General features: G+C 68.9%; 36 protein-coding genes and 2 pseudogenes (2 of these 38 cut by a window edge). 15 read left to right on the forward strand and 23 right to left on the reverse strand.

Features of this window, described 5'->3' with window-relative positions:
* Nucleotides 1-5,752 carry the 5' portion of a glycoside hydrolase family 94 protein gene (locus ISN38_RS05430; RefSeq protein WP_241753989.1) on the reverse strand. 2,945 nt of this gene lie to the left of the window's left edge, so the window shows 5,752 of its 8,697 coding nt (coding positions 1-5,752); the start codon lies at nucleotides 5,750-5,752; its stop codon lies off the left edge, out of view.
* Nucleotides 5,753-6,258: 506 nt separating this feature from the next.
* Between ISN38_RS05430 and ISN38_RS05435 the strand changes: the two genes are divergently transcribed.
* Nucleotides 6,259-6,609: a nucleotide pyrophosphohydrolase gene (locus ISN38_RS05435; RefSeq protein ID WP_003465565.1), complete on the forward strand. Its 351-nt coding sequence runs from the start codon at nucleotides 6,259-6,261 to the stop codon at nucleotides 6,607-6,609.
* A gap of 294 nt (nucleotides 6,610-6,903) precedes the next feature.
* Here the strand turns inward: ISN38_RS05435 and ISN38_RS05440 are convergent, their stop codons facing one another.
* The gene (locus ISN38_RS05440; RefSeq protein ID WP_058358474.1) at nucleotides 6,904-9,420 is read right to left on the reverse strand and encodes an excinuclease ABC subunit UvrA; all 2,517 of its coding nucleotides are present in this window, start codon (nucleotides 9,418-9,420) and stop codon (nucleotides 6,904-6,906) included.
* A 548-nt stretch (nucleotides 9,421-9,968) separates the two neighbouring features.
* Between ISN38_RS05440 and ISN38_RS05445 the strand changes: the two genes are divergently transcribed.
* Complete coding sequence (locus ISN38_RS05445; RefSeq protein ID WP_038236442.1) at nucleotides 9,969-10,499, forward strand: DUF1993 domain-containing protein; 531 nt, start codon at nucleotides 9,969-9,971, stop codon at nucleotides 10,497-10,499.
* A gap of 121 nt (nucleotides 10,500-10,620) precedes the next feature.
* Here the strand turns inward: ISN38_RS05445 and ISN38_RS05450 are convergent, their stop codons facing one another.
* Both ISN38_RS05450 and ISN38_RS05455 read right to left on the reverse strand, forming a co-directional pair.
* Nucleotides 10,621-11,271, reverse strand: coding sequence for an HD domain-containing protein (locus ISN38_RS05450; RefSeq protein ID WP_003465557.1), 651 nt, complete (start codon nucleotides 11,269-11,271; stop codon nucleotides 10,621-10,623).
* A gap of 66 nt (nucleotides 11,272-11,337) precedes the next feature.
* On the reverse strand, nucleotides 11,338-11,922 hold the full coding sequence (locus ISN38_RS05455) for an alpha-ketoglutarate-dependent dioxygenase AlkB (RefSeq protein WP_003465554.1): 585 nt from the start codon (nucleotides 11,920-11,922) through the stop codon (nucleotides 11,338-11,340).
* 183 nt (nucleotides 11,923-12,105) lie between these two features.
* Here ISN38_RS05455 and ISN38_RS05460 point away from each other — a divergent pair, with 183 nt between their 5' ends.
* The 3 genes from ISN38_RS05460 (at nucleotide 12,106) to ISN38_RS05470 (ending at nucleotide 14,308) form a co-directional block, all read left to right on the forward strand.
* Nucleotides 12,106-12,417, forward strand: a complete 312-nt coding sequence (locus ISN38_RS05460; RefSeq protein ID WP_230839078.1) for a hypothetical protein — start codon at nucleotides 12,106-12,108, stop codon at nucleotides 12,415-12,417.
* Nucleotides 12,418-12,543: 126 nt separating this feature from the next.
* Nucleotides 12,544-13,116, forward strand: coding sequence for a hypothetical protein (locus ISN38_RS05465; RefSeq protein ID WP_003465550.1), 573 nt, complete (start codon nucleotides 12,544-12,546; stop codon nucleotides 13,114-13,116).
* A gap of 41 nt (nucleotides 13,117-13,157) precedes the next feature.
* A protein-coding gene (locus tag ISN38_RS05470) for an IS3 family transposase (RefSeq protein WP_206712200.1) occupies nucleotides 13,158-14,308 on the forward strand; the annotation gives its coding sequence in 2 pieces (ribosomal slippage) (nucleotides 13,158-13,413 and nucleotides 13,413-14,308; 1,152 coding nt in all).
* A gap of 324 nt (nucleotides 14,309-14,632) precedes the next feature.
* Here the strand turns inward: ISN38_RS05470 and ISN38_RS05475 are convergent.
* From ISN38_RS05475 to hflK, 6 genes and pseudogenes are all read right to left on the reverse strand, one after another.
* Nucleotides 14,633-17,290 carry a M1 family metallopeptidase gene (locus tag ISN38_RS05475; RefSeq protein WP_058362404.1) on the reverse strand — a complete coding sequence of 886 codons (2,658 nt, stop codon included), beginning with the start codon at nucleotides 17,288-17,290 and terminating at the stop codon, nucleotides 14,633-14,635.
* Nucleotides 17,291-17,425: 135 nt separating this feature from the next.
* Nucleotides 17,426-18,647, reverse strand: a pseudogene (locus tag ISN38_RS05480) (DUF1444 domain-containing protein).
* Between the two features lie 420 nt (nucleotides 18,648-19,067).
* A complete protein-coding gene (locus ISN38_RS05485) occupies nucleotides 19,068-20,360 on the reverse strand; it encodes an adenylosuccinate synthase (protein WP_003467534.1) in 1,293 nt (430 codons plus the stop codon).
* Nucleotides 20,361-20,629: 269 nt separating this feature from the next.
* Nucleotides 20,630-20,815 carry a DUF2065 domain-containing protein gene (locus tag ISN38_RS05490; protein WP_003467537.1) on the reverse strand — a complete coding sequence of 62 codons (186 nt, stop codon included), beginning with the start codon at nucleotides 20,813-20,815 and terminating at the stop codon, nucleotides 20,630-20,632.
* A 176-nt stretch (nucleotides 20,816-20,991) separates the two neighbouring features.
* Nucleotides 20,992-21,852, reverse strand: a complete 861-nt coding sequence (gene hflC, locus ISN38_RS05495; protein WP_003467539.1) for a protease modulator HflC — start codon at nucleotides 21,850-21,852, stop codon at nucleotides 20,992-20,994.
* Nucleotides 21,849-22,994 (reverse strand): FtsH protease activity modulator HflK, encoded by a 1,146-nt coding sequence (gene hflK, locus ISN38_RS05500; RefSeq protein ID WP_003467541.1) that lies wholly within the window; start codon nucleotides 22,992-22,994, stop codon nucleotides 21,849-21,851. Before hflK ends, hflC begins: the two co-directional genes overlap by 4 nt.
* Before the next feature lie 142 nt (nucleotides 22,995-23,136).
* On the opposite strand from hflK, the gene ISN38_RS05505 reads away from it, so the two are divergent.
* The gene (locus tag ISN38_RS05505) at nucleotides 23,137-24,141 is read left to right on the forward strand and encodes an acrylyl-CoA reductase family protein (protein WP_206712201.1); all 1,005 of its coding nucleotides are present in this window, start codon (nucleotides 23,137-23,139) and stop codon (nucleotides 24,139-24,141) included.
* Between the two features lie 82 nt (nucleotides 24,142-24,223).
* Nucleotides 24,224-24,607: a twitching motility response regulator PilH gene (gene pilH / locus ISN38_RS05510; RefSeq protein ID WP_003467543.1), complete on the forward strand. Its 384-nt coding sequence runs from the start codon at nucleotides 24,224-24,226 to the stop codon at nucleotides 24,605-24,607.
* 323 nt (nucleotides 24,608-24,930) lie between these two features.
* Here the strand turns inward: pilH and ISN38_RS05515 are convergent, their stop codons facing one another.
* Both ISN38_RS05515 and ISN38_RS05520 read right to left on the reverse strand, forming a co-directional pair.
* Nucleotides 24,931-25,827: a DnaJ C-terminal domain-containing protein gene (locus tag ISN38_RS05515; RefSeq protein WP_003468863.1), complete on the reverse strand. Its 897-nt coding sequence runs from the start codon at nucleotides 25,825-25,827 to the stop codon at nucleotides 24,931-24,933.
* 136 nt (nucleotides 25,828-25,963) lie between these two features.
* On the reverse strand, nucleotides 25,964-26,431 hold the full coding sequence (locus ISN38_RS05520; protein ID WP_003468862.1) for an Hsp20/alpha crystallin family protein: 468 nt from the start codon (nucleotides 26,429-26,431) through the stop codon (nucleotides 25,964-25,966).
* 169 nt (nucleotides 26,432-26,600) lie between these two features.
* On the opposite strand from ISN38_RS05520, the gene ISN38_RS05525 reads away from it, so the two are divergent.
* Both ISN38_RS05525 and ISN38_RS05530 read left to right on the forward strand, forming a co-directional pair.
* The gene (locus tag ISN38_RS05525; protein WP_003468860.1) at nucleotides 26,601-27,083 is read left to right on the forward strand and encodes a peroxiredoxin; all 483 of its coding nucleotides are present in this window, start codon (nucleotides 26,601-26,603) and stop codon (nucleotides 27,081-27,083) included.
* 35 nt (nucleotides 27,084-27,118) lie between these two features.
* The gene (locus tag ISN38_RS05530; RefSeq protein WP_058361639.1) at nucleotides 27,119-27,694 is read left to right on the forward strand and encodes a ferritin-like domain-containing protein; all 576 of its coding nucleotides are present in this window, start codon (nucleotides 27,119-27,121) and stop codon (nucleotides 27,692-27,694) included.
* A gap of 217 nt (nucleotides 27,695-27,911) precedes the next feature.
* Here ISN38_RS05530 and pbpC read toward each other — a convergent pair.
* Nucleotides 27,912-30,333: pseudogene (pbpC, locus tag ISN38_RS05535) on the reverse strand (penicillin-binding protein 1C).
* A 608-nt stretch (nucleotides 30,334-30,941) separates the two neighbouring features.
* Here pbpC and xopAF point away from each other — a divergent pair.
* Nucleotides 30,942-31,607 (forward strand): XopAF/AvrXv3 family type III secretion system effector, encoded by a 666-nt coding sequence (gene xopAF, locus ISN38_RS05540; protein ID WP_038237762.1) that lies wholly within the window; start codon nucleotides 30,942-30,944, stop codon nucleotides 31,605-31,607.
* A 300-nt stretch (nucleotides 31,608-31,907) separates the two neighbouring features.
* On the opposite strand, the gene ISN38_RS05545 is transcribed toward xopAF, so the two are convergent.
* The 10 genes from ISN38_RS05545 to prpB form a co-directional block, all read right to left on the reverse strand.
* The gene (locus ISN38_RS05545; protein WP_003468853.1) at nucleotides 31,908-32,852 is read right to left on the reverse strand and encodes a glycerophosphodiester phosphodiesterase family protein; all 945 of its coding nucleotides are present in this window, start codon (nucleotides 32,850-32,852) and stop codon (nucleotides 31,908-31,910) included.
* A gap of 29 nt (nucleotides 32,853-32,881) precedes the next feature.
* Entirely contained in the window at nucleotides 32,882-35,782 is a 2,901-nt protein-coding gene (locus tag ISN38_RS05550) for a TonB-dependent receptor (protein WP_058361638.1), read from the reverse strand.
* Between the two features lie 394 nt (nucleotides 35,783-36,176).
* On the reverse strand, nucleotides 36,177-41,138 hold the full coding sequence (locus ISN38_RS05555) for an alpha-2-macroglobulin family protein (RefSeq protein WP_206712202.1): 4,962 nt from the start codon (nucleotides 41,136-41,138) through the stop codon (nucleotides 36,177-36,179).
* 957 nt (nucleotides 41,139-42,095) lie between these two features.
* Nucleotides 42,096-43,145 (reverse strand): nucleoside hydrolase, encoded by a 1,050-nt coding sequence (locus ISN38_RS05560; RefSeq protein WP_206712099.1) that lies wholly within the window; start codon nucleotides 43,143-43,145, stop codon nucleotides 42,096-42,098.
* A 74-nt stretch (nucleotides 43,146-43,219) separates the two neighbouring features.
* Nucleotides 43,220-45,439, reverse strand: coding sequence for a TonB-dependent receptor (locus ISN38_RS05565; protein WP_206712100.1), 2,220 nt, complete (start codon nucleotides 45,437-45,439; stop codon nucleotides 43,220-43,222).
* A 339-nt stretch (nucleotides 45,440-45,778) separates the two neighbouring features.
* On the reverse strand, nucleotides 45,779-46,969 hold the full coding sequence (prpF, locus tag ISN38_RS05570; protein ID WP_003468841.1) for a 2-methylaconitate cis-trans isomerase PrpF: 1,191 nt from the start codon (nucleotides 46,967-46,969) through the stop codon (nucleotides 45,779-45,781).
* Between the two features lie 35 nt (nucleotides 46,970-47,004).
* The gene (locus ISN38_RS05575) at nucleotides 47,005-47,466 is read right to left on the reverse strand and encodes an SRPBCC family protein (RefSeq protein ID WP_003479807.1); all 462 of its coding nucleotides are present in this window, start codon (nucleotides 47,464-47,466) and stop codon (nucleotides 47,005-47,007) included.
* Between the two features lie 65 nt (nucleotides 47,467-47,531).
* A complete protein-coding gene (acnD, locus tag ISN38_RS05580; protein ID WP_003468839.1) occupies nucleotides 47,532-50,147 on the reverse strand; it encodes a Fe/S-dependent 2-methylisocitrate dehydratase AcnD in 2,616 nt (871 codons plus the stop codon).
* Nucleotides 50,148-50,315: 168 nt separating this feature from the next.
* Complete coding sequence (prpC, locus tag ISN38_RS05585; RefSeq protein WP_003468838.1) at nucleotides 50,316-51,482, reverse strand: bifunctional 2-methylcitrate synthase/citrate synthase; 1,167 nt, start codon at nucleotides 51,480-51,482, stop codon at nucleotides 50,316-50,318.
* Between the two features lie 161 nt (nucleotides 51,483-51,643).
* The gene (gene prpB, locus ISN38_RS05590) at nucleotides 51,644-52,531 is read right to left on the reverse strand and encodes a methylisocitrate lyase (protein WP_003479805.1); all 888 of its coding nucleotides are present in this window, start codon (nucleotides 52,529-52,531) and stop codon (nucleotides 51,644-51,646) included.
* A 120-nt stretch (nucleotides 52,532-52,651) separates the two neighbouring features.
* Here prpB and ISN38_RS05595 point away from each other — a divergent pair, with 120 nt between their 5' ends.
* The 5 genes from ISN38_RS05595 to ISN38_RS05615 all read left to right on the forward strand — a co-directional run.
* On the forward strand, nucleotides 52,652-53,887 hold the full coding sequence (locus ISN38_RS05595) for a citrate synthase family protein (RefSeq protein ID WP_003468835.1): 1,236 nt from the start codon (nucleotides 52,652-52,654) through the stop codon (nucleotides 53,885-53,887).
* Between the two features lie 162 nt (nucleotides 53,888-54,049).
* Nucleotides 54,050-54,658 (forward strand): transcriptional repressor LexA, encoded by a 609-nt coding sequence (gene lexA / locus ISN38_RS05600; protein ID WP_003468833.1) that lies wholly within the window; start codon nucleotides 54,050-54,052, stop codon nucleotides 54,656-54,658.
* The gene (imuA, locus tag ISN38_RS05605) at nucleotides 54,658-55,302 is read left to right on the forward strand and encodes a translesion DNA synthesis-associated protein ImuA (protein WP_058362808.1); all 645 of its coding nucleotides are present in this window, start codon (nucleotides 54,658-54,660) and stop codon (nucleotides 55,300-55,302) included. Before lexA ends, imuA begins: the two co-directional genes overlap by 1 nt.
* 10 nt (nucleotides 55,303-55,312) lie before the next feature.
* Entirely contained in the window at nucleotides 55,313-56,755 is a 1,443-nt protein-coding gene (locus ISN38_RS05610; RefSeq protein WP_003468830.1) for a Y-family DNA polymerase, read from the forward strand.
* Nucleotides 56,752-57,671: the start of an error-prone DNA polymerase gene (locus ISN38_RS05615; RefSeq protein ID WP_058362493.1), read on the forward strand. 2,281 nt of this gene lie beyond the right edge of the window; 920 of the gene's 3,201 nt are visible here — the first part of the coding sequence; it begins with the start codon at nucleotides 56,752-56,754; the stop codon falls past the right edge of the window. Before ISN38_RS05610 ends, ISN38_RS05615 begins: the two co-directional genes overlap by 4 nt.

Raw genomic sequence — 57,671 nt, forward strand, 5'->3', positions numbered from 1 at the left:
GGCCGCGCCGGTTCTGCAGCAGCAGTTCGCTGTCGGCGCGCAACGCCGGATGCACGTACACCATCAGCCCGGCCAGGCGCTCGTACAGCTGCGCATCGGCCTGCGAGGCGTTGATCTGGCGGCGCACCACCTGGCTGTGGGTCCAGGCCAGGTCGAACACGCGGTCGGCCAGGCGCCGGTCGCGGTACTTTTCGATCAGCGCCATGCACGCGGCGCGGTCGCCGCCGACGCCGTAGACCATGTCGATCATCGCGGTCTGCTCCGGCGCCAGCACGATCCGGCAGCGGATCGCGACCACCGGGTCGAGCACCGAACCGGCGGTATCGGACAGCACCGCATCGTGGCTCAGCGCGCGCGGGGTGCGCGCGGTATTGCCGCGGCCGAGGAAGCGCGCGCGGTCGGTTTCGTAGGAAATCGCGCCGATGTGTGCATCGTGCACCGCCACCAGATGGAACATCCACGGCGCTACCTCGCCGTGCGCGCGGGTGCGCCGCGTACACAGCAGCGCCTGGGTGTCGCGGGCGATCTCGGTCTGCACGAACAGGTTGCTGAAGGCCGGATGCAGTTCGTCGGCGATGGCCGGCGCCAGCACCACTTCGGCATAGGTGGTGATCTCGATGGTGCGCGGCTGCCGCGAACGGTTGCTGACCCGCAGGCGGCGCAGCTCGATGTCGTCCTCGGCGGAGATCGCCACTTCCAGGTGCGTGTCGAAGCCGCGCTTGCGGCCGCGGAACTCGGCCTTGGCATCGGAGAAGATCGCTTCGTAATGGTCCACTTTCACCGCGGTGGGCTGGTAGGCGGCCGACCAGTAGTCGCCGCTGTCCACGTCGCGCAGGTAGCAGAAACTGCCCCAGTGGTCGCGGGTGCCGTCCTCGCGCCAGCGGGTGATGGCCATGTCGCGCATGCGGCTGTAGCCGCCGCCGGCACTGGTCAGCAGGCCGTGGTAGCGGCCGTTGGAGAGCAGTTGCACCGCCGGCCGCGGCGCGCCCGGATCGCGGAACACGCGCAGCTGGGTCTCGTCCTCGCGCGCATCCTGGGGCCTGCGTACGGTGCCGTCCGCCTCCTGCGGATGGAACACGCCCACCCGCGGAATCCGTTCCTGCAGTAACAGCAGGGTGGCCTGGAATTCGGCATCGGCGGCGAAGCGCTTCTGCATCGGCTGCTCGCGCAGCAGATGGTCCAGCGCCAGCAGGCCCATGCCCTGGTGATGCGCCATGTACGAGCGGATCAGCGCGTGCTCCTGGCCGGGCGGCACCCGGCTGGGGCTGTAGTCGATCGCCTCATGCAGGCCGAAGCGGCCGCCGAAGCCTGCCTCGGTCAGCCGCTGCAGATTGGCGCAGGCCGCTTCCGGGGCCACCATCAGCGCCATCATGCTGGCGTACGGCGCGATCACCAGATCGTCGCCGAGGCCGCGCTTGAGTCCCAGCCCGGGCACGCCGAACGCGCGGTACTGGTAGTTCATCCGCGCATCGACCGCGTTGTAGCCGGACTCGGACACGCCCCACGGCACCGCGTGCCGCGCGCCGTGCGCGATCTGCGCATTGACCGCATGCACCGCGGTCTGGTCAAGCAAGCTGTCGGCATAGCTGGGCATCACCAGCTGCGGCATCAGGTATTCGAACATCGACCCGCTCCACGACAGCAGCGTCGCTTCGCCATCGACCTCGGTGAGCTGGCGGCCGAGCGCGAACCAGCTTTCCTGCGGCAGCTGGCCCTGGGCGATGGCGACGAAGCTGCACAGCCGCGCCTCCGATGCCAGCAGGTCGTAATAGCCCTGATCCAGGCGCCGCTCGTCGACGTTGTAGCCGATCGCCAGCAGCCGCCGCGCCGGGTCGTAGAGGAAGCCGTATTCCATCAGCGACAGCTGCCCGGCGATATGCGCCAGGCGTTCGAGCTGATGGATGCGCGCGCGGGCGCGCTCGGCGGCCGCAGCGTCGCAGGTCTGCGCGGCCAGCGCGCGCAGCGTCGGCAGCGGCGCGTCGGTCACCGGCAGGCAGGCGTCGTCGCGATCCGGCGCCGTCGCCCATGGCGCGAACTGGCGCAGTTCCTGCTGCGCGGCATTGCACGCGTCCAGCAGGACCTGCGGCCAGTGCGGCGCCAAGGCGTCGGCGGACTGCTCCGCGCCCACGGCCGGCGGCGGCCAGCGCTCGGCGATCGAGGCCGCCGGCAGGGCCAGCGCAGCCAGTGCGTGCCAGGTCTGCGGCAGCGTGGCCGGCGGGGCTGCGCGCAGTGCCTGCAGGCGCTGATCAAAGTCGTGCAGCGCCGCCTGCGGCAGCGCCGCTGCGGCTGGATTGTCGTGTGCGGCCTCGCGCAGCACGCCGAACGTGTCGGCCAGCCCGTCGAAGCTGGCCGCGGCCAGCAACGGCGCATCGCACAGCGCCAGCAGGCCCTGGCGCAGGGTCAGCAGATGCCCGGCCAGATTGCCGCTGTCCACCGTCGACAGGTAGGCCGGCGGCAACGGCAGCAGGGTCTCTGTGTCGTACCAGTTGTAGAAATGGCCGCGGTGGCGCGGCAGCGTCTCCATCGTCGCCAAGGTCAGCCGGGTGCGCTCGATCACCCCGCCCGGCTGCAGGTAGCCCAGGTCGTAGGCGGCCAGGTTGCCGAGCAGGGCCAGGCCGATGTTGGTCGGCGAGGTGCGCCGCGCCACCACCAGTTGCGGATGTTCCTGCACGTTGTCCGGCGGCAGCCAATGGTCCTGCGCGCGCATGTGCACTTCGAAGAACGCCCAGGTCCGCCGCGACAGCCGGCCGAGGAAGGCGCGTTGCGGCGGCGCCAGCTGCGCGCGGCGCGGCGCGGCGGCATGCCCCATCCACGCCATCAGCGCCGGGGCGAGGATCCACAGCGCCAGGATCGGCGCGGCGACCCACAGCGCATGCGGCTGCCGCCAGGCCAGCACGGCCAGCAGCGCCAACGCGCACAGCGCCGCCGGTGCCATCCCGCCCAGCTCGGCCGCATTGCCGCGGCCGAGGCTGCGCGCCACGTCGCTGGACGCATGCCATTGCAGCAGGTGGCGCCGGCTGACCAGCATGCGCCACAGCGTGCGCACGATCGCCAGCGCGGCGTAACCGGCCTCGTACGGCAGGCAGGCCAGCGCCACCAGCGCGCGCTGCAGTTGCGCGGTCACCGCCTTGGTCAGCGTGCCCAGGTGCATGCGCCAGGCCATGTCCGGCGGTTTGGCGACCAGGTCGTGCAGCGCCGGCACCACGATTGGCAGCACGAACAGGCCCAGCAGCCAGGCGGTCCACGCCGCCGGCCGCGGCAGCCATAGCCAACCGAGCACCAGCAACGCGGTGGCGGCGATCGGCACCAGGCTGCGGCGCAGGTTGTCCAGTAATTTGCCGCGCGACAGCCGCGACAGCGGCGTGCGCCGGTAGCGACCGGTGGCGTCCGGCACCCACGGCAGCAGCCAGGGCAGCAACTGCCAGTCGCCACGGATCCAGCGCGCGCGGCGCTTCACGTCGGCCGCATAGCGCGACGGATAGTCCTCGAACAACCGCACGTCGCTGACCAGGCCGGCGCGCGCGTAGCAGCCTTCCAGCAGGTCGTGGCTGAGGATGCGATTGTCGGGCAGGCGGCCGTCGAGCGCCTGCTCGAACGCATCCACGTCGTAGATGCCCTTGCCGACGAACGAGCCTTCGCCGAACAGGTCCTGGTACACGTCCGATACGGTGCGCGTATACGGGTCGATGCCCGGCTCGCTGCCGAACAGGCGCGCGTAGCGGGTGATGCGATGGCCGCTCATGCTGCTGCCCACGCTCGGCTGCAGGATGCCGTAGCCGCGGGTCACCCGGCCCAGCGCCGGATCGATGCGCGCGCGGTTCAGCGGATGCGCCAGGGTCGCGACGAACTCGCGCGCCGCATCGCGCGGCAGCCGCGTATCCGCGTCCAGGGTGATCACGTAGCGCACCTGCGCCAGCAGCGTGGTGGTGCCGATCAGCGCACTGAAATCGGCATCGGCCGCGCCGCCGCGCAACAGCCGGTTCAGCGCCGCCAGCTTGCCGCGCTTGCGCTCGTGGCCGATCCAGACGCGCTCGCCGGCGCTCCACAGGCGCGGGCGGTGCAGCAGGAAGAAGCGGTCGCCGCTTTCCGGCGCGTAGCGCTGGTTGAGCCGCACGATGTGCTGCACGGCGTGGTCGAGCAGCGCCGCATCGCCGGGCAGCGTCGCCTGCGCGGCGTCCAGGAAATCGGTGAGCAGCGCGAAATGCAGCTGCGTATCGCGGTTGGCCAGGAACCGCACTTCCAGCGCCTCGGCCAGTTCGTCGATCGTGGCCGTGTCGCTGAGCATGCTCGGCACCACCACCAGGGTCCGCGCGCCGGCCGGAATGCCCTTGGAAAAGTCCATCCGCGGCAGCGTGCGCGGCGCCACCAGCAGCGTCGCCGCCCAATTGACCAGGGCCACGCCCAGTTCGCTGAACACCAGCACGCCCAGCAGCGCGGCCGTCGCCCACAGCCAGGCCGGCACCGCGGTCAGCGCATGCAACTGCTCAAGCAAGGTCCAGGCGCCGAATGCGGCGATCGCCGCGATCGGCAGCAGGTACGCCGGCAATGGCAGCGTGCGCCGCGCCACGTGGGGCCGACGCCGCGCGCGCGGCAACGCGGCGATCGCCGCCGGCAGATCGCGCTGGCCGTCGTCGACCAGGTAGTAGCCGACGTGACGCTGGTCGTCCAACGATGCCGCCTGCGCCAGCTGCAGCACGCACGCGGCCACCGCGTCTTCGCTGGCGCCGCTGCGCCGCGCCAGCAGCTCGACGCTGTGCCGGTAGCTGTCGCGGGTCTGGAAATCCATCTGCGCGTAGGTGCCATGCGGATCGCGGCGCAGATGCGCCTCGACCACGCTCAACTCTTCGACGAAATCGCGCCAGTCCATCGTCGCCAGCAAACGCAGGCTTGCGATGCTGTTGCTGATCGAGACCTGATCGGCGGCCTGCTGCTGGCTTTCCGCATGCACCATCTCGTCGATGCGCTGGCCGCCGTCGGCCAGCCACTGCTCGACCCAGGTCACCGGCATCGCCAGCACCCCGCCGCGCCCGTGCAGCGCGCGCACCAGTTCGGCCACGAACGCGCCGGACAGCGGCGGCTGCGAGCGCGCCATGTCCGCGACCACCAGCACCACGCTCTTGGGATCCTGCACGGCGGTGGTATTGAGCCGGTCGGCCCAGTCGCTGGCCAGGCGATGGTCGATACCGTCGCGCATCACCCGCGCCGCGACCCGGCGCAGGTTTTCCAGCAGGCCCAGGCGCAGCATGATCGGAATCGCCCACAGCTCGCCCAGCTTCAGCGGCGTCACCGTCTGGTAGGCGGCGATGAAGCGGCTGGCCATGTCGGCATCGATACGGCCGTCGCCGTGTGCGATCGCGTCCATCGACAACGCATAGACGCGCGGCAACCCGGCCGACGCGCCCTGCGCCAGCGCCGGCAGCTGGCGGCTGTAGCCGGCAGGCAGATGGCGCCGCGCGATCAGGATCTGTTCTTCGACCAGGTAGAAGTTGTCCAGCAGCCACTCGCCGGCGGGGGTGACGCGGATGTCGTCGCGGACCATCGCCGAGAGCATCGCCAAGGCGTCGCGCAGCACGTCCTCGTTCTGTTTCAGCCGCGCCAGCAACACCTCGGGGCTGCGCCCGCCGCGCACCCGGTGGCTGCGCGCCAGGGCTTCGCCGTGCGCGGCCATCTGCTCGGCGCTGAGCAGCTGTGCGCGCAACGGCTCTTCGGCCAGCGGCTGCCCGCGACCATGCTGCAGGAACAGCGCACGCATGCCGGAGAGCCCGCGCCGATAAGGAAGCAGCCGTCTACGCAACGCACGCCAGGGGGACGCCATGATGATCCAGAGGGGCCAGAGAGCCCGCTTGGCTTCATGCTTAACAGGCGCCGGCAGCGCCAGGCGTGAATGCGGGCAGCGCGCTGCGCGTCGTTGCCGATCGTGCCGGCGGCGCGGCGCGAGACACAGCCGCGCTGCGGTTGACGCTGCGGCCGGCGCACGGCGCGCCGATGGCGTTCAGGTGGCGATGCGCGCGTCGGTGCCGGTTGGCGCAATCGCCGGTCATTGCGCCACGATTGCGCAGCATGCGGGCACTGCGAAGCGCAGACGAGCGCGCCCCGACGGATGTATGGGCATCCCGCGAGCACGGCGCAGCGGTTTCGCTTTGCATCGCCCGCTGGCGCGCGGGAAACGGCGACTGAGGCCGCGCCGGCGCCGCCTGCCGCCGCGAGCGGTTCCGGCGCTGCATTACCATGCTGCTTCCCGCCCCGCGAACTTATCCCGTGCCCGACAGCCTCCACGACCTGCAAGCCGCCCAGCGCGCGTTCGCCGACGCACGCGAGTGGGGCCAGTTCCACACCCCACGCAACCTGGCCGCGGCGCTGTCGGTCGAGGCGTCGGAACTGCTCGAGCATTTCCAATGGCTCACCGACGAGCAGAGCCGGCAACTGTCGGACGACAAGAAGGCCCAGGTCGGCAGCGAGGTGGCCGACGTGCTGCTATACCTGCTGCAGCTGTGCGACAAGCTGGGCATCGACCCGATCGAGGCGGCGCGGCAGAAGATGCAGGTCAACGCCGCCAAATACCCGGTGGACCGCGCCAAGGGCCGCATCACCAAATACACCGAGTTGTAGCGACGGCACTGCCTCGCGCCCGCCCTTGCACCTTGTAGGAGCGGCTTCAGCCGCGACAGGCACCATCAGTAAAGCCCGTCGCGGCTGAAGCCGCTCCTACAGGGGACAACGCGCTATCACTGCAGCGCCTGCGCCAAGAACGGCGCAGTGCGACTTCCTCCGCATGCCGCCCGAACAGCACCGCTTGTGCATGTCGGCGGAAGCTGCGTTGGCGATGCGATGCACTTGCGCGCGCCATCCGCAGCAGACACACCACAAGGTTCACTGCCTGCAACAGATGAGAGCGAAGGCGCGCTAGCCTCGCATCGCCTCAGCGAGAAATGGCGCAGTCCGGCTACCCGCATGCCGGGCCACCGCCTGCGCCAGGCCGGCGACGACGACCTTGCCGCCTTCGTCGCCGGCGCCTGGCCCCATGTCGATGATCCAGTCGCTGGCCGCGGCTACGCGCATGTCGTGCTCGACCGCCACCACGGTATTGCCCGCCTCCACCAGCCCGTGCAACTGGCGCAGCAGCGTGTCCACGTCGGCCGGATGCAGGCCGGTGGTCGGTTCGTCGAGCACGTAGACGGTGTCGCGGCGCTGCGCGCGTTGCAGTTCGGTGGCCAGCTTGATGCGCTGCGCCTCGCCGCCGGACAGTTCGGTGGCCGGCTGGCCCAGCCTCAGATAGCCCAAGCCCACCTCGGCCAGTACCTGCAACGGCCGTGCGATCGCCGCATCGTCGGCGAAGAAGTCCGCCGCCTGCGCCACGGTCATGCGCAACACCTGCGCGATGGTGTACCCGCGCAGTTCGATCTCCAGCGTCTTGGCGTTGTAGCGCGCGCCATGGCAGCTGGGGCATGGCGCGTACACGCTGGGCATGAACAACAATTCCACGAACACCGCGCCCTCGCCTTCGCAGGTGGCGCAACGGCCCTTGGCGACGTTGAACGAGAAACGGCCGGCGTCGTACTTGCGCTTGCGCGCCGCGGGCGTGGCCGCGAAGCGCTTGCGCACGTGGTCGAACAGCCCGGTATAGGTTGCCAGGTTCGAGCGCGGCGTGCGGCCGATCGGCTTCTGGTCCACCTGCACCAGGCGCCGCACATGCTGCAGGCCATCGGCGATGCGTCCATCTGTCGCCGCTTGCGTGCTGCGTTCCAGCGGATCCACGCCTTCTTCCGGATCGGCATGCTCCTGACCAAGATGCGCGCCAAGCAACTCCACCAATGCCTGGCTGACCAGCGACGATTTCCCGGAACCGGACACGCCGGTGACCGTGGTGAACACGCCCAGCGGGATGTCCACGTCCAGCGCAGCGACGTTGTTGCGGGTGATGCCGCGCAGCTGCAGCCACGCGCCCGGCGCGCGCGGCGCATGCGCGATCGGCGCCTGCTCGGCGAACAGATAGCGGCGCGTGGACGAGGCCGCAACCTGCGCCAGCCCCGCCGGCGGTCCGCTGTACAGCACCTGCCCGCCCTGCTCGCCTGCGCCGGGACCGACATCGACGATCCAGTCGGCATGGCGGATCACGTCGATCTCGTGCTCGACCACGAACAGCGAATTGCCCGCGGCCTTGAGCTGATCCAGCGCGGCCAGCAGCGCCTGCGCGTCGGCAGGATGCAGGCCGGCGGACGGCTCGTCCATCACGTAAACCACGCCGAACAGCTGCGAGCGGATCTGCGTAGCCAGGCGCAGCCGCTGCAACTCACCGGGCGACAGCGTGGGCGTGCTGCGTTCCAGGGTGAGATAGCCCAGGCCCAGCTCCTGCAGCATCTGGATCCGCGCCAGCAGATCCTGCGCGAGGCGCTGCGCGGCGATGGCCTGCTCGGGATGACGCTTGGCGTCGCGGGTGCGGCCAGCCGCGGCCGGGCGCAGCAGCTCGGCCACTTGCGTGAGCGGACGCTGCGACAACGCGCCGATGTCCAGCCCGGCGAAGGTCACCGACAGCGCCTCGCGACGCAGGCGCTTGCCGTCGCAGGTCGGACATGGCGTGCTCAGCAGATACTGCGCCACGCGCTTCTTGATCAGCGCGCTTTGCGTGCTGGCGAAGGTGTGCAACACGTAACGGCGCGCGCTGCTGAAGGTGCCCATGTAGGCCGGTTCCTGCTTGCGCCGCAGCGCGCGCTGCGTCTCGGCGAGGCTGAAACCCGGATACACCGGCACCGTCGGCTGCTCGTCGGTGTACAGGATCCAGTCGCGGGTCTTCTTCGGCAGCTTGGCCCACGGCACATCGACGTCGTGACCGAGCGTGGTGAGGATGTCGCGCAGGTTCTGCCCGTGCCAGGCCGGCGGCCATGCGGCCACGGCGCGCTCGCGGATGCTCAGCGTGCGATCCGGCACCATCGACGCCTCGGTGGCGTCGTAGATGCGGCCCAGGCCGTGGCAGGTCGGGCAGGCGCCGGCCGGTGTGTTCGGCGAGAAGCCGTCGGCATAGATGATGGCCTGCCCCGGCGGATAGTCGCCGGCACGCGAATACAGCATGCGCAGCGAATTGGAGATGGTGGTGACGCTGCCCACCGACGAACGCGTGCTCGGCGCACCGCGATGCTGCTGCAGCGCCACCGCCGGCGGCAGGCCTTCGATGGAATCCACGTCCGGCACCCCGGCCTGGTCGATCAGGCGCCGCGCGTAGGGCGAGATCGAATCCAGATAGCGGCGCTGCGCCTCGGCGAACAGCGTGCCGAACGCCAGCGACGATTTGCCGGAACCGGACACCCCGGTGAACACCACCAGCGCATCGCGCGGCAGTTCCACGTCCACGTCCTTGAGATTGTGTTCGCGGGCGCCACGGACGCGGACGAAACCGGAGGCGGGGGAAACGGACGGCTTGGGCATTGGCTGGAAAATGGGCAAGAGCTTGCGCAAGCTTAGCGGGTCGGGCGGATGCGGCTGTGTATGCGCTGGCGCGATGGGCGCGGCGTCGCCTTCGCGACCACGCACACCTGTCACTGGACATGCACTCTTGCAGGAGGAACTTCAGTTTCGGCACTGTTCGAAGCTATCAGGCCCACCGCTTCGCCGGTCGCGGCTGAAGCCGCTCCTACAAGAGCCGACAGGCCCCAACCAAGGCGCCCTGTAGGAGCGGCTTCAGCCGCGACAGACAGCTTGGAAATCGATACATCACGGTCGAGGCGGAAGCCTCTCTTACAAGAAAATTGCGGCGAGCCGGCTGGGCACGCTGCAGGAGGGACTTCAGTCCCGACGCTGTCACCCGCCGCTAAACGTAGCGCGGAATCGGCCCCCAACTACACGCAGATATGGCGCGCGCCACGCGCCGCGACCATCGCAGCGCTCTTGTGTTCGCACCCGCAACGCCCCATCCAGTTGTTGCCGCACCGATGCCGATGCCTAACCCTGCCCCCTTCTTTCTCAAGGAACCGCTCATGTCCGTCTCAATGTACCGCCTTAGCGTCCCGGTATTGCTGCGTGGCCTGGGCGTGCTGCAACGTTACGTCGACCTGGCCGAGCGCCATGCGCAGGACAAGGGCCTGGATCCGCAGACGCTGGTCGACGCGCGCCTGGCACCGGACATGTTCGGCTTCGCCGCGCAGATCCAGCGCGCCTCGGACACCGCCAAGAACACCATCGGCCGCCTCAGCGACATCGTGCCGCCGAAGATGGCGGACGACGAAACCACCCTGGCGCAGCTGCGCGAGCGCATCGCCGCCACCCAGCGCTTCCTGCACAGCGTGGATGCGTCCGCCCTGGACGGTGCACAGGACCGCGCGGTGTCGCTGAGCGCCGGCAAATTGAAGGCCGACTTCAACGGCAGCGACTACCTGCTGACCTTCGCCCTGCCCAACTTCTTCTTCCATGTCGCCACCGCGCACGCGATCCTGCGCCAGCAAGGCGTGGCGGTGGGCAAACTCGACTACCTGGGGCCGTTCGACACGAAAGAAACGGCAGCCGCCTGAAGCCCCTCTCCCCTCGGAAGAGGGGTTGGGGTGAGGGTCCGGCGCGAAAGCGACTCGCTGATGTAAGCGCACGAAGCTGCGCCTGTCAGCGTCGGAGACCGCGCCTGCCGGCGCCAGGCGACTACGCCAACGAAGGCGCCACAAGCGCGCCGGCATCGTCCGCAGCAAACACCCCTCCCGCCAACGCATGCATCCGCGCCACCGCCGCCGCGAACGGCCGCAGCACCGCCACGCCGCGCTCGGCGAACACCGCATGCAGCGCGCCGTAGTACCACAAAGTCCCCTCGCGGCCGGCAGTGAAACGCTCGAACACCTGCATACCCACCGCGGGATCTTCCAGATCCGCAACGATACTGCGCGCGTTGTAAAGCTTGTCGCAGGCCGACACCAACAGCACTACATCCGGCGCCTGGCGCAGATGCGCCAGATACGCCTGCTTGCGGATGCGCCAGGCACGGCGCCTGGCCGGCACGTCCTCCTGCGCCGCCTTGCGCTCGGCGCTGGCGTCGGTACAGCCCATCACGATCGCCGCCACCGCATCGCCGAACTGTGCGCGGATCACCGCCTCGTGGCCGGCGCCGCAGTCCTCGACCACGTCGTGCAGCAACGCCGCGATCGCCTGGTCTTCATTGCCGCCGGCTTCCAGCACCAGCGTCGAGACCCCCAGCACATGGCTGACATACGGCACCGTGCCGCCCTTGCGGAACTGGCCGGCGTGGGCGATACGCGCGTAATCCACGGCACGCGCATAGCGTTCGGTGAGAGCGGTCATGCGGTCTTCCTGACGGAGCAGACCCGCATTATTGCGGAATCCGCACGCCATCGCGGCGCAAACGGTTCAGACCGGCGGCGGCCGCACCCGGAACACCACGCTCATCCGCGGCGTCACCGGCCTGGCGGTCTTGGGGATGCCGTGTTCGTGGCTGAGCTGCGAGGCGTGGCGCATCGCCAGCAGGCTGCCCGGCGCCAGTTCCACGCCGATGCTCCTGCGCGCGCCGGCCTTGGCGCGCAGGTTCATGCGCCGCGGCGCGCCCAGCGACACCAGCGCGATGGGGTGCGGCGCCAGCAGCGTATGCAGCGTGTCGTGGTGCATCGCCACGCTGTCGCGGCCGTCGCGGTACAGATTCAGGCCCACATCGGTGTACGGCGCCGGCACCCGCGCCTGCACCGCGGCATGCAGCCCGCGCAACGGCAGCGCCTCGGACAGCGCGTGCAGGCCGTACGCCGCCACCAGCCGCGGCACGTCCACCACCCGGTCGTACATCGGCCGGCGCAGCTGCTGCCACTGCGCGCCATCGCGCAAGGCGGCGAACCGGGCCTGCGCCGGCTCCGGATCGAGCAACTGCGGCCAATAGCGGATACCGCCCTCGGCATCGGCCACCAGGCAATGCGGCGCGTCGTCGGGCTGGGCGAACAGGTCCATGGGCACAAGATGGGGGAGCGGCAAAGAAGACGCCATCCCGGCATCTGAACGGATCAGCGGCTGCGACGCGGCGCAATGTCGCCGCACGCGATGGGAATTCTTACTTTTCGCCCGCGCTGCGTTAACGTTGCGCTTGGGAGCATTCAAAATGTACCTACATCACAGCACAGGCGAGACGCACGCATGACCGCAGCGCGCAGGACAACGAAAAGCATGACCACAGCAGCCGCCACGCCCCTCCACAGCGCCAATGGCGCCCACGCAGACGCCCCAGGCCGCGGCGCCAAGGCGCCAGCCAAAGCGCTCCGCGCACGCGGCGCACCGGGCACCCGCAGCGAGGTGTTCCAGTCGCCCCTGTCTGCAGGCGGCACCGACAGCGACCTGCGCCGACGCGCGCAGCGCACGCGCTTGGCGACCAGGGTGGCCGCCGTCGGCACGATTGCCGCCGTGGCGGCGGTCGCCGCGCTGATCGCCTGGCGGCGCGCGCGGCGCTAACACCCCACGCAATCGCGCGCCGCTGCAGCCGTCATGGCGCAGGCGATGCAGGACCTCAAGGCGGCGCTCGGCAGTTGCATCGCCACCCCACCGCGCTAGTCTCGAGCAGACGGAAAGAAGAGCCACATGCGCGACCATTCGATCGAAGCACGCTTGCTCTGCATTGCCGGCATCGCCGGCCACGCCTACTGGGTGCTGCGTGACGAGCGCGGCAGCATCCTGGCCGAACTGCACGGCCTGGCCACCGACCGGCACACCGGCACGCCGATCCCGATCGGCACCGACGCACGCAGGCACGCGCTGCGCGTCTGGCACTACCCGCACGACGCCGATTACGCACAGGCCATCGGCGCCCAGCCCGACCGCACCAGCTACCTGCGCGACGGCCAGCCAGCGCGTACCGCCGCCAGCGGCGACAAGCACGATATCCTGGCGCGCTGGCACGCGGCGTTATGCGCCATGCCCGAACTCAACGCCCAGGACCTGGACTACCCCAACTACGGCTTCAAGCTGCTCGGCGCCACCATCAACAGCAACTCCGCCTTCCGCACCTTCGGCGAATTGATGGGCGTGCCGGTGCCAAGTTTCCCTCATAGGCTACAACCGGGCAGCGGCAACTGCATGCTGCCGCGTGAGCGTATCGCGGCGCTGTGTTATCGCGAGTGGGCGGTGCAATATGGACTGGCCAGCCTTTCGTAGACATCCAGTTGCCATAATTGATGGCAATGACCGAGGTGTTTATGGGCAACAGCAAGCAGTACACGGATGAGTTCCGTGCCGAGGCGGAGAGGCAGGTGATCGAGCGTGGCTTCACGGTGGTTGACGTCGCCTCCCGCATAGGGGTTCCCAAGCACACGTTGTATGGCTGGGTGCAGGCGGCCAAGAAGACGGTACCGGCCCCTGGAGCCCCGGCCGCGCCGAGCGACTCGGCCGAGATCCGCCGGCTCAAGGCTGAGCTGCGGCGGGTAACCGAGGAGCGCGACATCCTAAAAAAAGCCGCCGCGTACTTTGCCAAGGGGTAAGGGCGAAGTACGCGTTCATGCGCGCGCACGTCCGGGAGTTCCGTCTGGTGGCGATGTGCCGGGTGCTGGACGTGCAACGCAGTGGCTACTACGCCTGGCTGCGCCATGGCGCCAGTGCTCGCGAGCGCGAAGATCAGCGTCTGCTGGGGCTGATCAAGCACCACTGGCTGGCCAGCGGCACGGTGTATGGCTATCGCAAGATCACCCTGGACCTGCGCGAGGCCGGCGAGCGCTGCAGCCGGCACCGCGTCCTGCGGTTGATGAAAGCAGAAGGCCTGCGTGCCCAAGTCGGTTACGGCCGCAAGCCACGTCATCACGGTGGTCCCGTGGGCGTGGTGACCAATGTGCTCAACCGGGAATTCGCGCCACAGGCGCCGAACAAGGTCTGGGTCACGGATATCACCTACATCAGGACCTACGAGGGCTGGCTGTTCCTGGCGACGGTGATGGATCTGTACTCGCGGCAGATCGTCGGCTGGGCGACGGCGTCGACGATGACCAGCGATCTGGTACTGCAGGCGCTGGTGGCGGCAGCTTGGCGGCGCAAGCCGGGCCCAGGTGTGCTGGTGCATTCGGATCAGGGCTGTCAGTTCACCAGCAGCGACTGGCAGTCGTTCCTGAAAGCGCACCGGATGGTGCCGAGCATGAGCCGACGCGGGAACTGCCACGACAACGCCGTGGCCGAGAGCTTCTTCAGCGTCTTGAAGAAGGAGCGGATCAAGCGGCGGATCTACCCGACACGCGCCGTGGCAGCATCGGACGTGTTCGACTACATCGAGATGTTCTACAACCCGATCCGCCGGAATGGTTCCGCTGCCGGGCTGTCACCTGTAGAGTTTGAAAGGCGCTACGCGCAGAGCCGCAACTGAGTGTCTACGGAACTCTGGCCAGTCCACTTCGCGCAGCGCAGGATCGACCCGGAGCGAAGGAAGGGATGCTGATTTCATGCGACACCTCATGCGTTGCAATTGCAACGCATGATGGCAGGTGGGCGCTGTGACTTCAACTTTGCCGCTGCCCTCGGCAAGCGACGCGGGCCTTCCAACCCGCGCGCACCAACCGCCCGCCCTCGTACCCAAATTGGGTAGGTTTCTACCCAATTTGGGTATTTGCACACCCTATCGCCGTCGCCTCCTGCGGCGAAACACGCTTATCACCAAAGCCAGCTGCACTCGACCAACCGCCACTCACCCTCACCCCTTCCGCCCCGCCAACCACGCCTTGATCTGCGGCACCCGCTGCGCACGCAGCTTCGCGCTGGTCCGGATAGCGGCGATGGCGACGTCGGCATCGCGGCGCGAGGTCGGAGCAAGGTAGCGATCGGCATACGCCTGGATCTTGTCGACCATCTTCAGGTCGTCCGAATGCATGCCCAGGTAAGGGTAGTAGCGGGCGCGCGAGCCAGTGCTCACCAGGGTATCCACGCGTTCGCGATGGGCCACGGCGAAATCGAAGGCCAGGTCCGGGTGATCATATGACGCCAACGAGATCATGGTGGCGCTGTTGGTCGCCCCGGGTTCGTCGGTCAGCGCCATGTCCAGGGCGCGCTGCGCGAGCGTGGCGTCCTTGGCGATGGCCAGCAGCTGGAAGTCCTGATCGCGGATCATCGAGGAGGTTTCCTTCTGTGCCATCCGGTGCAAGGTGTCCCACGTGGCGGCGTCGGCACTGTACGCGACGATGTTGAGCACGGTGTTGCGCAGTTCCGGCGACAGCGTCTTGGAATCGGCCTGGAAGGCGGCGAAGCGGCGTCGCGCTTCGGCGATCACCTCGGCATCTCCCAGGGTGCCGAGCGTGCCGATCAGGCGCGCGCGTAGTTGCTTGACCTGGGCCGAGTCGCCATCGCGCTCGTCCCAGCCCAGCGTGGCCAATTCCGGCGCCAGCCGCGACACCGCGTAGCGGCGCCAGGCGGCCTGGCCCTTCGGGTCGGCCTTAAACAGGGCGTCGATGCCGAAGTAGACGCCGGACACCGTGGTCCACAGGTCGGACGCTGCGCCCACCGGCACCTTGCCTGCCAGGTCGAGCAGATCCGCCTGCGGTTGCAGGCCCACGTCTGCCAGCGCGCCGGTGTCCAGCATCACGCCAAGCTGGTCCACCATCGGCAGCGTGGCGAAACCGGCGGCCAGCGCCTTGAATTGCGCGGGTGCGTAGAGCGTGCGGTAGTAGCCCTTCTGCCCGGCGTTGACCAGCACGGGTGCGGCGCAGCCGGGCAGCCGCAACTGCGCGCTGCCGTCCACCAGCACGCGCTCCTCGCGCTCGCCGCTGCGCACCGCCACCGGCACGTGCCAGCGCAACGGTTGCTTGTCGGGGCGGTCGAGCGTGTATTCGCCCTGCTCCAGGCGCACGACGGTGGTGCCAGCGTTGCAACTGGAGTCGACCTTGATCAGCGGCACGCCAGGCTGCAGGGTGAAGTCGTGCGCCACCTGCTGGAAGTGCTTGCCCGGTGCGGCGGCGTCGATTTCCCGCCACAGGTCGCCGGTGACCGCGTTGCCGTAGGCGCGCTTCTTGATGTAGCGGCGCACGCCGTCGCGCCATGCGTCGGCGCCGACGTAGTCCTCGAGCATGCCGATCACCGCCGAGCCCTTCTGGTAGGTGATGCCGTCGAAGGCCTGGCTGGCCTGTTCGACGGTGTCCACCTTCTGCACCACCGGGTGGGTGGTGGCGTAGGCGTCTCCGCCCATGGCGGCGCGGCTGACGTGGGCCGGGCCGGTCTTGTCGATATCCCATTCCGGGTGCAGCTTGGCGGTGGTGCGACCTTCCAGCCAGGTGGCGAAGCCTTCGTTGAGCCACAGGTCGTCCCACCAGGCCATGGTCACCAGGTCGCCGAACCATTGGTGCGCGATCTCGTGCGCGGCCGTGGTGAACACGCGCTGCCGATCGGTCACGTCCGACACGGCCGGGTCCAGCAGCAACGAATGTTCGAAGGTGAAGATGGCGCCCCAGTTCTCCATGGCGCTGAAGAACTGGCTGCCGCCCGGCGCGGCGATGTTGTCCAGCTTTGGCAGCGGATAGCGCACGCCGAAGTAGTCGTTGTATTCGCGCAGCACGTCGCGGCCGGACTCCAGCGCGAAGTGCGCCTGGTCGGCCTTGCCCTGCGGGGCGATCACGCCGATCTCGGTGCCGTTGTCGCCCTTGAGCGCGGTGCGCTGGAAATCGCCCACGCCCAGGAACAGCAGGTAGGTGGACATCTTCGGCGTGGTCTGGAACGCGACGCGCTTGAGGCCATGGCCGAGGTCGGTGGTGGCGGCCACGGGCATGTTGCCGACCACCATCTGCGCGGCCGGTGCATTCACCGTCAGGTCGAAGGTGGCCTTGAAGTCGGGTTCGTCCCAGGACGGCAGGAAGCGGCGCGCGTCGGAGTTCTCGAACTGCGTGTACAGCGCGCGTTGCTGGCCGTGCGCGGTGGCGTAGTCCAGCGCGAACAGGCCGTTGGCCTGGGTGTTGATGACGCCGCTGTAGTCGATGGACAGCACGTAGCTGCCCGGCGCCAGCGGCTGGGCGAACACGAAGCTGGCGGTCTGCGCGTCGGCGTCGCTGGCGACCTTGGCCACCAGCGCCGCCTTGGACTTGCCGCCGGTCACGGTGCTACGGCCGAAGCGCAGGGCGGCCGCCTGCAGCACGATGCGGTCGGTGGCCTGCAGCACGTCGAGCTCGATGCGGACCTTGCCGTCGAACGTCATCTTGTCGGCGTGCGGGGTGATCTCCAGCGCGTAATGGCGCGGCCTTGCGGTGCGCGGCAGTTGCGTGGTGACCACGGCGGCGACGCCGGGTGCAGGACTGTCCGGCTGAGCGAACGTGCACGGCGAGACGCTGGCTAAGGCCAGGGCGATAGCGGTCGTCAGGATCTGGCGCATGAGGGCTTTTCGAAGGGGACGGCGCAGGATACAGACGGCGTGGCGCATTCGGCGCGGCCGCCTGGAATGCGGACAGCGGACGATCAGGTCGGGCCGACAGGCCCCCGCCTTGCCGAGCCGATGGCAGCGGCCAGGTCATGCCAGTTGCCGGAGTTGCGCCTCGCTGGGAAAGTCGCGCGCGCGAAAGCGCGGCGGATAGAAGTCGGGTTCCTGCTCCATCAAATCGGCAACAACGGCCACGGCCGTGTCCCACTGGACGAACACCACGTCCGCATCGCCGTCCTGCTTTGGCGTGACGAAGGCGATGCGCTCGACCCTGGGCAGCGAGGTGTCCATGCCGCGGGTCCAGGTGACCACCGAAAACTGCCGACCACTGCCGTCGTTTTCCTCGAACACGTGGTAGGAGGCGACGAAAATGTCGTCCTGGTTCGCGGCGTGGATCTTTTCCAGGAATTCCTTTTGCACGGAATAGGTGGAGGCCTCCATCACCCGCCGCAGATCGGCCTGCCGGCGCCGGTGTTCCGGCTGCGGCAGCGCGAACGGGACGATCCGGCGCGCGTCGTAGGCGAACACCAGCGAGGAGATGCAGCGGCCGTGCGCGGCCGCTTCCAGGCTCAGTTCCAGCATACCGGCCATCGCGGTTTCGTCGCGGTCGCCCACCACCAGCAGGCAATCGCGCGTGGGCAGCTTGAACACCGGCCGCCCTTTCACCGGGACGCGCTGCAGCACGTCGGGCAGCAGCACGCGGCTGGTGTCGTAGGCATCCTGCCATGCGCCCTTGAAGATACCTGCGGCAACCTCGACGAAGCGCTCCGGCGTGGCGTCGCGCAGGTTGTCGTGGGCGATGGCCAGGGCTTGCTCGAAGGTGATGCCCCACGCTTCTTTCGGCCCCTGGGTCAGGGTCGAGGTCGAATCGGGGCGGTCGATCGCCAGCAACTCGACGCAGTCCTCGGCAATCTCGCGCCAGACGACCGCGAAGGGCGCATCCCAGCCATGCTCGCGCACGTGCTCCAGGCGCATTTCCTCGAGCATGCCGCGATGGCGAATCACCGGCATCGGCGTCGGCCGTACCTGCTCGAATGTTCGGGTCTCGTGGTCTTCGTTATGACCTTCGACGCATGCGGCGGCATAGCTGCGCAGCACCTCGGCGCGGCCGTGGCGATCGGCCGTGGTGTAGGCGTGGTAGGCGTTGTGCAGGTTGATGATGCGCCCGCGCTGGTCGGCAAAGCGGAATTCGTCGGGCAGGTAGGTCAACGCGTCCCGATAGCCGCGCACGCAGCGCATCGAGGAACAGCTTGGCGAACGCATCCGCACTGGGCTTGCGATTGAACAGCTTGTCGAACAGTGCTGCGAACATCAGCGGTCTTCCTTGGTGGTTGGCGCGGGTGTCCGCGCCTCGGTTTCCTGCATCGCGTGCATAGCCCGCCGCTCGCTGTACGCGAATCGCCAGCACGACCACCGTATCGGTCACATCCACATAGCGATACAACGCCACGTCACCGCGCGAACCGCGGCCCATCACCAGTTCGCGGCTGTCTCCATGGACCGGTCGGCCGATCAACGGATTGCCTGCCAGCATGTCGAACGCGCTGACGATCTCCTCGGCTCTCTGAAAGCTCAAAAGCGCGAATGTTCTGGGAGTGAAGGAATGGGATCCCGTCCTCGTCGTATCGCTCCGCCATCGCCAACCCTGATCCGCCTGCAAAGCGAGTGAAGCTTCGCGACTCAACGAAAAAGCCCCGCAGTGCGGGGCTTTTTCTTACGACCTGCGCTCAACTCACGCGAACGGATCCTGCAGCACCATCGTGTGGTCGCGGTCCGGGCCGGTGGAGACGATCGAGATCGGGCAGCCGGCCAGTTCCTCCAGCGCGCGCAGGTAGGCGCGGGCGGCGGCGGGCAGCCTGTCCCACTCGGTGATGCCGTGGGTGTTCTCGGTCCAGCCGGGGAACTCCAGGTACACGGGGGTGCACTCTTCCCAGCCCTGCGCGTCCAGCGGGGCGTATTCGGTGCGCTTGCCGCGGTATTCGTAGGCGATGCAGATCTTCAGCTTCTCCATGCCGTCGAGCACATCGAGCTTGGTGATGCACAGGCCGGAGATGCCGTTGATGGCGACGGCGCGCTTGAGCGCGACGATGTCCATCCAGCCGCAGCGGCGCGGGCGGCCGGTGGAGGCGCCGTACTCGGCGCCGCGGTCGCGGATGCCCTGGCCCACTTCGTCGTCCAGTTCAGTCGGGAACGGGCCGCCGCCGACGCGGGTGGCGTAGGCCTTGGCGATGCCGAGCACGTAGTCGATGGCATCGGCGCCGACGCCGGTGCCGGCCAGCGCGCCGCCGACGGTGGTGTTGGAACTGGTGACGTACGGATAGGTGCCGTGGTCGATGTCCAGCAGCGCGCCCTGCGCGCCTTCGAACAGCACGCGCTTGCCCTGCTTGCGCAGCTCGTGGAGGATGCCGGCCACGTCGTACTTCATCGGTTGCACGTAGTCGCCGAAGGCCAGGGCTTCGTCGAAGGTCTTCTGAAAATCGACCGCGTCCACGCCCAGGTACTTGGTCAGCACGAAGTTGTGGTAGTCCAGTGCGGTGCGCAGCAGCTCTTCCAGTTGCGGCGGGTAATGCAGGTCGGCGATGCGGATGCCGCGGCGCGCCACCTTGTCTTCGTAGGCCGGGCCGATGCCGCGGCCGGTGGTGCCGATGGCCTTGCCGCCGGCGGCCTTCTCGCGGGCCTGATCCAGGGCGATGTGGTACGGCATGATCAGCGGCGCGGCCGGGGAGATCTTCAGGCGCGAACGCACTTCCACGCCCGCGTCCTCCAGCTCGCTGATTTCCTTGATCAAGGCGGCCGGGGAGATCACCACGCCGTTGCCGATCAGGCACAACGCGTCTTCGCGCAGGATGCCGGACGGTATCAGGTGCAGCACGGTCTTCTTGCCGTTGATGACCAGGGTGTGGCCGGCGTTGTGGCCGCCCTGGAAGCGCACGACGGCGCCGATTTCCTCGGTGAGCAGATCGACGATCTTGCCTTTGCCTTCATCGCCCCACTGGGCGCCGAGCACGACAACTGACTGACCCATGGCTGGGTAACTCCTGGTTTGCTGCGCGGCCATCGGGGCCGCACGGATGTGGTGGCCATGCACGGGTCTTGCCGGCGCCGGTACGGCCGCTCCATCGGGGAGCGTCCAGGCGGCGGCAGGCCCCTACACGGAAAAAGCCGATCGAGGCGCTCGTGTGGAGCGGGCCCGGCCGGCTTTTGTGCATTATCCGGGTTTTGGGTGACGCTCACCACCCCCTCGGCCGCTGCGTTCAGTGGCGCGACCGGCGTGGATGCCGCAGCGGCCGCCGCTCAGGCGCGGACCCACCACAGCGCCGCCAGCCCCACCGCCAGGGCCACGCCACCGGTCGCACGCAGTTGCGCGGCCGGCATGGCCAGCATCTGCTGCGCCAGCCGCTTCCAGGCCTCCGGCGCAACCAGCAGCACCAGCCCTTCGAAGACGATCATCAGGCACAGCGCGGCGATCAGGTCGTGCATGGGGGTCTCGGGCAAGGGGGGGATGGGTTGAGCCGCGTCAGCCTGGAGCGGCCTTGGATCATCTGCAGGAGCGGCTTCAGCCGCAGGCACCTTCGGCAAGTTCCTGTCGCGGCTGAAGCCGCTCCTACAGTGGGGAGCTCGCTCTTACGAGTCCCCAGTCCCGAGTCCCGCCCCCCTCAGCGCTCGCTCTTGAGGTACTGCAAAAACGGATCGTTCTTGTCCAGCACGATCACCGCGTTGCCGTCGGCCATCGCGCCGCGATAGGCCTCCAGGCTGCGGTAGAACGCGTAGAACGACGGGTCGGCGGAGCCGGCCTTGCCGTAGATGCTGGCGGCCTGCGCATCGCCTTCGCCGCGCAGCTTCTGCGCGTCGCGCTCGGCCTCGGCGACCAGCACGGTGCTTTCGCGGTCGGCCTGGGCACGGATGGTCAGGGCCTGTTCCTCGCCCTCGGCACGCAGCTTGCTGGCTTCCTGCTTGCGCTGCGCGCGCATGCGCTCATACACGTCGGTGATCACCTGGCTGTCGGTCGGCAGGTCGATCTGCTTGATGCGCAGGTCGGTGATCTGCATGCCCAGGGTCTTGCCGGCGGCATTGATCGCGCTCAGCTGCTGCGCGATCAGTTCGCTGCGGTCGCCGGACACCAGCTGCTGCAAGGTGCGCGCGTTGATCTGGTTGCGCAGCGAATCGATGATGATCGGCGCCAGCCGTGCGTTGGCCACCTTCTCGTCGCCGCCGGTGGCGCGGTAGAAGGCACGCACGTCGGAGATGTAGCCGATGGCGAAGAAGTCGACGCTGACGTCCTTCTGCTCGGCGGTGAAGTAGCGCGCCGGCGGCGTGTCCAGCACCTGGAAGCGGCGATCGAACACGCGCGAGGTCTCATACGGCAACTTGAAATGCAGGCCAGGCTTGATGTCGGCGCGGGCCACGCGGCCCAGGTTCAACACCATCGCGGTCTGGTCTTCGCGCACCACGAACACCGAGCTGAACAGCACGATCAGCGCCGCGACCGCGACGCCCGCCCACAGGGAAATTCTCATGGCTGTACCTCCTCACGGCCGTTCGGGCGCGGCGTGCGCTCCGGACTGCGGATACTCTCGGCCGGGCTGCTGGACAGCGACGGCATCAGGACCTCCTGCGGCAGCGTCGGCATGCCGACGCCGGACGCGGGCGCCGCAGCGCCGGCACCCTTGCCCGCATCGGCCGGCATCGGCACGTAGATCAGCTGGCGGCCGTCGCCGCCGATGACCTTGCGGTTCTCCGACAGCACCTTCTGCACCGTCTCCAGCCACAGCCGCTTGCGGGTGACCTCCGGCGCGCTCTGGTACTGCTGCTGCAGCAGGGTGAAGCGCTCGGCATCGCCTTGCGCGCGGGCGATCGACGCTTCCTTGTAGCCCTCGGCGACGGTACGGGTACGCGCGGCCTGACCGCGGGCTTCCGGCACCATCTTGGCGGCATAGGCCTGGGCCTCGTTGATCAGCCGTTCCTTGACCTGCTGCGCGCCGTTGACCTCGTCGAAGGCCGGCTTCACTTCTTCCGGCGGGCGCGCGTCGGGCAGGGTCAGCCCGGTCACGATCAGGCCGGTGCGGTAGGCGCTGAGCGCTGCCTGCAGGCGGTCGCGCGCGGCGGTGGCCATCGGCCCGCGGTTGTTCAACACCACGTTGAGGTCGGCGCGGCCGACCTGTTCGCGCACCGCGCTCTGCGCGGCCTGCTCCAGCACCTGGTCGGCGTTGCGCGAGCCGAACACATACATGCGCGGGTCGTCGATGCGGTACTGCACGTTGAGCGAGACGCTGACGATATTCTCGTCGCGGGTCAGCACCGGCACCTGGTTGCTGAAGGTCTTGATCTCCGTGGCGTTGACCTTGCGCACCGATTCGATCGGCCACGGCAGCTTGAAGTTCGGCCCCGGCTGCAGGATCCGCGAGAACTGGCCGAAGCGCAGCACCACGCCGCGCTGCTGCTCGCCGATCAGCTGGAAGCTGCTGAACAGCAACAACAGCACCACCGCCGCCAGCACCCAGCGGCCGATGTTGGCGCCGTCGCCGCCGAACAGGTCCTTCAACGGACCCGGCAGCCCGCCCCACTTGCCGCCGCCATTGCCGCCACGAGGCTTCCAGGGATTGCGCCCGTGATTGTCCGAGCCATCTCCGCCCTTGCCGCCGGGTGTATTCCAGGCCATGCATGCTCCAAGAAGGTAGGTGGCGGCGCGTCGGTGCGCGCCGGTCACCGTAAGTGAGTCGCCGATTCTACAAGATGGGGCAGATCCGACGTTTCGAAAGGGTATCTTGGTGCATTCCTTCGTGCCGACCAAGGTGTTCGCGATGTCGCTCCCCGCCCGCTTCCCTGCTTTCCGCATCCATCAGGACGATGCCGGCTACCGCGCCGCAGTCGAGCCGGTGGGGCTGGATCAGCTGAGCCCGGGTGAGGTGGTGATCCGCGGCGCCTGGTCGTCGGTGAACTTCAAGGACGCGCTGGCCGGCACCGGACAGGGCAAGATCCTGCGCCGTTTCCCGTTGGTGGGCGGCATCGACGTGGCCGGGCATGTGGTGGCCTCCAGCGATCCGGGATGCAAGGAGGGCGATGCGGTGCTGGTCACCGGCTGCGGCCTCAGCGAGACCCGCGACGGCGGCTACAGCCAGTACGCGCGACTGGAGGCCAAGTGGGTGGTGCCGCTGCCGGCCGGGCTGAGCTTGCGCGAGAGCATGGTGCTGGGCACCGCCGGCTTCACCGCGGCGCTGGCGCTGCTGCGCCTGCTCGACAACCGGCAGACCCCGGAACACGGCCCGCTGTGCGTGACCGGCGCCACCGGCGGGGTCGGCTCGCTGGCGATCGACCTGTTCAGCCGCGCCGGCTTCGAGGTGCATGCGGTCAGCGGCAAGGCCGACCGCGCCAAGCACCTGAAGGCGCTGGGCGCCAGTCAGGTGCTGGGCCGCGACGCGCTGCAGACCAGGCGCCCTTTGGAGTCGGTGTGCTTCGGCGGCGGCCTGGACAACGTCGGCGGCGCGATGCTGACCAGCCTGCTGGCGCAGACGGCGCCGTACGGTAACGTCGCCAGCGCCGGGCTGGCGGCGACCCCGGAGCTGGACATGACGGTGATGCCGTTCATCCTGCGCGGCGTGTCGCTGCTGGGGATCGGCTCGGCCGGCACCGCCCGCGACCTGCGCGACCGGATCTGGCAGCACCTGGGCAGCGACTGGAAACCGCGCCACCTGGACGCGATCTGCACCCGCGAGGTGGAGCTGTCCGGCCTGCCCGCGGTGTTCGCGACGATGCTCGCCGGACAATCGTTCGGACGCACCGTGGTGCGGCTGGATCCGGCGGCGTAGACGCCCCCGGGTGGGTGTGATGCGCACCGCTTTCCGGGTGCGCGCCGCTGCCACTACACTCGTGCTTCCAAGGGGGAAACACATGGCACGCATCCTGATCGTCGACGATTCGCCGTCGCAGTTGCTCGGCATCCAGCGCATCGTCGAAAAGCTGGGCCACGAAACGCTCACCGCCACCGACGGCGCGGCCGGCGTGGAAGCGGCCAAGGCGGCGTTGCCGGACCTGGTGCTGATGGACGTGGTGATGCCCAACCTCAACGGCTTCCAGGCCACCCGCACCCTGCGCCGCGAACCGAGCACGCAGCACATCCCGGTGATCCTGGTCACCACCAAGGACCAGGACACCGACCGCATGTGGGGCATGCGCCAGGGCGCGCGCGCCTACATCACCAAGCCGTTTTCCGAGGACGAGCTGTCCGAGGTGATCGAGCGTGTGTTCAGTGGGGAGGATGGGCAGAAGGGGTGAGACGGACTCGGGACTCGGGACTCGGGACTCGGGACTCGGGACTCGGGACTCGGGACTCGGGACTCGGGACTCGGGACTCGGGACTCGGGACTCGGGACGGCAGAATGATGTCCCGGGGCATCTCCATGTCAAGCGATTTGATGCAAAAAGGACCGATTTTTTCAAAAAAACGGCTTTTTTTGCAGCTCCGGCGCAGCCGCTTTTTTGTAGGAGGGGCTTCAGCCCCGACGCGTTACCGGTAAGGCGTCGGGGCTGAAGCCCCTCCTACAAAAAAGCAGAAATGCGCCGAACTTGCGAAAGTCCCGAGTCCCGCGTCCCGCCCCTCAGACCACCTCACCGAACGCCTTGGCCAACCCCCGATACGCCTTGCGCTGCGCCTCGGTTTCCGGCGCCGGCGCCAGCACTTCCAGTTCCACGATCTGGTCGCCCGCCGGGGTGCCCGGCAGGCCGCGGCCGCGCAGGCGCAGCTTGCGCCCGGCATCGGACTCCGGCGGGATCTTCAGTTCCACCGCACCGCCCAGGGTCGGCACGCTGATGCTGGTGCCCAACGCCGCCTGCCACGGCGTCACCGGCAGGGTGTAGAGGATGTTGAGCCCGTCCACCTCGAACTGCGGGTGCGCGGCGTATTCGATCTCCAGCAGCAGGTTGCTGCCGCCATTGCCCTGCCCGCTCAGCCGGATCACCTGGCCGGGGCGCACGCCCTTGGGTACGCGCACGTCCAGCTGGCGGCCATTGATGGTGATGCGCACGCTGTCGCCGCTGTACACCGCCTCCAGCGGTACCGCCAGCTTGGCGCGGGTGTCGCCGCGCGGCGCCGGTCCCGCGCCCGGGCCGGGACCGGGACCGGCGCCGCCCTGGCGCGCGCGCTGCTGACGCGCGAACAGGCTCTCGAAGAAATCGCTGAAGCCGCCGCCGGCGCCGCCGTTGCCGAACACTTCCTCGAAGTCGTAGCCCTGCGCGCCGCCGTAGTTGGGCGGAGCCTGGAACTCTTCGCCGGGCCGATAGCCCTGCGCGCGCAGCTGGTCGTAGGCGGCGCGCTTGGGCGGATCGCGCAGCGCCTCGTAGGCCTCGTTGATGGCCTTGAACTTGTCCTCGGCGCCGGCCTCCTTGCTGACGTCGGGATGGTATTTGCGCGCCAGCCGCCGATAGGCAGTTTTGATCTCGGCGTCGCCCGCGCTGGGCTCCACGCCCAGGGTCGCGTAGTAATCCTTGAATTCCATCCATCACCTCAAAAAGAGTCGGCCCGCCGCCTTGCGGCAACGGGCCGGTTGCATGCTGCGCACCATCGCCCGGCCATTCTACTGGCCGGCCGCGAAGGCGCGGCGACGCCGCGGCGTCGCCAGCGCGTGCGTGCGCTTACTGCACGATCGTGGCCCCGGTGTCGACCTGGATCCGGCGCGGCGTGCTCGCCGGGCGCTTGGGGATGCGCACTTCCAGCACGCCATGGTAGCCGGTGGCGGAAATGTTGTCGGGATCGGCGCTGTCCGGCAGCGCGAAGCGGCGGTGGAAGCTGCCGTAGCGGCGCTCGATGCGCGAGAAGCGCTCGCTGTCGGCGGCGGTCTCGTTCTTGCGCTCGCCCCTGATCGACAGGATGCCCTTGTCCATCGACACCTCGATCTCGGATGGGTCGATGCCGGGCAGGTCGGCGTACAGCACGAAACGCTCGGCCTCTTCCTTGATGTCAACGCGCGGCACCCACTGCGCGGTGACGACGGCCGACTCGTCGGTGCCGCCATTGGGGTCGAAGAAGCGGTCGAACACCTGCTTGATCTCGTTCTGGAAGGCGGCCTGGGCCGGCAACGGACGATAACGGACGATGCTCATCTCGTAGTCTCCTGCAACGTGAATGGGATGAACCCTGACGGGTGGTTCGCGGCGCCGGGCCAGGCCCGCCGCCATGCCTGCCAGATAGGAACCGGCCCGCGCTTTTCAAGGGCCTTGACGCTGCCTTCCCATTCCGATTTCTAGACTCGATTCATCCAAGGAGCCCGACATGCCCATCCAGCCCGGCGAACGCATTCCCGAAGTGGTCCTGCAACGCATCCGCGAGGGCGTGGAACAGGTGGACACGCGCAACCTGTTCGACGGCCGTAACGCGCTGCTGTTCGCGGTACCCGGCGCGTTCACCCCGACCTGTTCGGAGAAGCACCTGCCCGGCTACGTTGAGCACTTCGAGGAATTCCGCAAGCGTGGCATCGAGGTGTACTGCATGGCGGTCAACGACCCGTTCGTGATGCAGGCCTGGGGCACCAGCCAGCTGGTCCCCGACGGCCTGCAGATGCTGTCCGACGGCAACGGCGAACTGGCCAAGGCGCTGGGCCTGGAAATGGACGCCAGCAGCTACGGCATGGGCGTGCGTGCGCGGCGCTTCGCGCTGTACGCCGAGGACGGCGTGGTGCGTGCGCTGTTCGTCGAGGCGCCGGGCGAATTCAAGGTCTCCGCCGCCGACTACGTGCTGCAACACCTTCCCGACTGATCTCCTTTCACCCATCACACAGGAACCGGCCAGCCATGTCCAACACGCCAGCCAACGACGCCAAGCCGCTGCAGCACACCGCCGGCCTCACCGATACCGCCACGCTGCGCGCCAACGCGCGCCAGAGCATCGAAGACGGCGCGATCACCAAGAGCTACAGCGCCGACCGCGAGGCGGTAATCAAGCTGCTCAACGATGCGCTCGCCACCGAATACGTGTGCGTGCTGCGTTACTACCGCCACTACTTCATGGCCTCGGGCATGCTCGCCGACGCGATCAAGGGCGAGTTCCTGGAGCACGCGCAGCAGGAGCAGGAGCATGCGCACAAGCTGGCCGAGCGCATCGTGCAGCTGGGCGGCGAGCCGGACCTCAATCCCGACACCCTGACCGCGCGTTCGCACGCCGAGTACAAGGAAGGCGAAGACCTGCGCGACATGGTCAAGGAGAACCTGATCGCCGAGCGCATCGCCATCGACAGCTATCGCGAGATGATCCATTTCGTCGGCGACAAGGACACCACCACCAAGCGCATCCTGGAGCAGATCCTGGCCCAGGAAGAAGAGCATGCCGACGAGTTTTCCGACCTGCTGGAAGGGTGGATCGGGAAGTAGGTCTGCGGATCGCGCGCATGCACATCCAGCGCCCGGCACCTGCCGGGCGCTTTTTTTTGTGGCAAGCGCGGCGGGGTTCGCCGGTAAAGCCCGCCCCTCCTGTAGGAGCAACTTCAGCCGCGACAGGTACCTTCGGTAAGTTCATGTCGCGGCTGAAGCCGCTCCTACAGCAATCATGAAATTCCCCACTGCCGAAGCAATACCCTGTCGGGCGCACTCAATGCAACACCCGGAACCGCACCTGCGTCCAGGCGCCATTGCTGGCCAGCGCAGTCAGGGTATGGTCGCCGGCATCGGCGAAATCGCGCTGGAAGTTGCGCGCGCCCTCGGTGCGCGCGATCCAGCGCCCATCCAGCAGCCAGTCCACCGGCGCGGTGGTGCCGAGCGCGCGCACCTGCAGGCGCACGCTGGGGCTGCCCGGCGCGCGCGCCAGCGTGGCGAGGTCGTTGAGGCCTTCGATGCGCAGCACGTCGTTGCCGCCGTGGCCATCGTCGCGGCAGTCCGGCGCCAGTGCGGGCAGTTGTCCGGCCTGGCGTTCGCTGGCGTGCAGCCATGGGGTCAGCAGCGCCGGCCAGCGCGCGAGTTCGCGCTGCACCGGCGTGTGCGGACGCGCGCAATCGGGCGACAGGCGCAGGCCGCTGCGCGCGTCCACCTGCACCGTGTCGCGGCCGGCGCTCCATAGCCGCGCGTCGCGCTCGGCGAAGGTCGGCGGCACCGCGCCGTCCAGCGCGTAGGCGGAGAAGCGCCGCTGGCACAGCGCGGGCGGGGTCTGTTCGGCGGCGATGCCCAGTGGCCAGCACACGTCCAGCTGTTGCACGTTGCCCGGCATCGGCCGCGGCGCGTTGTCGCCGCGCGCGCGGCAGGCTGTCGATAGTCTCGAACATCAGCGGCAGCGCGGTCACCGCGCCGTACTGGCCAGGCAACGGGGTGCCGTCCGGGCGCCCGACCCACACGCCGACCGTGTAGCGGCGGGTGCTACCGATCGCCCAGGCATCGCGGTAGCCGTAGCTGGTGCCGGTCTTCCATGCCACCCGCGGGCGCGTGCCGACGTCGAAGGTGCCGATGCCGTAGCCGGGGCGCGGATTGGCCTGGAGAATCTCGCGCACGATCCACGCCGCGCCGGGCGACATCAGCCGCCGGTCGATGATCTTATCGGTGGCGGTGTAGCGCACATGCCCGGCGATGCCGTCGCGGTTCAGCGCGGCGAAGGCGCCGACCAGCTGTTCCAGCTGCGCGCCGGTGCCACCGAGGATCAAGGCCAGATTCGGGGTGCTGCCGCGCGGAAACTTCAGGCCGATGCCGGCATTGTTCAGGCGTGCGGCGAAACGCGCCGGCCCGACCCGATCGAGCAGGTCCACCGCCGGCACGTTCAGCGACAGGCGCAAGGCGCTGGCGGCGCCGACCGGGCCGTTGAAGGCTTCATCGAAGTTGCCCGGACGGTAGTCGCCAAAGCTCTGCGGCGCATCCACCAGCAGGCTTTCGGAATGGATCATGCCGTCGTCCAGGGCCATGCCATACAGGAACGGCTTGAGCGTGGAGCCGGGCGAGCGCCAGGCCTGAACCATGTCCACGTCGCCGAGCCGCTTGCGGTCGCCGAACGTCACCGAGCCGATGTAGGCGCGCGCCTGCAGGTCGCGGTTGTCCACCACGAGCAACGCCGCGGAGGTGCGCTCGGGCAGCTGCGAGAAATACGCGCTGACCCGATCCTCCAGGGTGCGCTGCAGGTCGGCGTCGAGGGTGGAGACGATGTGCGCGGCGCGCGGCGATTGCCGGCGCAGGCGTTCGGCCAGCAGCGCAGCATGCATCGGCGCCTGCAGCGAGCGCGCCACCACAGGCTCGATGCGCGCGTCGTCGACCTGCGCGCGTGGCCACACGTGCAGTTCGACCATGCGCTCGAGCACCTTGTCGCGCGCGGCGCGCGCGGCTTGCGGATGCCGGTCCGGACGCAGCCGGCTCGGTGCCTGCGGCAGCACCGCCAGCAGCGCCGCTTCGGCCTGCGACAGGCGCGCGGCCGGTTTCCCCAGGTAGGCCCAGCTCGCCGCGTCCACGCCCTCGATGGTGCCGCCGTAGGGCGCGCGCTCCAGGTACAGCTGCAGGATCTGGCGCTTGCTCAGGTGCGCTTCCAGCTGCAGTGCGCGCAGCAGCTGCTGCAGCTTGCCCAGCGGCGTGCGCGTGCTGACCTCGTCCGGCATCAGGATCCGCGCCACCTGCATGGTCAGGGTGGAACCGCCGGACACGATGCGGCGCGAAAACAGCCACTGCTTGCCGGCGCGCAGCAGCGCCCACGGATTGACCCCGGGGTGGTGCCAGAACCAGCGGTCCTCGTAGTTCAGCAGCGCCTGCAGGTACAGCGGCGACACGCTCTGCGGCGTGGCCGGGTAGCGCCACACGCCGTTGCCGTCGGCGAAGGCGCGCAGCGGGGTGCCGTCGGCGGCGACCACCAGGGTGGAGGTATCGCGCGATTTCGGCAGCGGCAGCGGGAATGCAAGGTCCAGCAGCAACAGCGTGGCCAGCAGCGCCGCGGTGCCCCAGCGCAGCAGGCGCCATGGCAGGCGGCCCCAAGGCGGCCGCGACAGCAGGCGCTTCCAGCGCCAGGTGCGCCGCGCGGGAAGCGTGGCAGCGGATACGTCCTGTGGCATGCGGGCTCCCGTTGGAAGCGGTTATTTTGCCTGTTGCGACCGCATCGGCGCATCCGCGCTGCGCACACTCACCGGCGGTGCTGCCCGCCTAGCCGCTGCGCAGTCGTTTGGTTGGTCGCTGCAAACCCCATCGCCACGCGCGGCAGGGGCATGGCAGCAACCACTGCCCGGCAGCCGGCGGACCTCAGCTGGAACGCCGTGCCGGCCCCACTGATCCACACAAGCGCAGCAGCGACGATCAGCGGCAAGACGAGCAGGCGCAGCTCGGTCTTTGTTGCTGTTTCCGATGCCTGGTGCCCTTCGCGAAACTACACAGGAATTCTGAATTTCCGAACATTGAGACATGTGACGCACTATCGTAGTGCCCGCCAAAAAACCTGCCAACGAGACCGGCCATGGGAAACTGCTATTCGGGCACCTCCAGAAGGCACAGCGGCAGGTACGCCGCGAGCTACTCACCTTACCCGGAGTACGCGTCTCCGTCGCCTTCGACGGAACATTTGTCGGCGTCGCCTCCGCTGATGGAGCCAGCGGCGCCGGAAGGCCTGGACCGTGCCCCACGCAAGGTGTCGCACCATCGCCTGGATCGCGAAGGCGAGTGCCTGACCATGGTGTCGGCCGATGCCTATCAGGCGGCGCGACGGCGTAAGCACACTGCGATCAAAGACCGGGAGCCTACGGCGTTTCCCTGCATTCTGGTCGGCGATGCCGATGCTGATGCTGATGCTGATGCTGATGCTGATGCCGAACAGCCTGGCACGATCGAGATCGACAGCTCCACCGTTGTGAAAGTGGCGGGCTTCAACTACCTGGTCCGCAACGACGCCAGCACCAGCCACCTCTACAGCACGGGAACAAGCAAGCGCAACACGCCGGTTGTGACCGATGATATGGGTTCGTGCATCGCTGTCGCCTGCGCTGCGGAAAAGATCGACCGCCGCACTGGCGCTTGCCTGCCAGGGGCGAAGGCGCGCGTTTTTCATCTGCTTCCGTTCGCACGGCAGGAGATGGCGCCGGAGGTGATGGCGTCGCTGCAGCGCTATGTGGAGAGGACGCAGCAGCAAGGCTTGACGCTGCGGGTCGCCATGCATGGCGGCGAACGTGATAACGCCGCTTCGATAGCCACGGTAAAACAGCTGCGCACGCTATTCCAGGAAGCACACATCCCGGTGGAATTCGATCAAACCTGCGAAAAACGCACAGACAACACGCCATTAGGCGCCGTCATCCTGGAAGATCATTCGGTGCAGTTCTTCACGCATATCGTGGCCTGATGCGTAGCGCAGTGTGGCAGCTTGCGGGCAACCATGCGGATGGGCCGAACCACCAAGGCTGCATGAAAAAAGCAGAAAACGCGAGGGCCGAAACCGGCAAGTGGCACCGGCAACACCGCAGGACACTTGCTGGCTAGCGGCTAGCCGCGCCGACGACGCCACAAGCAACGGCACGGCGACGTCGCGGTCCGCATGGCGTTGCACGACAACACGTGCGCATCGCCCCGGTCTGGCGCGATCGCCGAATCCGCAAGCGGAAAACGGCGATCGATACGCACAGGTGCGTGGCGAACCGCGCGCTCAGCGCTTCTCGAGCGAGGCGCGGTAGCGCAGCAGGGCTTCGGGTTCGTCGGTCTGGAACGCGCCGATGCCGGCGCGGTGCAGACGCCCCCACACCGCATCCGGATCGCGCAGCGCATCGGCGTCGCCGCCGTAGCCGGCGATGAAACCTTCCCACAGCGTGTTGACCAGCAGCCGCACGTGCTGCTTGCTGGCCAGCGCGGCTATCGGCGGCAGTTGCTCGGCGCGCATCCGTGGCAGTTCGATCGCCACCGGACGCACCTTGCCGCCGGTCTGGGTGCGCACGGTCTGCAGCAGGTCGTCGCTGCCCGGCGGATTGAGCAGCACCGGGGTAAAGTTCACCTGATCGAACGGCGGCAGCGACGCCAGCGGCTGGCTGTGCACGCCGACCTCGGTCTTGAGCACCACCTGGCGCTGCATGCCCGCGCGCCGCACTGCGTCGGCCACCTCGGCGTAGATCGGCGCCTTGACGTCGAGATTGAGCATGATCCGGCCCTTGGCCGCGGCCAGCATCTGCTCCAGGGTCACCGGATGCTGGTCGGTGAGCGGCGCATCGGCGCCGCCCTCGTCATCGCGCAGGCGCAACCGCGACAGCTGCGCCCAGGTCATCTCGGCCACCTTGCCACTGCCATCGGTGGTGCGTTCGACGGTAGCGTCGTGGAACATCACCAGGGTGCCATCGGCGGCGCGGCGGATGTCGGTTTCCAGCATGTCCACGCCCAGCGCCACGCAGCGCTCCAGGCCGGACAGCGAGTTCTCCGGCGCGTGGCCGGAGAAACCATGCTCGGGCGCCGGATTGTGGCAGCCGCGATGGGCGACGACGAAGATGCCGCCGGCGGGATCGGCCAGGCGCGCCTGGCTGGCGGCACTGCCGGCGGGGGCTGCAGCGGCGGGACCGGCGAGGGCGCTGCCCAGCAACAACAGAGGCAACAGGGAAGATTTCATGGCAGTGGCAATCCGGAGGTGCGAAAGCTTCAAAGGGAAGGTGTGAAACGGATGCCGAACCAGTACGTGGTCGGCACCGAGTAAGTGTCCTTCAGCAGGTTCTCGCCCGGCCCGGTCACGCTGGTGATACGGCTGTGGGTCACATTGCTGACCTGGCCGACCACGCTGACCTGCTTGTTGATCGCATAGGTCGCCGACAGATCCAGCTGCGAGCGCGGCGCCCAGTACAGGTCCTGCCAGTCGATGTTGCTGACGATGGCGCGCAGCGCCTTGCCCTGGCGGTTGTAGGCAGCGCGCAGTTCCAGCCCGCCGATGTTGTAGAACAGCGAGGCGTTGGCGGTGTAGCCGGGCTGGCCGACCAGGCGATCGACGCTGCGCTCGCGCTGGCTCACGTTCGGCGCGCTGCCGACGCTGTACGGCACGTCCATGCCGCCGTCGAGCAAGGCCAGGTTGGCGCTGGCGCCCAGCCCGGACAGCGCCGGCACGCCGGGCAGCAAGGTATTGAGCACCGCACTCAGTTCCAGGCCGCGGATATGCGCATTGGAGGCATTGGCCGGGGTGCTGATCAGCACATTCGAATAGGTGGTGCCGTTGTAGCTGAACTGGTCGGTGCGCGACAGGGTGAAGATCTCGTCCTGGATGCGCTTGTTGAACACCGCCGCGGCCAGCATGCCGTCGAAATCGTCCGGCAGGCGCCATTCCAGCGACAGGTCCAGGTTGGTCGATACGCGCGGCTTGATGTCCGGATTGCCCACGGTCACGGTCACGCCCTGCGCATTGGGGTTGCCCATATCGGTGGTGTTGACGAAGCCGATCGAGGTGCGCGCGGCGTAGGCGTCGTACGGCGGGCGGCCGAGCGTGCGGCTGGCGCCGGCGCGCAGGTCGAGGCGGTCGCTGAGGTGGTAGGTCATGATCGCCGACGGCAGCAGGTTGGCGTAGTGCGAATCGGTCGGCGCATCGACGTAGACGTACTTGCCGCTGGCCGTATCCAGCTGGCGCTGGCGGCCGATGGTGGACTGGTCGGTGTTGTCGTAGTGCAGGCCGGCCTCCACGTTGAATGCCTCGGCACGGTAGCTGACCAGGCCGTAGGCGCCGAAGATATTTTCGGTGTGGCTGAAGTTGTCCTGGTTGCTGAAGGCCGACTGGTCGGTGCTGTTGAACGCGCTGCGCGGCGTGGACTGCAGCACACGCCGCGCCTTGTTCGGATCGATGGTGATCAGGTTCAGGCCGAGATAGCGCAGCGGCGCGTTCGACGGCGCCAGCACGTCGGCGATGTTCAACGCCGGCGCGCTGCTGTTGGGCTGGTATTCGTCGCGGTAGATGTTGAACGACGGCTTGTCGGTGGTGTACGACAGGCCGGCGCCGAAGCCCAGGCCGAGGTCCTGCTCGCCCTGGTTGAAGCCGTAGTCCAGGCGCCCGGTGAGGATGCGGTCGCGCGCGCTGCGCTTGTAGTCGGGGCGCCAGTACAACAGGCTGTAGTTGTCGTAGTCGTAGTACGCCTGGGGCGCCACCGGGAAGCGCTGGTTCAGCGCCGAGGTGTCGTAGTTGAAGGCGTAGTTGGCGGTGGGATTGACGCTGACGCCGGCGCCGGTCTGGCCGACCGGGACCGGCGCCGGGCGCGACGCGCCGGTGACGTACTTGAACATCTGGATCGGTTCGTCGTAGGTCGCATCCGACCACGAGCCGCGCGCGGACAGCACTTGGTGATCGTCCGGCCGCCATTCCATGCCGGCCTGGCCGAGCTTGGTGCGGGTGGTGGTGACCTGGTTGGAATAGCCGACCTCGATGTCGCCGGCCGGGTAACTGCCGGAGGTCGCGGTCTGGTTGGCGACGCGGGTGCGGTTGCGCGGATCGATCAGCAGTTCGTTGCGCTGCATGTCGTCCTTGAAATAGTAGTAGCCCGCGGTGACGTAGGCCTGCAGGTCGGCGCTGGGGTGCGCCTCGAACTTGCCGGTCAGGCCGTAGCGGTCGCGCTTGTCCATCACGTACCAGTACTTGTCCTGCTGCGGCACCGCCCAGCCGTTGCCGAGGTTGCTGCCGCTCTGCAGCACGCCGTTGCCGTCGTAGAACCCGTAGTGCACCGTGTCGGTGGTCATATGGGTTTCGGTGTAGCTGCTCAGCGTCTGGTAGTTGCCCGACAGGGTCAGGCCGTACTGCCGGTCGCTGCCGAAAGTGGTGCTGCCGGTGGCGCCGAGGCGGTAGCCGGGGTCGTCCTGGTCGCGCGGCTTGCCGACGTCGTTGGCATGGCCCAGCGAGGCTTCGCTGGTGAAGAACGGCTTGCCGCCGTTCTCGAACGCGCTGCGCGTGCGCAGGTTGATCGCACCGCCGGTGGCGTTGGGATCGAGATCCGGAGTGAAGGTCTTGACCACCTGCAACTCGCTGACCATCGAGGCCGGCAGGATGTCCAGGCGCACGCCGCGGGTGATCGAGCCGAGCGTGCCGTTCGGCGTGCCCGGCGAGGCCACGGTCAGGCCGTCGATGGTGACGTTGTTGTAGGACGGGCCGAGGCCGCGCAGCACCGGCGTGGCAGCCTCGTCGCGCGGATGTTCGTTGTCGGTCGCCGGCAGCACCGACAGGCCGGGGATGCGGCGCAGCGCTTCGACGATGGTGGTGTCCGGCAGCGCGCGCACGTCGGTGGAACTGATCACGTCGGTGATGTTGGTCGCCGCGCGCTTGCTCTCGATCGCCGCGGCATTGGCCTTGCGCACGCCGGTGACGACCACGCTGTCCAGGGTCTTGGGCGCGCCGGCGTCGCCGGCAACGGCGGCCGAGGCGGCGCCGGCATCGGTATCGCCGGTGTCCGCAGGTGCTGCAGGCGCCGGCATCGGCTTGGCCGCCTGCTGCGCAAGGGCGGCCTGGCAACTGGCAGCGAGCATGCAGACCAGCAAGGCGCGCTGGTGGCGGGAGTGGCGGCGAGGCAAATGCGTCATTTCATGATCCCTGGAAAAACTTCAAAAATGAAATTAATAACTTAAAAGTAGTTAATTTTATCCAGCGGTCCATGACAAACCCATGTCAGTGCGTGGGAGCTATGCGCGACGCCGCGTTCACTCCAAGTCCGGCATTGACGACCGCGTTTGCAGCAGCGGGGGCGATGCGCCGCTGCGCTGCCCAGGCACGGCGATGGCCGGCGCCACAGCGAGACGGCCGCTGCTGTCTGGTCATCGAACCGCCACGGCGGACCGTGCGTCCGCCCCCTAAAGACGTTAGGGCCGCAAGGGCCCTATCGTTCCACGCATTGCCTGCGGCCGGATCCGCGACGGCCTGTCCTCACTCCCCGAACAGGCCGACCCGTTGCGTCTTCCCGGGAAGCGAGGGTATGCCTTAAGGCTGCACGACGCTGATCGTGCCAGGGTTGCTGCGTCCCACCCCGCGCAGGTCGGGACGGTACATGTCCTCGACCAGCGGCGGCGGCACGGTGTAGGTGCCCGGCGTTACCACACGCACCAGATAGAACACCTGCGCCTTGCCGCCTTGCGCCAGGCTCAGCGCGGCCACGTAGCGGTCGTCGCGGAACTCCTCGTGCTTGACGTCGGCGGCGTTGGAACGGTCGCTGATCTCGATGCCGTCCACCACCACGTCGGCCCACTGCTTGGCATCGCCCAGGTTGAAGTTCTCGATTTCCAGGCCGGCCGGCAGCAGGTCGGTCAGCAGCGCGTCGGGCATGCCCACGTTGGAGGTGATGGTGACGCGCGCGATCAGCGCTTCGCCTTCCTTCAGCGGCCGCGGCGTCCACGGCTTGCCATCGGTGCCGTACCACGCGCGTTCCACCTTCAACGTGCTCTCATCCACCTTCGGCGCCTTGCGCGGGATGCCGGCAATTTCCAGGCTGGCGTACAGCGGCGCCTCGCCCTGCGGCACGAAGCTGACTCCGCGCGCCAGCTCGGCCTCGCTGAACTGGCGGCCGAACGCCTTGGCCGCGGCGATCGGCTCGCTGCCGTCGCCGATCGCCAGCTGGCCGGACACCAGCTTGCTCTGGTTGGCCAGCAGCGCCTTGCCCATCCGCGCCAGCGCCACCTGCTCCTGGGTGCTCAGCCACAGCCAGCCGCCGCGGCGGCGCGCGTCGATTTCGCGGCCCAGCGCCACCGCGCGCGCGTCGTACTCGGGCTTGGCCAGGCCGCGCTCGTGCAGCAGCGCGATCATCAGCGCGTCATCGCGGATCACGCTGCCGTAGTCGCCGAAATACTGCGGACGCTCGGCGCTGTCCTTGGCGAAGCCGGCCGCGATCGCCGCTTCGCCGCGCTTCTTGTCGCCCTGCAGCGACAGCGCCACGCCCAGATGCACCAGCGACAGGCCGGTCAGCGCCTTGCCGCGGTCGTTGTCGTACAGCGCGCGCAACGTACCCAGCGGGGCGCGGTTGACCCGCGCCAGCACATAGCCCGACCACGCCTGGTTGGCGAACTTCAGGTTCTCGCGGCGGTCCTGGCCGTAGAAGTTGTTGCCGCCGGACAGAAGGTCCTCGCTGAGCCGGTTGAGCGCCTTCTGCAGCACGTTGTCGGGCACCGCAAAGCCGGCGTCCTTAGCGTCGAGCAGGAACTCGGCGATATACGGTGTCAGGCCCGGATTGACGTCGCCGTCGTCGCCCCACATCGAGAAGTGGCCGCTGGAGATCTGCATCGAGGCCAGCCGCCCGAACGCGCCTTCCATGCGCGCGCGGCGGCTGGCCGCATCCAGGCCCTTGGCGCCGAGCAGCCTGGCGGTGGCGTCGTCGAGCAGCAACGCGGCGTAGCCCTTGCTGGTGGTCTGCTCGGCGCAGCCGTACGGGTAGTCCAGCGCCCCCTGCAGCGCGCTGGCGAACGGGACCGGCGGCAGCGCGCTGACCAGCATGCGCGCGTTGACCGAGCCGGCCATCAGGCCTTCGGCATCGCCCATGCCCAGCGTCACCGGCGCCAGCCCGCCGGCAGCGGACGTGTCCAGCACCCGGGTCTGCGCGCGCAGCACCGACGGCCACGCCGCGCGCACCGGCAGATCGTAGCGGCGGTCCACGCTGAAGCCGTTGCCGTCCACTCGCACCCGCACCTTGGCCACGGTGTAGCCCTCCTGCGCCACCAATGGGAAGCTCAGCGTGGCCTTGCCGTCCTTGCCGAGCTTGGCGCTGCGCGCGCGCTCGGCGATCGCCAGCGGGCCTTCGCCGTCCACCCGCACCTTGAACTCGCCCGCCTGCCCGGTGAAGTTCTGCACGTCCAGGGTGACCGTGCTGCGGTCGCCCGGCGCCAGCACCCGCGGCATGCTGGCCTCGGCCACGATCGGCGCACGCACCAGCGTCTCCACGTCGCGATTGCCGTAGCGTTCGTCCGCATACACCAGCGCCGACACCCGCAGCGTGCCGTTGAAGTCCGGCACCGGCAGCTGCACCCGCGCGTTGCCCTTGGCATCGAGCTTCACCGAGCCGGAGAACAGGTCCACGGTCTGCACCCGCGCGGTCGGGCGCTTGGCCTGCGGCAATGCCGCCAAGGCCATGTCGCCGCCGAAGCGCAGCTTGCCGGTGCCGCCCTCGAAGCTCTCGATCACCCGGCCGTAGATGTCGTAGGCATCCACGCCCAGGCGCCGCTGCGCGAAGAACTGCGCGTTGGCATCGGGCACCGGGAAGCGGGTGATGTTGAGGATGCCCACGTCCACCGCGGAGATGGTCACGTGCGCCTGCCTGCCGGCCAGTTCCGGCACGCTGACCGTTACCGGCAGCGGCTGCTCCGGACGCATCTGCTTGGGCGCGACCAGGCCCACCGCCACGCGCCGGGTCTTGCGCTCCATCGGCACGAAGGCCACGCCGACCGCACGCGCCGGGGTGATCTTGCTCGGCGCCGAACCGCCGCGGAACACCAGCGCGGTGACGTAGACGTCGTGGCGCTCCCAGTCCTTGGTCACCGGGATCTCGAAGCGGCTGCCCGGCTTCACGTCGATGTCCTGCACGTACAGCATCCTGTCGCTCTCGACCATCAGCACGCCGGGACCGGCATGCGGCGGGGTCAGGGTGACCTTGAGCGTGTCGCCAGCGGTGTAGCCGGTCTTGTCCAGCGCCAGCTTGACCTTGTCCGGGCGCGCGTCCAGGCCGCGGTTCTCGTCGTTCCAGCTCCAGCCGGCGCGGAACGGATAGCGCGTGGTCAGGCCGGTGGACGGATCGAACACGTCCACGCGGTACTCGCCCCACTCCACCGGGAAATCGAACTTGGCCGCGCCGCTGCCGGCATCGACGCTGATGGACTGCTTGTTCTCGAAGCGGCGGGTGAAGTCGTAGTCCCAGCGGTTGTCGGTGAACGCCCAGTGGTAGTCGCGCAGCTCGCGCACCAGGGTCACCTTCAACCCCTTGGCCGGCTGCGGCTTGCCCTGCGCGTCCACCCGCATCAGTTCGAAACGCGCGTTGGCGTTGGCATCGGCGCCGTCCTTGTCGTCGAACAGCGGGCGCACCCCGACCAGCGCCGGCGTCGGCCACAGCACGCGCTTGAGCGTACGGGTGACGGTGCGGCCGCCGGTCTCGTAAACGCTGGCCGAGAGCAGCGCGGCGATGGTGCTGGTCGGCTTGGCTTCGTCCGGCAGCACCAGGTCTTCGGCGAGCTTGCCGTCGGCGCCGAACGCGGTATCGATCACGTCCTTGGCTTCGCGCGGCAGCTGCAGCGTCGGGTCGCCGAAGAAATAGCCGGGAAGCGTCTCGACCGGATGCTGCTCGACCGCCACCGCCAGCTTGGCGGTGAAGCGGTTGCCGTCGGCCGGCGCGCCGTACAGATAGGCGGCGGTGGCCTGCAGCTTGAACGGCTGGCCCGGCTTGAGCGTCTTCTGCGCGCTGTCCAGGTCCAGCTTCATGCGCTCGGGCAGGAACTCCTCGATGCGCAGGGTCATGCCCTGCACCGCTTCCTTGCTGGACGGGTCGGTGCGGAACTCCACCTGCCAGCGCCCGGTCGGCGCATCGGCGGGAATCAGCTGCTCGAAGCTGAAATAGCCCTGCTCGCCCGGCTGCAGGCGGGTCTCGCGGAAGATCTTGCCGTCGGGCTGCTTCAAGCGCAGGAAGACCGGTTGAGCGCCGGCCGGCTGTGCACCCTTGCCGCTGGTCGACACCGGCTTGCCGTCGTTGTCGCGCAGCAGCGCCGACACGCGCACCGTCTCGCCGGGGCGGTACAGGTCGCGGCCGGACCAGGCGAACACGTCGAACCAGGCATTCTCGCGCCCGGCCACGGCGAACTCGCTCAGGTCCAGCGCCGGCTGGTTGAACGGCAGCATCGACAGGTCGGTGCCGCTGCGCGCCACCAGCACCTGGCCGGCGTCGAGCGTGTAGTTCAGCAGCGCGTTGCCGTTGGTGTCGGTCTCGCCTTTCAGGAACAGCTCGCCCTGGGCGTCGAGGATGCGCAGTTCCACTTTCTTCGACGGCTCGCCGCTCTGCAGCGAGGCGGTGTGCACGAACAGCTTGTCCTTGTAGGCGCGCGCGTGCAGGCCGATGTCGCTGACGGTGAAGAACGCGGTGTCGTATTCGTTCTCGAACCGGCCCGGGCGCTTCATCACCGCGAAGTACAGGCCCGGCGCCTGCAACTCCTTGATGTCCTGGATCGGCAGATAGGTCAGCGCGCGCTCGTTCTTGTCGCCGCCGAGCACGAAGCGGTTGACGTAGACCGACTCGGCCAGCTGCGAAATCGGGGTGTGGTCGCTGTAGTCGCTGTCCATTTCCCAGCTACCGCGGCGGCCGCCGCGCTGGTACTGGGCGAAGAACGCCGGCAGCGCGCCTTCCTTGACCCGCATGAACTCCACGTCCACTTCCGGCACATTGAGCGACACCACCGGCAGACCGCGGCTCTCGCGCGCCGGCAGCACGCTGCCCTGCGAGGCGAAGCCGACCGCCGGCTCCAGTTCGCCGGTGTAGACCTTCTGCTTGAGCGGCTTGCCCAGGCGGCTGCCGTCGGCGGCGAGCAGATCGGCAGAGATCAGCACGGTGTAGTCCTTGGCCGCCTCCACGTACGGATAGCGCAGGGTCTTGCCATCGTCGGACAGCGACCAGGCACTCTCGTCGGTGCCGACTTTTTGTTCGAAGCGCAGCAGCGTGTCGAAGTCCTGGGTGCCGACCAGCGGGCGCGAGAACTCCAGCGCCAGCGACAGCCCGTCGCGCTTCTGGTCGGGATAGGCGCGGACCAGGCCGAAGCCCTTCATCGCTTCCTTCTGGCCCTTCACCGGCTCGCCGCTGGCATCGGGCAACTGCCCGGATTCGTTACGCTTGCAGCCGCCCAGCGCCAACGCCAGACCCAGCAGCAGGAAGCTGCTCAACAACCCCGCACGCACGAGGCGCCACTGCCGCTTCGAATCCATGTGCATACGTTCGCTCCGTGAATGTGGCGCGAGTATAGAACGCGGACGCGACCGCCGCAGGCGCGGAATCGACAGTGCGCACCCGGCGTTTGCCGGCCCCTGGCAAGGCGGCCGGGGAGGGCGGCGGGCGGGCGCGCCGGACCGTGCAGGCGCCGATGTCTACGCGCCGGTTGCGGGCGTATGGCGGCGGCGCACACCGCTCGCCCCACCCCGGCCGACCTGCGATCGTCGTCGCCGAACATCACCGTGGAAGCCGCCGAGGGGCAAAGGGGTTCCCCCAGGCTGGATGCAGTCGGGACTGAAGTCCCTCCTACAGTGCACCCGGCTGGATGACCGCGGGTCCCTGTAGGAGCGGCTTCAGCCGCGACGAACGGAGCCTGGAACCGCGACGGTTTCGGTAATCGGTCGGGACTGAAGTCCCTCCTACAGTGCACCCGGCTGGATCGCCATAGGTCCCTGTAGGAGCGGCTTCAGCCGCGACGAACGGAGCCTGGAACCGGGACGCTTTCGCTGATCGGTCGGGACTGAAGTCCCTCCTACAGTGCACCCGGCTGGATCGCCATAGGTCCCTGTAGGAGCGGCTTCAGCCGCGACGAACGGAGCCTGGAACCGCGACGGTTTCGGTGATCGGTCGGGACTGAAGTCCCTCCTACAGTGCACCCGGCTGGATCGCCGCGGGTCCCTGTAGGAGCGGCTTCAGCAGCGACGAGCGAAGTCTGGACCGCGACGCTTTCGCTGATCGGTCGGGACTGAAGTCCCTCCTACACTGCACCCGGCTGGATCGCCGCGGGTCCCTGTAGGAGCGGCTTCAGCCGCGACGAGCGAAGCCTGGAACCGCGACGGTTTCGGTGATCGGTCGGGACTGAAGTCCCTCCTACAGTGCACCCGGCTGGATGACCACGGGTCCCTGTAGGCGGCTTCAGCCGCGACGCGCGAAGCGGCGCACCCGCCGCCGCTTCAGCGCAGCAAGCGCCGCATGTACAGCGCGATCAGCCGCGGCCGGTCCAGTGCCAGACAGACCTGGGCGTTGGCGCCGCCGCCCGCTGCGTGGCCACCTGCGGCGGGGTCGCCGGCAACGCCGGCAGGCGGCATTTCCCGAGTGTCCCCCTGGTCGTCGACCGCGATGCGCAATGGCACGGTCGGGCACAGGCCCGGATCGAGCAGCTGCGCCACCGGCACCACGTCGAACAGGGTCGGCGTGGCGCTGGCCCAGGGCTGGTCGGTGTCGCGCCACTGGTAGTAGAGCTGGGTCAGGGCGTCGGTCAGCGGATCGCCATGTGCGAACAGCGCCACCCGCTCCGGTTCCTCCAGGGTCACCTGGGTCGCGTCCAGCGGCAGCATCACGATCGGCACGCCGGCGCCGAACACGCGCTGCGCGGCGCCGATGTCGGAGACGATGTTGTACTCGGGCGCCGGCGGGTTCGCCGGCCGGTAGCGCGACTTGCCGTAGCCGGCACGCACCGAGCCGCCCATCAGCACCACCTGCCTGAGCTGGGCGAAGCCCTGGGGGTCGCGCTGCAAGGCGCGCGCCGCGTCGGTCAGCGGGCCGAGCACCAGCAAGGTGACCTGGCCGGGATGGCGCCGCGCCTGCGCCAGGATGAAATCCGCCGCCTCCGGCGCCTTGCGCGGCCCCGTGCCCTGCGCCGCCCAGCGCGCCTGGCTGAAGGGAATCGTGCTGGTGGTGGCATGGCCGATCGCCAGCGGGATCTCGCTGCGTCCGGCCTGCCGCAACAACCGCTGCAGCAACTGCGCACGCAGTGCGGTGTCGCCCCAGGCCGAGGCAATGCCGAGCACCTCCAGTTCCGGGCTGCGCAGCAGCAGCGCCAGCGCGAACGCGTCGTCGATGTCGTCGCCGATGTCGGTGGACACCACCACCTTCTGCACCGGCGCTGCGGACAGCAACGTGTGTTGCGCAGGCGCAGCGGCCGTCTCACGCTCCGCTGCCGCGGCAGCAATCGGCGCCATGCCCAGCAGCGCCAGCGCCGCCCACCGTTTCAGACTGCGCATACGCGCCTCCCTAAAAAAGAAACCGCCGGCATGATAGCCGGCGGTCCGTGGTGCATCGCAGTGCAAGGCGTCGATCAGAAATTGGCGCGGAACTGCGCGCCAACGATGCGCGGATCGTTGATGAAGCCGGTGAGGTTGTTGAAGTCGATCGCACCGGTGGCGCGGATCTGGTTGGTGCAGTTGCGGCAGAACACCGACACCTCGTAGGCGCCGGCGCCCCAGGTGTAGCCGATTTTGGCGCCGCCTTCGAGCAGCGGCTGGCCGACGAACTCGCGCGAGTCGTACAGGAAGAAGGTGATCGCGCTGCGGTAGGACCAGTCGGTGTAGAAGAAGAACTCGGCGTCGTCGCCGACCGGGATGCCGTAGCGCAGCGTGGCGTTGCCCATCCATTTGGCCGCCTGCGGCAGCACGTTGCCGTCGATGATGGCGTTGCCGGCGGCGTTGAGCGGATCGGTCACGGTGCAGGTGCGGCACACGCCGACCGACAGGGTCGGATCCTCGATGCGGGTCCAGTTGTAGGCGCCGCCGAGGGTGACGCGCAGGTTCTGGGTGAGCAGCGCCTCGAAGTCGAACTCGGCGCCGCGTGCCTTGGAGGTGTCGGCATTGAGCAGGCGCACGTCGTTGGAGGTGCCGCCGACCGCGGTCAGCTGCTGGTTCTTCACCCGGAAATCGTAGATGTCGAAGCTGATCCACGCGCGCTTGTCGAACAGGTCGGACTTGATGCCGATCTCGTACGCATCCACGGTCTCCGGCGCGGCCACGGTCAGAGGCGCGGTCGCCGACGGCACGCCGAAGCTGGCGCCGCGGAAGCCGCGCGCGGCGCGGGCGTAGACGTTGACCGCGTCATTGATGGTGTAGGTCGCGCTGAGGTCGCCGGTGACCTTGGAGTTGTCGGTGCTGCCGGTGGACGGCGCGAGCAGGGTGACGCGGTCCAGCGCAAGCACGTCGAAGGTCTTCTTGTCGTAGGTGTAGCGGATGCCGGCGCGCAGGTTCAGGCGGTCGGTGGCGGCATAATTCAGCGAACCGAACGCCGCCCACGAGGTGTTGCGCTGGCGGGTCAGCTGGTAGCTGCTCAGGGTGCCGCCGCCGAAGGTGTTGTAGGTGTAGTTCTCGCCTTCCACCGAATCGTGGAAGTAGTAAAGGCCGGCCTGCCAGTTCACCGGGCCGGCGTACTGCGATTCGGCGCGCAGCTCCTGCGAGTACTGGTCCAGGTTCTTGATGCCGCCGGCGGTTTCCACTGGGAACGCGATCACGCCAGGGCCAGACGGCGGCGCGAACACCGCACCGTAGCCGCCGTCGATGTCGCCGCGGCTGTAGTACTTGCCGATGCCCTCGTAGCCGGTGATCGAGTGCAGCACGATGTCGCCCAGGTCCCAGGTCAGGTTGGCGCTGCCGCCGTAGGTCTGCAGTTCCTGGGTGTTGGCGCCGTCGATGGAGACCTTGTCCGGATCGAAGCCGTCCACCAGCTTGTTGCTGCCCGGCTGGAAGAGGTTGGCGCGAAACAGCCGCGCGGTGCCGTCGAGATGCCGCGCATGCGCGTTGAACAACGCGCTGAAATCCTCGCCCGGCTGGAACAGCAGCTGCACCCGCACCGCCGAGTCGGTGTAGCCCTCGAACGCGCGGTCGTCCACGGTGTTGTCGACCCAGTCGTCGCGGCGCTGGCCCAGCGCCGACACGCGCGCGGCCCACGTGTCGCCCATGGCGATGCTCAGGCCGGTTTCCATGGTCATGGTGCCGTAGCTGCCATAGGACAGGCTGGCGTAGCCGTCGTTGGCGCCGATGCTGGGCTTGACCGAGTTGAACTTGACCACGCCGGCAGGCGTGTTGCGGCCGAACAGCGTGCCCTGCGGGCCGCGCAGCACTTCCAGGCCTTCCAGATCGAAGATCGGGAAGCCCTTCAGGAACGCGTTCTCGGCGACCACGTCGTCATACACCAGCGACACCGGCTGCGAGGCGTAGGTATTGAAGTCGGTGTTGCCGTAGCCGCGGATGTAGAAGCGCGGGAACACGCGGCCGTTGGAGGATTCGACATTGAGGCTGGGCGCCTTGCCGGCCAGCACGCGCACGTCCGAACCGCTGGTGGCGATCGCATCCAGGTATTCCGGGCGCAGCACGCTGGCCGAGATCGGCACGTCCTTGGAATCTTCCGAACGCCGTTCGGCAGTGACCTTGACCGTGTCCAGGCGGGCGACCCCGTCCGTGCTGTCCGCCTGCTGGGCGGCGGCGGAGAACGAAACAGCGGAAACGACGGCGACGGCAAGTGCGCTGGTGCGCAGCGACCAACTGGCGGACATGGGAACTCCGGAGTGGAATGGGCAAGAGCGGGTGCGCGCCGCCGGCAAGCGATGTGGCGCCGCAGCATAATTAACACAAAATACACATGCCGTGCATGTCCCGGTCACTTGAACGAGTTAAGCCGGCAAGTGCGCAATGCGTCGCTCCAGGTGCCCTGCATGTGCGCTGCCCGGACGGCCCGGCCCATCGAAATCGCACTGCGGATGTCGCAGCCTCGGCCGTACCCTGTAGGAGCGGCTTCAGCCGCGACGGGACCTGCGGCTGGAACTTGTCGCGGCTGAAGCCGCTCCTACAAAAAAACAAGAGCGGATTTGCGGCGACGCCGCCATGCCGCCGGCTCAGCAAATCTCGCCCGGCACACGCACCCAGCCCTCCATCAGCACCCGCGCGCTGCGGCTCATGATCGCCTTGGTGACGCTCCACTGGCCGTCGAGCTGCGTGGCCTCGGCGCCGACCCGCAAGGTTCCGGAGGGATGGCCGAAGCGCACCGCCTGGCGCGCACCGCCACCGGCCGCGCGGTTCACCAGCGTGCCGGGGATCGCCGCGGCAGTGCCGATCGCCACCGCGGCGGTCCCCATCATCGCGTGGTGCAGTTTGCCCATCGACATCGCCCGTACCAGCAGGTCGATGTCGGCGGCGGCGACCGGCTTGCCGCTGGAGGCCACGTAGTCGGCCGGCGGCGCGACGAAAGCCAGCTTCGGCGTGTGCTGCCGCGTCGCCGCGTCTTCCAGCGTGGCGATCAGGCCCATGCGTAGCGCGCCGTACGCGCGGATGGTCTCGAACCTGGCCAGCGCCTGCGCATCGCCGTTGATCGCACCCTGCAGTTCGGTGCCGCGATAACCCAGCGCCTGCGCGTCGAGGAAGATGGTCGGGATGCCGGCGTTGATCAGCGTCGCCGCGAAGCTGCCCACGCCCGGCACCTCCAGCGTATCGACCAGGTTGCCGGTGGGAAACATCGCCCCGTCGGCGCCGTCCTCGTCGGCGGCCGGATCGAGGAAGTCGAGCTGGATCTCGGCCGCAGGAAAGGTCACCCCGTCCAGTTCAAAGTCGCCGCTCTCCTGCACCGCGCCACCCGCCATCGGCACCTGCGCCAGGATGGTCTTGCCGATGTTGGCCTGCCAGATCCGCACCGTGGCCATGCCGTCGTGCGCAATGCGCGCCGCATCGACCAGGCCGGCAGCGATCGCGAACGGCCCCACCGCCGCCGACAGGTTGCCGCAGTTGCCGCTCCAATCGACGAACGGGCGGTCGATCGCCACCTGTCCGAACAGGTAGTCCACGTCGTGGTCGGCGCGCGCGCTCGGCGCCACGATCACCGTCTTGCTGGTGCTGGACGTGGCCCCGCCCATGCCGTCGATCTGCTTGGCGTAGGGATCGGGACTGCCGATCACCCGCAGCAGCAGCGCATCGCGCGCCGCGCCCGGCAGCTGCGCGGCAGCGGGCAGATCCTGCAGGCGGAAGAACACGCCTTTCGACGTGCCGCCACGCATGTAGGTGGCGGGAATGCGGAGTTGGGGAACGTGGGACATGGAATTTTCCGATAGAGGCGTAAGCGGCGAGTCGCTCAAGGGTTGGCGGGAATCTCGGCCTCGACCAGCAGCGCCAACAGGGTCAGCGACTCCTGCCAGCCGAGATGGCAGAACTCCACCGGGATCTGTTCGGGGATCCCGTCCTGGACGATGTCCAGCTCGGTGCCGCAGGCCACCGCGCGCAGCTTGACCGTCACCCTCATCTCGCCGGGCAGGCCAGGATTGTCGAACGTATCGGTATGGCGGATCAGCTGGCCGGGCACCAGTTCCAGATAGGTGCCGCCGAAGGATTCGCTGGTGCCGGTGCCCAGGTTGCCGAAAGAGATCCTGAAGCTGCCGCCCACCCGCGCATCCAAGGCATGCACGGTAGCGGTATAGCCGTGCGGCGGCAGCCATTTGGCCAGCGCCGTCGGTTCCAGGAACGCGCGGTAGATGCGCTCGGCCGGCGCGCGCAGGACGCGGTGCAGGCGGACGCTACCGGGATGGCCGTTGCGCATGGTGGTTTCCTCATTGGTGGACGGCGCGCGCAGGATGGCACGCGCTCATGACACCGACGAATGGGTCAAGCCAGTTTCGACACTTCCAGAAAATCCTGAGCAAAACGCTGCAGCACGCCGCCGGCCTCGTAGATCGCCAGTTCCTCGGCGGTGTCCAGTCGGCAGGTCACCGGCACTTCCACGCGCGTACCGTCAGCGCGGGCGATGGACAGCGTCAGCATCGCGCCGGGGGTGCGCGCGCCGAGCACGTCGAACACCTCGCTGCCGTCGATGCGCAGGGTCTTGCGCGTGGTGCCGGGCTGGAATTCCAGCGGCAGCACGCCCATGCCGACCAGGTTGGTGCGGTGGATGCGCTCGAAGCCCTCGGCCACGATCGCCTCGACCCCGGCCAGGCGTACGCCCTTGGCCGCCCAGTCGCGCGAGGAGCCCTGCCCGTAGTCGGCGCCGGCGACGATCAGCAGCGGCTGCTTGCGCGCCATGTAGGTCTCGATCGCCTCCCACATGCGCAGCACCTGCCCTTCCGGCTCCAGCCGGGTCAGCGAACCGCGTTGCGGCTGGCCATCGACCACGGCCATTTCGTTGAGCAGTTGCGGATTGGCGAAGGTGGCGCGTTGCGCGGTGAGGTGATCGCCGCGGTGGGTGGCGTAGGAATTGAAGTCCTCTTCCGGCACGCCCATCCGCGTCAGGTATTCGCCGGCCGCGCTGTCGGCCAGAATCGCGTTGGACGGCGACAGGTGGTCGGTGGTGATGTTGTCGCCGAGTACGGCCAGCGCGCGCATGCCGCGCAGCATGCGTTCGCCGGCCAGCGCGCCCTCCCAGTAGGGCGGGCGGCGGATATAGGTGCTGTGCGGGCGCCACGCGTACAGCGGCGCCACCTGCGCGGCGGCCAGTCCGCTGCGCGCGAACATCGGCTCGTAGACCTGGCGAAACTGTTCGGGCTTGACGCTGGCGGCGACGATCGCATCGATCTCCGCGTCGCTGGGCCACAGGTCCTTCAGCGTCACCGGCTGGCCGTCCTGGTCCACGCCCAGCACGTCCTTCTCGATGTCGAAGCGAATGGTGCCGGCGATCGCGTACGCCACCACCAGCGGCGGCGAGGCCAGGAACGCCTGCTTGGCGTAGGGATGGATGCGCCCGTCGAAATTGCGGTTGCCCGACAGCACCGCGGTCGCATACAGGTCGCGCTCGATCACTTCGCGCTGGATCGCCGGATCCAGCGCGCCGCTCATGCCGTTGCAGGTGGTGCAGGCGAAACCGACGATGCCGAAACCCAACTGTTCCAGCTCCGGCAGCAGCCCGGATGCTTCCAGATACAGCTGCACCGCCTTGGAGCCCGGGGCCAGCGAAGTCTTGACCCACGGCTTGCGCACCAGCCCACACGCATTGGCGTTGCGCGCCAGCAGACCGGCGGCGATGACGTTGCGCGGATTGCTGGTGTTGGTGCAGCTGGTGATCGCGGCGATGATCACCGCGCCGTCGGGCATCAGGCCTTGCGCCTGTTCGGCCTTGCCGGATGCCAACTTGGCCTGGTCGGCGATGCCGCGCGCGGCCAGGTCGCTGGTCGCCACGCGCTTGTGCGGATTGGACGGGCCGGCCATGTTGCGGGTCACGCTGGACAGGTCGAACGGCAGCACGCGTTCGTACTGCGCCGCGGCCAGGTCGTCGGCCCACAGTCCGGCGGCCTTGGCATAGGTTTCCACCAGCGCGACCTGGGTGTCGTCGCGGCCGGTTAGGCGCAGGTAGTCGATGGTCTGCCGGTCGATCGCGAACATCGCCGCGGTGGCGCCGAACTCCGGCGTCATGTTGGAGATCGTGGCGCGATCGCCCAGGGTCAGCGCGGCCGCGCCTTCGCCGTGGAACTCCAGATACGCGCCGACCACCTTCTGCGCACGCAGGAATTCGGTCAGCGCCAGCACCACGTCGGTGGCGGTGATGCCCGGCTGCGGCCGCCCGCGCAGCGCCACGCCGACGATGTCCGGCAGCCGCATCCACGACGCGCGCCCCAGCATCACGCTCTCCGCTTCCAGCCCGCCGACGCCGATCGCCAGCACGCCCAGCGCGTCCACGTGCGGGGTGTGGCTGTCGGTACCCACACAGGTATCCGGGAACGCCACGCCATCGCGCACCTGCACCACCGGCGACATCTTCTCCAGATTGATCTGGTGCATGATCCCGTTGCCCGGCGGAATCACATCGACGTTCTCGAACGCGCGCTTGGTCCAGTCGATGAAGTGGAAGCGGTCGGCGTTGCGGCGGTCTTCCACCGCGCGGTTCTTAGCGAACGCGGCCTTGTCGAAGCCGCCGAATTCCACCGCCAGCGAGTGGTCCACGATCAGCTGCGTCGGCACCACCGGATTGACCTGCGCCGGATCCCCGCCGCGCTCGGCGATCGCATCGCGCAGCCCAGCCAGATCTACCAGCGCGGTCTGGCCGAGGATGTCGTGACAGACCACGCGCGCCGGGAACCACGGGAAATCCAGATCGCAGCGGCGTTCGATCAGCTGCATCAGCGAAGCGTCCAGCATGGCCGGAGCGCAGCGCCGCACCAGATTCTCGGCGAACACCCGCGCGGTGTACGGCAGCGCGGCATAGGCGCCGGGCCGGAGCGCATCGACCGCAGCGCGCGCGTCGAAGTAATCCAGCGAAGTGCCTGGCAGGGAGGTGCGGTAGTGGCTGTTCATGGCTGGCTACGAAGTGGGGAAATAAAGCGGGGGGATGCTTGGCGGGATTCGGGATTCGGGATTCGGAAAAGCGGCGTCAAGCATTTCCAGCACAGCGGATGCGCTCAGCCGACTTGGTCGGCGGTACGCTTTTCGAGTCCCGAGTCCCGAGTCCCGAGCCCCGAAACATCAACCGCGCCGGTCGATCGGCACGAAGGTCTGATCCTCCGGCCCGGTGTAGTTCGCGCTGGGGCGGATGATCTTGCCGTCGATGCGCTGCTCGATAATGTGCGCGCTCCAGCCGGCAGTGCGCGCGATCACGAACAGCGGCGTGAACATCGCGGTCGGCACGCCCATCATGTGGTAGCTGACCGCGCTGAACCAATCCAGGTTCGGGAACATCTTCTTGATCTCCCACATCACCGCTTCCAATCGCTCGGCGATGTCGTACATCTTGCGGCTGCCCTGCGCGTCGGACAGCTCGCGCGCCACGTCCTTGATCACCTGGTTGCGCGGGTCGGACACGGTGTATACAGGATGGCCGAAGCCAATGATCACTTCCTTGCGCGCGACCCGCGCGCGGATGTCGGCTTCCGCTGCGTCGGGCGTGTCGTAGCGCTTCTGCACCTCGAACGCGACCTCGTTGGCGCCGCCGTGCTTGGGCCCGCGCAGCGCGCCGATGCCGCCGGCGATGGCGCTGTGCATGTCGCTGCCGGTGCCGGCGATGACCCGGCAGGCGAAGGTGGACGCGTTGAACTCGTGCTCGGCGTACAGGATCAGGCTGGTGTGCATCGCCTGCACCCACTCCTCGTGCGGCTTGAAGCCATGCAGCAGATGCAGGAAGTGGCCGCCGATCGAATCGTCGTCGGTCTCCACCTCGATGCGCTTGCCGTTGTGGCTGTAGTGGTACCAGTACAGCAGCATCGAGCCCAGCGAGGCCATCAGCTTGTCGGCGATGTCGCGCGCGCCGGGATGGTTGTGGTCGTCCTTCTCCGGCTGCACGCAACCCAGCACCGACACGCCGGTGCGCATCACGTCCATCGGGTGCGCCGACGGCGGCAGTTGCTCCAGCGCCGCCTTGACCGCGGCCGGCACCCCGCGCAGCGAACGCAGCCTCGCCTTGTAGCCGCGCAACTCGCTGTTGCTGGGCAGCTTGCCGTGCACCAGCAAATAGGCGATCTCCTCGAACTGGCTGCTGCGCGCCAGGTCCAGGATGTCGTAGCCGCGGTAGTGCAGGTCGTTCCCGCTGCGGCCCACCGTGCACAGCGCGGTGTTGCCGGCGGCGGTACCGGACAGGGCCACCGATTTCTTCGGCTTGAAGGCGGGTGCAGCCTGGCTGGCGTTGGTGTCGTTCATGCGTTGTCTCCCGGGTAGCGCGGTCGTGTCATCGATGCGGATCAGTGCGCGGGCGCGGCCTGCGGCGGTGCTGCGCCGCGCGCGAGCAGATGCGGCCGTGTGGCGGCGTGGTGCCGGCGTGGATGTTCATGGACGTGCTCGGGCAGGGGAACCGGCGTGGATCATGCGCCCTTGCCGGCGAACAAGGCGTCCAGGCGCTGCTCGAAGGCGTGGTAGCCGATGCGTTCGTACAGCTCCTCGCGGGTCTGCATCGCGTCCACCACGTTGTGCTGGTGGCCGTCGCGGCGGATCGCCGTGTACACCGCCTCGGCGGCCTTGTTGGCGGCGCGGAACGCCGAAAGCGGGAACAACTGGATCGCCACCCCGGCCTGCGCCAGTTCGTCGCGGCTGAATAACGGGGTCTTGCCGAATTCGGTGATGTTGGCCAGCACCGGCACCTGCACCGCGTCGACGAAACGGCGGTAGGTGTCCAGGTCGTAGGCGGCCTCGGCGAAGATGCCGTCGGCGCCGGCCTCCACGCAGGCGATGGCGCGCGCGATCGCCGCGTCCACGCCGTCCACCTGGATCGCATCGGTGCGCGCGATCAGGAAGAAATCGGCATCGGTCCTGGCATCGGCCGCGGCCTTGACCCGGTCGGCCATCTCGCCCTGGCTGACGATCTCCTTGCCGGGGCGGTGGCCGCAGCGCTTGGCGCCGACCTGGTCCTCGATATGGCAGGCAGCCGCGCCGGCCTTGATCAGCGACTTGATGGTGCGCTCGATGTTGAACGCGCTCGGGCCGAAGCCGGTGTCGATGTCCACCAGCAGCGGCAGGTCGCAGACATCGGTGATGCGGCGCACGTCGATCAGCACGTCGTCCAGGGTGTTGATGCCCAGGTCCGGCAGGCCCAGCGACCCGGCGGCGACCCCGCCGCCGGACAGGTAGATCGCCCGATAGCCGGCGCGCTGCGCCAGCAGCGCATGGTTGGCGTTGATCGCGCCGATCACCTGCAGCGGCGATTCGGCGGCCAACGCGGCGCGGAAACGGGCGCCGGCGGAAACATGCGACATGACGGACTCCTGAGAAGAGCGGCGGCCCGCGCAGGACCGTTTCGCGATGCCCGCCAATCTGGCACTCTCGGTCGCGCCGATCAATCTTGATTCAATCAATCAACCTATCAACGGATCGCCATGCCCAGCGCCGCCGACCGCAACCTGATCTCTGCCGCCGAGGCCTGCGCCCTGCTCGGCGTCAGCAGCGCCACGCTGTACGCCTACGTGAGCCGCGGCCTGCTCAGTTCGCGCGCCGGCAGCGACCACCGCAGCCGCACCTATCTGCGCGCCGAGGTCGAGCGCCTGGCGCAGCGCAAGCGCGCCGGCCGCGGCGCGGCGCGCGGCGCCGCGCAGAGCCTGGACCGCGGCCTGCCGGTGCTGGAGACGCGAATCTCTCTGATCCGCCCCGACAGCCCCTACTACCGCGGGCGCTCGGCGGTGGCGGCGGTGCGCGCAGGCGCCGGCCTGGAGGACATCGCACGGTTGCTGTGGGAGTGCCAGGACGAGGACCCGTTCGCCGCGGCCCCGGTCGCGCCGTGGCCGCCACGCGTGGCTCCCCTGGCCGGCGACACCACCCTGCCGCCGCTGGAGCGCGCCATGGCCTGCATCCCGCTGCTGGCCCTGGAGCTGCGCCAGCCGCTCAACGCCGCGCCGACGGTGCGCCGCGAGATCGCCGCCACCTTGCTGCGGCAGAACGCGGCGCTGCTGGTCGGCACCGCGCCGGACACCCGTCCGGTGCACCGCCTGATCGCCGACCACTGGCGCCCCGGCGATGCCGACTTCGCCGAACTGGTGCGTGCCGCCCTGGTGCTGTGCGCCGACCACGAACTCAACGTCTCGGCCTTCGCCGCGCGTGTGGTCGCTTCCACCGGCGCGCCGCTGCACGCCACCGTCAGCGCCGGCCTGGCCGCGCTGTCCGGCCCGCGCCATGGCGGCGCCACCGCCCGCGCCCACGCCCTGCTGCGCGATGCACAGGACGCCACCGACCCGGCCGCCTTCGTCGCCGAACGCTGGCAGCGCGGCGACGACCTGCCCGGCTTCCACCACGCGCTCTATCCGCACGGCGACCCACGCGCGGCCGACGTGCTGCGCCTGCTGCGCGAACGCTGCGGCCAGCATCCACAGATGCGGCATGTGGAAACGGTGCTCGCCGCGGCGCAGGACTGCAGCGGCCAGGCACCCAACATCGACGGCATGCTCGCGGCGCTGTGCCTCATCCACGACCTGCCCGCCGCCCACGCCCTGGTCCTGTTCGCCGCCGCCCGGCTGTCCGGCTGGCTGGCGCATGCGCTGGAACAGCAGGCGCTGGGCAAGCTGATCCGCCCGCGCGCGCGCTATGCCGGGGTGATGCCCGATGGCGTGGCGTCGGGCTGAGTGGGGCGCCTGCGCAGCAGGCGCCCCCGCCGTTCGCACCTATTGCCCACCGCCATCGCGTCAGCGGCCGCACGCATCAACTGCCCCTGCAAGGCAAAAAGAAGCTGACCCGATGCTGACCTGCATCGCCAAACTGCCCACAACGGTGTACAAATGTACACCATGGACACCCTCTCCCCGCAGCGCGCCGCCATCCTCGCCTACGTCCACGACTGCGCCGAGCAGGACGGGCGGCCACCAAGCCTGGCCGAGATCGCCGAACGCTTCGGCTTCGCCTCGCGCAATGCCGCGCGCAAACACGTGCAGGCGCTGGTCGAGGCCGGGCTGCTGGAGCATGTGCCGCAGCAGGCACGCAGCCTGCGACCGGCGCAGGCGCAGCCGCGCAGCGGGCTGCTGCGGCTGCCGGTGCTGGGCCGGGTCGCCGCCGGCACGCCGATCGGCGCCGATATCGGCCTGGACCAGCAGTTGCGGCTGGACCGCGCGCTGTTCGCGCTGCGTCCGGACTACCTGCTGCGCGTGCAGGGCGATTCGATGATCGACGACGGCATCCTCGACGGCGATCTGGTCGGGGTGCGCCGTGCCGCCGATGCGCGCAACGGGCAGATCGTGGTGGCGCGGCTGGACGGCGAACTCACCATCAAGCGCTACCGGCACGACGGCGAACGCATCCAGCTGCTGCCGCGCAATCCGGCCTATGCGCCGATCGTGGTGCAGCCGGGGCAGGACTTCGCCATCGAAGGCCATTACTGCGGGCTGATCCGGCAAGGCTGATGGCGGCCGTCGTCGCCCTCGACCGCCTGCTGGCCGAACGCCGGATCTGGCGCGGCCAGCCGACCGCGCTGCCGCCCAGCGCGCAGCCCACCGGGCATGCCGCGCTCGACGCCGCGCTACCGGCGCGCGGCTGGCCAGAGATGGCGCTGACCGAACTGCTGCAGTTCGCCGACGGCATCGGCGAACTGCAGCTGCTGTGGCCGACGCTGGCGCGGCTGTCGCAGGGCGGCGGCCGCATCGTCCTGGTCGATCCGCCCTACCTGCCCTACCCCGGCGCCTGGGAACAGGCCGGGGTGGCGCTGCCGCAGCTGCAGATCGTCCGCGCCGGCGCGGACGCGGCCTGGGCCGCCGAACAATGCCTGCGCTCGGGCAGTTGCGCGGCGGTGCTGTGCTGGCCCGCGCAAGCCAACGACAAGACCCTGCGGCGGCTGCAGGTGGCGGCCGAGACCGGGCGCGCGCTGGGCTTCGCCTACCGGCCGCTGAAGGCCGCGGCCAATCCGTCGCCGGCCGCGTTGCGCATCGCCATCGATGCCGCACCGGCACAGCTGCGTGTGCTCAAGTGCCGCGGCGGCATGCCGCCGGCACGGCCGATCGCGCTGTCCGCGCTGTCCGCGCTGGCCACGCCGGCGCCGGCCTCGGCTTGAGGACGCGCGCATGCGCTGGGCCTGCATCCTGCTGCCGCAACTGGCGCTCGACACGGTGCTGCGGCGCTGGCCGACGCCGGACCAGCCGCTGGCGCTGCTCGCCGGCCCGCCGCAGCGGCGCACGCTGAAGGCGGTCAACCCCGCCGCGCGCGCGTGCGGCCTGCAGCCCGGGCAATCGCTGGCCACCGCGCAGGCGCTGTGCGACCGCTTCGCCACCGCCCTGCACGATGCCGAGGAAAGCCGCCGCTGCCAGCAGTTCCTGGCGGCGTGGGCGTACCGCTTCAGCTCGCTGGTCAGCACCGATTACCCCGGCGCGCTGCTGCTGGAAATCGAAGCCAGCCTGGGTCTATTCGGACCCTGGCCGCGCTTCGAGGCACGCCTGCGCGAGGAACTGACCGCACTGGGCTTCCGCCACCGCATCGTGGTCGCACCGCACCCGTTGGCCGCGCGCGCGCTGGCCAATGCACACGACGGCATGGCCCTGCTCGACAACGCCGCGCTGCAGTGCGCGCTGGGCCAATTGCCGATCGCACGCGCGGGGCTGCAACCGGGCCTGGCCGAGGCCTTCGCGCGGATGGGCTTGCGCACGCTGCAGCAGCTGTTCGCGCTGCCGCGTACGGCGCTGGCGCGGCGCTATCCGCCCGCGCTGCTGCAGCACCTGGACGCCCTGCGCGGGCAGGCGCCGCTGCCGCTGCAGTACTACCTGCCGCCGGACCGCTTCGATGCGCGGCTGGAACTGGGCTACGCGGTGGAATCCAGCCAGGCCCTGCTGTTCCCGCTGCGCCGGCTGACTGCCGACCTAGCCGCATTCCTGGCCGGGCGCGACGGCGGCGTGCAGCGCTTCCAGTTGCATCTGGAACACGAAGGCCTGGACGACAGCGTGGTGCCGGTCGGGCTGCTCGCCGCCGAGCGCGATGCGGCGATGCTGTTCGAACTGGCCCGCGGCCGCCTGCAGCACGCCAGCGTGCCGGCGCCGGTGCAGGCCATGCGCCTGCGCGCCGAAGAACTGCCGCCGTTCGTGCCCGCCGCGCGCGAACTGTTCGACGACCGCGCGCAGCAGGCGCTGCCCTGGGAACAGCTGCGCGAACGCCTGCGCGCACGCCTGGGCGACGACGCGGTACACGGCCTGCGCGCGCATGCCGACCATCGCCCCGAACAGGCCTGGCGCGCCGAATCGGGCAAGCCGGCAGCGTCGGGCAAGCCGAACAAAGCCCCTGCGCCTGCCGCCGCCACGCTGCCCCGCCCCGGCTGGCTGCTGACCCGCCCAATCCCGCTGCGCGAGCGCGACCCCGAACGCCTGGCCGGCCCGGAACGCATCGAAAGCGGCTGGTGGGACGATGGCGACGTGCGCCGCGACTACTACATCGTGCGCACCCGCCAGGGCCAGCGCGCCTGGGTGTTCGCACCGGCCGATGCGCCGGACGCACTGATGCTGCACGGCTGGTTCGCATGAGCCACGGCCCGCCACGCGCGCGCCTGCGCGCCGTGCCGGCGCCGGCACAGGCACCGGCCACGCCATCTGTCCCGGCGCACGACGCCACGTCCACGCGCACGGCATTGCCCGACTACGCCGAACTGCATTGCCTGTCGAACTTCAGCTTCCAGCGCGGCGCCTCGCATGCACAGGAACTGTTCGAACGCGCCGCACGGCACGGCTACCGCGCGCTGGCGATCACCGACGAATGCACGCTGGCCGGCATCGTGCGCGCCTGGCAGGCGGCCCGCGACACCGGCCTGGCGCTGATCGTCGGCAGCGAAATACAGATCGAGCACGGCCCCAAGCTGGTGCTGCTGGCCGAAACCCTGCCCGGCTACCAGCGCCTGTGCCGGCTGATCACCCTGGCCCGCAGGCGCGCCGACAAAGGCAGCTACCGCGCGCTGCACGCAGACTTCGACGACGACCTCGACGGCCTGCTGTGCCTGTGGCTGCCGCGCGACGACGATGGCGACGGCGACGCAAACGACGGCGCCTGGCTGCAGGCACGCTTTCCCGAGCGCCTGTGGCTGGCGGTGGAACTGCTGTGCGGCCCCGACGACGGCGCCCTGCTGCACGCGCGCCTGCAACTGGCGCAGCGCCTGCGCGTGCCGGCGGTGGCCAGCGGCGACGTGCACATGCACGCGCGCGGTCGCCGCGCGTTGCAGGACACCCTGACCGCGATCCGCCAGCGCCTGCCGCTGAGCGAAGCCGGCGCGCATCTGTTCGCCAACGGCGAGCGCCACCTGCGTCCGCGCGCGGCCCTGGCCACGCTGTATCCGCACGCGCTGCTGGCCGAGTCGGTGCGCATCGCGCAGCGCTGCACGTTCGACCTCGGCCAACTGCGCTACCAATACCCGCACGAGCTGGTGCCGCCGGGTCGGACGCCGACGCA

Origin of the sequence: Xanthomonas translucens pv. undulosa, assembly GCF_017301775.1 — a bacterium.
Lineage (GTDB): Bacteria > Pseudomonadota > Gammaproteobacteria > Xanthomonadales > Xanthomonadaceae > Xanthomonas_A > Xanthomonas_A translucens.

Excerpts from the sequence above, each read along its gene's own strand:
- ISN38_RS05440 (WP_058358474.1), bottom strand. The coding sequence starts at position 9,420 with ATGCCCAAGCCGTCCGTTTCCCCCGCCTCCGGTTTCGTCCGCGTCCGT.
- ISN38_RS05445 (WP_038236442.1), top strand. The coding sequence starts at position 9,969 with ATGTCCGTCTCAATGTACCGCCTTAGCGTCCCGGTATTGCTGCGTGGC.
- ISN38_RS05450 (WP_003465557.1), bottom strand. The coding sequence starts at position 11,271 with ATGACCGCTCTCACCGAACGCTATGCGCGTGCCGTGGATTACGCGCGT.
- ISN38_RS05455 (WP_003465554.1), bottom strand. The coding sequence starts at position 11,922 with ATGGACCTGTTCGCCCAGCCCGACGACGCGCCGCATTGCCTGGTGGCC.
- ISN38_RS05460 (WP_230839078.1), top strand. The coding sequence starts at position 12,106 with ATGACCGCAGCGCGCAGGACAACGAAAAGCATGACCACAGCAGCCGCC.
- ISN38_RS05465 (WP_003465550.1), top strand. The coding sequence starts at position 12,544 with ATGCGCGACCATTCGATCGAAGCACGCTTGCTCTGCATTGCCGGCATC.
- ISN38_RS05475 (WP_058362404.1), bottom strand. The coding sequence starts at position 17,290 with ATGCGCCAGATCCTGACGACCGCTATCGCCCTGGCCTTAGCCAGCGTC.
- ISN38_RS05485 (WP_003467534.1), bottom strand. The coding sequence starts at position 20,360 with ATGGGTCAGTCAGTTGTCGTGCTCGGCGCCCAGTGGGGCGATGAAGGC.
- ISN38_RS05490 (WP_003467537.1), bottom strand. The coding sequence starts at position 20,815 with ATGCACGACCTGATCGCCGCGCTGTGCCTGATGATCGTCTTCGAAGGG.
- hflC (WP_003467539.1), bottom strand. The coding sequence starts at position 21,852 with ATGAGAATTTCCCTGTGGGCGGGCGTCGCGGTCGCGGCGCTGATCGTG.
- hflK (WP_003467541.1), bottom strand. The coding sequence starts at position 22,994 with ATGGCCTGGAATACACCCGGCGGCAAGGGCGGAGATGGCTCGGACAAT.
- ISN38_RS05505 (WP_206712201.1), top strand. The coding sequence starts at position 23,137 with ATGTCGCTCCCCGCCCGCTTCCCTGCTTTCCGCATCCATCAGGACGAT.
- pilH (WP_003467543.1), top strand. The coding sequence starts at position 24,224 with ATGGCACGCATCCTGATCGTCGACGATTCGCCGTCGCAGTTGCTCGGC.
- ISN38_RS05515 (WP_003468863.1), bottom strand. The coding sequence starts at position 25,827 with ATGGAATTCAAGGATTACTACGCGACCCTGGGCGTGGAGCCCAGCGCG.
- ISN38_RS05520 (WP_003468862.1), bottom strand. The coding sequence starts at position 26,431 with ATGAGCATCGTCCGTTATCGTCCGTTGCCGGCCCAGGCCGCCTTCCAG.
- ISN38_RS05525 (WP_003468860.1), top strand. The coding sequence starts at position 26,601 with ATGCCCATCCAGCCCGGCGAACGCATTCCCGAAGTGGTCCTGCAACGC.
- ISN38_RS05530 (WP_058361639.1), top strand. The coding sequence starts at position 27,119 with ATGTCCAACACGCCAGCCAACGACGCCAAGCCGCTGCAGCACACCGCC.
- xopAF (WP_038237762.1), top strand. The coding sequence starts at position 30,942 with ATGGTGTCGGCCGATGCCTATCAGGCGGCGCGACGGCGTAAGCACACT.
- ISN38_RS05545 (WP_003468853.1), bottom strand. The coding sequence starts at position 32,852 with ATGAAATCTTCCCTGTTGCCTCTGTTGTTGCTGGGCAGCGCCCTCGCC.
- ISN38_RS05550 (WP_058361638.1), bottom strand. The coding sequence starts at position 35,782 with ATGACGCATTTGCCTCGCCGCCACTCCCGCCACCAGCGCGCCTTGCTG.
- ISN38_RS05555 (WP_206712202.1), bottom strand. The coding sequence starts at position 41,138 with ATGGATTCGAAGCGGCAGTGGCGCCTCGTGCGTGCGGGGTTGTTGAGC.
- ISN38_RS05560 (WP_206712099.1), bottom strand. The coding sequence starts at position 43,145 with ATGCGCAGTCTGAAACGGTGGGCGGCGCTGGCGCTGCTGGGCATGGCG.
- ISN38_RS05565 (WP_206712100.1), bottom strand. The coding sequence starts at position 45,439 with ATGTCCGCCAGTTGGTCGCTGCGCACCAGCGCACTTGCCGTCGCCGTC.
- prpF (WP_003468841.1), bottom strand. The coding sequence starts at position 46,969 with ATGTCCCACGTTCCCCAACTCCGCATTCCCGCCACCTACATGCGTGGC.
- ISN38_RS05575 (WP_003479807.1), bottom strand. The coding sequence starts at position 47,466 with ATGCGCAACGGCCATCCCGGTAGCGTCCGCCTGCACCGCGTCCTGCGC.
- acnD (WP_003468839.1), bottom strand. The coding sequence starts at position 50,147 with ATGAACAGCCACTACCGCACCTCCCTGCCAGGCACTTCGCTGGATTAC.
- prpC (WP_003468838.1), bottom strand. The coding sequence starts at position 51,482 with ATGAACGACACCAACGCCAGCCAGGCTGCACCCGCCTTCAAGCCGAAG.
- prpB (WP_003479805.1), bottom strand. The coding sequence starts at position 52,531 with ATGTCGCATGTTTCCGCCGGCGCCCGTTTCCGCGCCGCGTTGGCCGCC.
- ISN38_RS05595 (WP_003468835.1), top strand. The coding sequence starts at position 52,652 with ATGCCCAGCGCCGCCGACCGCAACCTGATCTCTGCCGCCGAGGCCTGC.
- lexA (WP_003468833.1), top strand. The coding sequence starts at position 54,050 with ATGGACACCCTCTCCCCGCAGCGCGCCGCCATCCTCGCCTACGTCCAC.
- imuA (WP_058362808.1), top strand. The coding sequence starts at position 54,658 with ATGGCGGCCGTCGTCGCCCTCGACCGCCTGCTGGCCGAACGCCGGATC.
- ISN38_RS05610 (WP_003468830.1), top strand. The coding sequence starts at position 55,313 with ATGCGCTGGGCCTGCATCCTGCTGCCGCAACTGGCGCTCGACACGGTG.